Here is a 57,671-nt window from a genome sequence, read left to right as displayed (position 1 = left end):
TTTTTCAAGTGCATTCCCATCTCCCTTTTTATAAGTGATTTGTTTTCGTCAGGCTGCAAGAGCCCCTCCCCGGTCCGAAGAGGGGCTCGTTTTTAGTGAAATGATTGAGTGCCTAGCGCGGCTTGACCGTCGCGCCTTCCGTGCCGGTCAGCACGGCATTGGCCCAGTTGCCGCAGACCTGGGCTGCTCGGGCGCCGCGCGCGCCCAGGGTGCGCAAACTGAGCTGGCTCAGGCCGCGCACGTCGATTTCGGGTTTGACCACCCCGGGAGCCGTGACCAGGCCGCTGTCGTACAGCAGCCGCTCACCGCTCCAGACCTGGAATTGCAAGCCGCCCGCGCTGCGGCAGCTATCGTCCACGCCCAGGTCGGCGCGCAGCAGATTCCAGTTGCCCGCCAGCTGCAAGTCGATGCGGCTGGCAGGTCCCACGCCGAGGCCCTTGCGGAACCACAGCCCGTTCATGCGCATCTCGGCCGCCTTGCCGGCTGGCCGGTCTTTCGCGATATTCTTCGGCAGCGCCAGGTCCGACAGATAGCGCTGCACCTCCGCGCCTTCGGCCACGCGGTGTTCGAGCACGCGGAATTCGGACAAGGTGACGGGCGCCACGTCGGTCGCCAGCGCCGCATCGAACGCGCGCGCCACCGGCGCGCCTTGCGCCGCCGTCACCATCGGGTCCAGGGACGCCGCGCCATCGCCTTCCGGATTTTGCGTGCTCATCACGCGGAAGCGCAGCAGGCGCCCGGCCATGGCGGGGAAGCTGATGGTCTGCGTTCCCTCTTGCAGTTTCAGTGTGCCGCGTGCCAGCGGAGCGCCCCACTCGCCGTTGTTGTCGCCGATGTAGATTTCATAGTCGCGCACCTGGCCATGCTTCCAGTGCTGGTCGTTGCGCGGCGCCAGTTCGATGCCGTCCACCAGGCGCCGTTCCGTAAAGCCGACCACCCATTCGTGCGGACCGCTTTTCACGGACGGGCTGCGCACGGTGCGGAACCACGTCTCCGGCTTGCCATCGAAGGCGTTTTCCAGCGGGTAGCCGCTTTCTTCCGCAGGACGCGCCACCACCTGCATGGCGTCGGCCGGCAAGGCGCGGCCCGGCACGGGAGCGGCCGGGAAATCGGCGTCGGCTCGCGCCACGGCCAGCGCGCCGGCGACTTGCAGCATCAAAGGCTGGCGGATGTCCTGCGCCGCCACTTTCACGTGCAGGGTGCCTTTTCGATCGGCCGCATCGAAGAACCAGCCTTCTGCCGCCTTGTCGTAGGCGGCACGGTCGGCGAATGCCGCGATCAGCCGTTCGCCAGCGCGCACGGCGGCCGGGGCCTGGCCGGCCAGCATGCGCAGCGCATAGCCGCGGCGCCCTTCCTGGCCCTGATACTTGCCATCGACGGCGCCGATATCGACCTGCACGTCGGCGCCCGCCTGGCGCATGCGGATGACTTGCTGGCTGAAAGCGCCGCCCTGGTACTGGCGCGTGTTGCCGTCGTCTTCATACAGGGTGTAGTCGGAATCGCCTTGCGGATACACATCGAGCGTGAGCTGGTCCTTCGGCTTCTGGCCGTCGTACAGCATTTCCGGATACATGGGCAGGATGGCGCCGGCGCGCACGAACACGGGCAGCTTGTCCAGCGTGACCTGCATGTCCAGGTCGCGCCCTTGCGCGTCCGCCGTGGCCTGGCGGCCATCCCAGTAGTCGTACCAAGTACCCTGCGGCAGGTGGATGCCCTTGCGCCAGCCGCCGCTGACGGCCTGGCTGCGGTAGACAGGCGCCACCAGCACGTCGCGGCCCAGCAGGAATTGATATTTATAGGCTTCCGTGTAGGCGGCCGGGTCTTGCGGATAATCCCACATCAGGCCGCGCACCAGCGGCGCGCCCGATTGTTCGGCTTCGCGCACGAGAGTATACATATACGGCGTCAAACGCATCTTGAGCTTCAGATAGCGGCGGTTGATGTCGCGGTACGGCTGCTCGAACCACCACGGATGCTTGCGCTCGGCCGCGGCCCAGCCGGACATGCCCATCAGGACGGGCGTAAAACTTTTCCACTGCAAGTCGCGCAGATAGGTTTCCGGGCTGCCGCCGAAGATGGCGTCCACATCGCCGGACGCATACGCCTGGCCGGACAGGCCCGAACCGATCAGGGTCGGGATGTGCCAGCGGATGTAATCCCAGCTGGCGCTCTGGTCGCCCGTCCATGCCACGGCGTAGCGCTGGATGCCGGCCCAGCCCATCACCGTCCACAGGAAGGGGCGGCTGTCGGAGTTGTTCAGGATGCCGTCATACGCCGACTTGTTCGCATCCATGGCGAACTGGTAGCCCTTGCCCGTCCACGCCACGTCCAGCTTTTGCACGCGGCTGCCCGCCTGGCCCACTTCCCAGGCGATCTTGTCGACGCCGTTTTCCGTCCACAGGCCCGTACGGAAGCCATAGCCAGCCAGGCCCTTCACCGTTTCCGGCAAGTTCGTGTAGCCGCAGCCATAACCGTCGTTGGGCAGGATCCAGCCGCCCGGCATGTCGTGTTCGCGGTACTGGCGCGCCACGCTTTCCACCACGTCCGGCGTCTTGCCCGTGGGGCCGTCCGTCCAGCCCTTCGGCACGGAGCCGGGCTTTTTCACATTGTCGCCATCGTTGTAGCAATCGGCGTCGCCGTATTCCAGCGCCCAGCGGGGCAGCATGCGCGCGCGGCCCGTCAAGTCCGTGTAGCGGGCGACGACGTCGCGCAGATCCTTGCCGACAAAGAAATACGCATCGAAGCGGCCTTCCGCGTGCTGCAGCGAGATCTGTTCCTGGTCTCGCAAGTCGTAATTACCGTCGGCCCAGGTATTGCGCAGCATGCCCCAGCCCCGTGAACTCATCAAGAATGGCGCGGGATTCGGCCGGTCGCCCTCTTCCCAGCCGCCCGAATACGACACGGGCACCTGCTTGCCCTTGAATTCAAAGCGGCCATTCTGCTGGCCGCCGCCAAAGTACCGCTCGCCCGGCAGGCTCGATAACACTTGCACGCCCTGCTTGTCGTCGAGCGACAGCGGCTGCACCTCGCGCCACAGGGGCACCGCATCGCCCTTGCGCAGCAGGGTAAAGCGCAACGGTTTGCGGTCGATGCGCAGGCTCAAGGCATCAGTGCTGATCAGGATATGGTCGGGCTGTTCATTGATCTGGTACGCCACCTGCGCGGCAGGCTGGCCCACGACGATGGGCGCGGCCTTGTCGCCCGGCCCCGTCAAGCCGCCCTTGCCGCCCGCCTGGATGCGCAGCACGTCCGCCTGCGGCAGGCTGATACGCAGCTGCATGCCCGTATCGCTGCGCACATCCCAACCCACTGCCTCGCCCTTGGCCACGTCGGCCGCGCGCACGGCGGAGAGCGACTGCAGATTGCCGATGGCCGCGGCATGCAGGCCGGGGGCAGCCAGGGTGGCAAGGGCGGCGAGGACACAGGCGGCAAGGACGCGGCGGGGAAGCGGGAGAGGGTTCATCTGCTGGCTTTCAGAAGTGATTCAATGAAATTACTTTAAGAAGAAAAATAAATATCGTCAACCAAAAGAAAGTTATGGCGCCAATTTATTAATAAAATGCCTAAAATAAGCCAATTTATCTTACGTTTCACTCAAATTCCACAGCACAATCTTTCGTTATCGTCGCATTTCAGCGACAGGCCGCGCCGCCACATGCTTTTGCGCTGCACCGCAGCATGTTTCACGGCCTTTAAAACGACATTATTTCGCAAGGCGCACAACTATTTACTTTCGCTTTACTTTCGTATTTGACTTTTCGAAATTTAGTATTTATGCTTTCTCCAACAAACACTTTACTGACCTCTCATGACTACCCTTCTTCAGCGTGACATTCAAACCTGGCGCGACATCGGCGGCCTGCACACGGCCGAGGAAATCGCGCACCAGCCAGCCATCTGGCGCGCGCTGGCCACTATTTTGCGCAACGAACAAGCGGCCCTGGCCGCCTTCCTCGGCGACGCGCTGTCCAATCCGCAGCAACGCGTCATCCTGACGGGCGCGGGCAGCTCGGCCTATGTGGGCGAAATCGTCGTCGATACCCTGAATGCGGCATGGCCCGCGCAGATCCGCGCCATCGCCACCACGACTTTGCTGACGCACCATGAGCTGTATCTGGAAGCACACGCGCCCACCCTGCTCGTCTCGTTTGCCCGCAGCGGCGACAGCCCGGAAAGCCTGGCGGCAGTGGAACTGCTGCGCCAGGTCGTACCCGGCGCGCGCTTCCTGAACATCACCTGCAACGCGGACGGCAAGCTGGCGCGCCAGGGCGCGAGCGACAGCAATACGTATAACCTGCTGATGCCGGAAGGCAGCTGCGATCGCGGCTTCGCCATGACCAGCAGCTTTAGCAGCATGCTGCTGGCAGCCCTGTCGGTACTGGGCAAGGACACGGATCTGAACCGCCTGGAGACCCTGGCGCAGCTGGGCGAGCAAGCCTTGCGCGACTGGTCGGCCCCCGTGGCGGACCTGGGCTCGACTCCCGTGCAGCGCGTGGTCTACCTGGGCAGCGGCCCGCTGGAAGCGCTGGCCAAGGAAGCGGCATTGAAAATCCTGGAATTGACGGGTGGCCGCGTGATGGCGATGGCGAATACGCCGCTCGGTTTCCGCCACGGCCCGAAATCGGCTGTCACCACGGAGTCGCTGGTGATCCTGCTGCGCAGCAGCAAGCCGCTGGCGCGCCAGTACGAAGACGACCTATTGAAAGAACTGCAGCGCGACAGCGTGGCGCAGACGTGCCTGACCGTGGGCATCGGCGGCGACCTGTCAGCCGATGCGCCGGCCTGGCCCGACGCCTGGCTGGCTCCGCTGTGGCTGCTGATGGCGCAGCAATATGCGCTGCACCAGTCCGCGCTGCTGCAACTGCGCCCCGACAATCCATTCGCCGGCGGCATCGTCAACCGTGTCGTGCAGGGCGTCACCATCTATGGCCATGACCAATTCTAATCACACAGCCGGCTATCACGGCATCGACATCGGCGGCAGCAAGATGGAGCTGGTCGCCTTTGCCGACCGCGACGGCGCGCTGACGGAAGTGTTCCGCGAACGGGTGGCCACCCCGGGCGACGATTTTGCCGCCTTCGTGCAAGCCATCGTCGACCTGGTGGCGCGGGGCGACGCCGCCCTTGGCACGACGGCGCCTGTCGGCATCGGCCTGCCCGGCGTGATCGACAGCGCCAGCGGCCGGCAACTGAGCTCCAACGTGCCGGCCCTGAACGGCCGCCTGGTGGCGCAAACCCTGCAGCAGGCCTTGAAACGTCCTGTCGCCATCGGCAACGATTGCCAGTGCTTCGCCCTGTCGGAAGCGCAAGGCGGCGCGGCCGACAATGCCGCCAGCATGTTCGGCGCCATCCTCGGCACGGGTGCAGGCGGCGGCTATTGCGTGGGCGGCCAGCTGCTGCGCGGCTTTAACGGCGTGGCCGGCGAATGGGGCCACTGGAGCCTGCCCGCCACGCTGCTGGCGCAGCATGGTTTGGCCGATTACCCCTGCCCGTGCGGCAAGGCGGGCTGCCTGGAGCGCTATGTTTCCGGCCCCGCCATGCGCAAAATCCACGCGCACTTTGGCGGCGACGGCGCGGAGCCTTTGGCCATCGTGGCGCGCGCCAACATGGGCGACGCCGTGGCCCAGCGCACGGTGGCCGTGCACCTCGATGTGCTGGGCCACGCGCTGGCCGGCCTGGTGCTGGCCTATGACCCGCACGTCATCGTGCTCGGCGGCGGCCTGTCCAAGCTGCCGCACCTGTACGACAAGCTGCCGGCAGCGGTGAAACGCCACCTGTTCCCCGGCGTGCACGTGCCGCCGATTCTGCCGCCCCGCTTTGGCGATGCCGGCGGCGCGCGCGGTGCGGCCCTTTTGATACGACAACATACAAAGGCGTCAACATGATGAAGCAAGCGGAAAACCCGACTTTTACCCTGTCCCCGATCCAGCAAGTGATCAAGGCGCACCGCCGCGGCGAGCGCGTGGGACTGTACGCCGTCTGCTGCAGCCACCCGAGCGTGCTGCGCGCCGCCATGCGCGTGGCCAGCGAGTACGACACCGTGCTGCTGGTCGAGGCGACGTCGAACCAGGTCGACCAGTTCGGCGGCTACACGGGCATGACGCCGGCCGTTTTCCGCGACACCATGCTGGCACTGGCCCGCGAACAGGGTTTTCCCGCCAGCCGCCTCGTGCTGGGCGGCGACCATCTGGGTCCGAACGCCTGGCAGCACCTCGATGCGGCCACCGCGATGAATCACGCCGAAACCCTGATCGCCGCGTATGCGTCGGCCGGTTTCCACAAGATCCACCTCGATTGCAGCATGCGCTGCATTGATGACCCCTTGCAGCTCGACGATGAAACCGTGGCCGCCCGTTCGGCGCGCCTGTGCATCGTCGCCGAGGAAGCGGCGGCGGCCGCCGGCTTCGCGCCGCCCGTCTACGTGATCGGCACGGAAGTGCCGATTCCCGGCGGCGAAGCGTCGCTGGCGCAGGCCGGCGCCGTCACCAGCCCGCAAGCGGCGCGCCGCACCCTCGACGTGCATCGCCGCGCGTTTCTCGAGAACGACCTGCATGGCGCCTGGCGCCGGGTGATCGCCATGGTGGTGCAGCCGGGCGTCGATTTCGACCAGAGCAGCATCCAGCATTACGACGCGGATGCCGCCACCGAGCTGTCGGCCTTTGTCGCCGAGCAGCCTGGCCTCGTGTTCGAAGCCCATTCCACCGACTACCAGCGCGAGTCCGCCCTGCACGCCATGGTGCGCGACCATTTCGCCATCCTGAAAGTGGGCCCTGCCGCCACCTTCGCCCTGCGCGAGGCGCTGTTCGCCCTGTGCCAGATCGAGGAAGAACTGCTGCCGGCGCACGCCACCTCGCAGCTGATGCAGGTGCTCGACGACGTGATGGTGGCCAAGCCGAAGAACTGGATCAAGCATTACCTGGGCACGCCGGAAGAACAGCGATTGATGCGCCGCTACGGCTTGAGCGACCGTTGCCGCTATTACTGGGGCGAGCCGGAAGTGGCGGCCGCCGTCGGCAAGCTGCTGGCCAACCTGGACACCGTGGCCATTCCGCTGCCGCTGCTGAGCCAGCATTTGCCGGAACAGTACCTGGCCGTGGTGCAGGGCAGCTTGCCAGGGCAGGCACCAGCCTTGATCGAGCACAAGATCGGCAGCTTGCTGGCGCAATATGCGCGCGCCTGCAACCGCAATGCGGCAGTGGCCGTCATTGCCGAAGCGGCAATCTGTTAAGCTCGGTATTTTTCATTTTTTACTGAGCCCGCCACCATGCGAAATACCAGCCAACGCCGTGAATCCATCCTCCAAATGCTTGCCCAGCAGGGCTCGGTGCAGGTGACCGATCTGGTGGAAAAGCTCGGCGTGTCCGCGGTCACCATCCGCAGCGACTTGAATGCGCTGGAAGCGCAAGGCATGGCCACGCGCAGCCACGGCGGCGCCACCCTGACGCGCACGCCGCCGCCCGAGCACACGATACGCCAGAAGGATGCCATCAACCACGAGCAGAAGGAGCGCATCGGCGCCTATGCGGCGCGGCTGGTGGAACCGGGCGACAACATCATCATCGACTCGGGCACCACCACCATCTCGCTGGCGCGCCATCTGCGCGATGCGACGGGCGTGACGGTAGCGACGAATGGCCTGAACATCGCGTGGGAACTGGCCGACGCGCCGGGCGTGGACCTGATCCTGACCGGCGGCCTGCTGCGCAAGCAGTCGCTGTCGATCCAGGGCAGCCAGGCGGAAACCTGCCTGCAGGCGTACAGCTTCGACAAGCTGTTCCTGGGCGTGGACGGCTTCGACCTGCAATTTGGCGTGACCACCCACCACGAAGCGGAAGCAAGCCTGAACCACAAGATGGTGGAACGGGCCAAGAAAATCATCGTCCTCACGGACGCCTCCAAGTTCGGCCGCGTCAGCCTGCACCGCATCGTGCAGCTGGACCGGGTCGATACCGTCATCACCGATGCCAGCATCAGCCAGGAGTACCGCGAAGGGCTGCAAAAGCTGGGCATCGAACTTTTTATAGCGGAATAACACATGCTGAGCGGCAGAATCCTTACCCCATCTGGCTGGATCACGGGCACCATCACTTTTGACCAGCGCATCGTCCAGATACAGGAAGACCCTGCCGCCGACAGCGCGCTGACCATCCTGCCCGGCTTCATCGACCTGCACGTGCATGGCGCGGCCGGCGTCGACATCATGGAGGGCGGCGACGCGGGCGCCACCGTGGCGCAGGTGCATGCGCGCCACGGCACCACGGCCCTGCTGGGCACCACCTTGACAGCCAAGGAGCCATCGATCCTGCGCGCCCTGCAAGGCCTGGCCGGCGTCATCGCCGAGCGCCCCGCCAACGGCGCGCGCATGCTGGGCGTGCACCTGGAAGGCCCGTTCCTGAATTTGCACCGCCTGGGCGCGCAGCCGCCCGACGTGGTGCAGGCCAGCCTGGCGCTGGTGCAGCGCTTTCACGCCATCGCCCCCATCAAGGTCTTGACCATGGCGCCGGAAATCCCCGGCCACCTGGAACTGATCCCGCAACTGGCGGCGATGGGCATCCGCGTGCAGATCGGCCATAGCGCCGGCACGTATGACGAAGGCGTGGCGGCGCTCAATGCCGGCGTTTCCGGCTTTACGCACCTGTACAACGGCATGACGGGCATGACGCATTACGACCCCGGCATGGTGGGCGCGGCGCTGGCGCATGCGGAATACGCGGAAATCATCCCCGACCTGCAGCATGTGGCCAAGGGCGCCCTGCGCGCGGCCCTGCGCGCCATCCCGCGCCTGTACGGCGTAACGGACGCCACCTCGGCCACCGGCATGCCAGATGGCGAATACGGCCTGGGCACGCAGCGCGTCTACAAATGCCTGGGCTGCGTGCGCCTGGCAACGGGCTCGCTGGCCGGCAGCGTGCTGACCATGGACCAGGCCCTGCGCAATTTCGTCGACCTGGGCCTGGACCTGGCCGACGCCTCGAACCGCTTGTCGCTGTACCCGGCAGACTACCTGGGCGAATCCGAACGGGGCCGCCTGGCGCCCGGCGCCTGGGCCGATATCGTCGTCCTCGATGCCAACTTGCAGCCAGTGTCCGTCTTCGTCGAAGGCGCGGCCATCGATCTTTCCACCCGCTAGATTCAGTCTCTAGACCCAGCCCCCCAACCTCAACCCCGTCCCGGAGTTTTCATGCACGACACGTCACACAAGGCCCCCGTGTGGGCCATGCGCTACCTGCTATTTATTGCCGGCATGGGGGGATTGCTGTACGGCATAGACATCGGCATCATCGCCGGCGCCCTGCCCTACCTGGAATCGACGGCCTCCGTGGCGTGGAAACTGACGGCCCAGCAGCTGAGCTTTATCGTCGCCGCCGTGCTGCTGGGCTCCGTCCTGTCATCGCTGTTCGCCGGCGCCCTCGCCGACCTGCTCGGCCGGCGCTGGGTGATGTTCCTGGCCGGCGCCCTGTTCAGCGCAAGCATCCCGCTGATCGCCCTGGCCGACGGCTACACGCCGCTGCTGCTGGGCCGTCTGCTGCAAGGCATCAGCGGCGGCTTGATCGGCGTCGTCGTGCCCCTGTACCTGGCAGAATGCCTGCCCGCGCAACAGCGCGGGCGCGGTGCCGCCCTGTTCCAGCTGCTGCTGACCATCGGCCTGGTGGCCGCCGCCCTGATCGGCCTGCTGCAAGCGCAGACGGTGGAAACGGCCACGCAGGCGGCGCAAGCCTTGCCGGAAGCGGGCCGCATCGCCGCCATCTTCACGGCCAAGGACCACGCCTGGCGCAGCATCTTCTGGGTCTGCCTGACGCCGGGCCTCGTATTTACCATCGGCGCCCTGCTGCTGGCCGAATCGCCGCGCTGGCTGGCGCAACGGGGCCGCATCGAGCAGGCGCGCCAGTCGTTGCTGCGCACGCGATTGCCAGCCGCCGCCGACATCGAACTGCGCGAGATGCAGGACACGCCGGAGAATACGGCCAAGGCAAGCGGCAAGGCCAGAGATCCGCTGCTGAGCCGCCGCTACGTGCTGCCCTTCCTGCTGGCCTGCCTGATCCTCGCCTGCACACAGGCGACGGGCATCAATTCCATCCTCGCCTATGTCGTCAATATCCTCAACCAGGCGGGCCTGTCGGGCGCCTCGGCCAATATGGCGGACGTGTTATTGAAAGTACTGAACGCCGTGATGACGGTGGTGGCCGTGCTGCTGGTGGACCGCAAGGGCCGCAAATTCCTGCTGATGCTGGGCACGGGCGGCATCGTCGTCTCGCTGCTGGCGGCCGGCCTGCTGTTCCGCGGCGCCGAAGCGCACCTGGCCGACGTGCGCCCCGCCATCGCGGCGCAAGTGCAAGCGGACAGCCTGTCCTTGCAGCTCGATGCGGCCACCTTGACGGCCCTGGGCGCGGCTGCCGACGGCACGCCGCAACAGCTGACCATCGCCTACGCCTACGGCCCGTTCACGAATGTGAAAAGCCTGCGCAGCGACGATCCCGTGCTGCGCCAGGTGTCCATCGCCCGCGAAGACGCCGTGCAGGCCGACAGCGTGATCGGCGTGTTCTTCCGCAAGCTGCACCTGAACCCGTTCGCCGACCCGGCCGCCGGACGCGAAGCGCCGCTGCGCATCGAGAAGGCCAGCCTGGGCCCCGTGCCCTCGTCCACGCACGGCTGGCTGGTGGCGATTGCCATCTGCGTGTTCGTTTCCAGCTTTGCCGTCGGCCCTGGCGTATGCGTATGGCTGGCCCTGTCCGAGCTGATGCCGACCCGCATCCGCTCGAACGGCATGAGCATCGCCCTGCTCGTCAACCAGTTCGTCTCGACGGTGATCGCCGCCATCTTCCTGCCGACCGTGGGCTTGCATGGTTACTCGACGCTGTTCTTCTTTGGCGCCGGCTGCACCGTGCTGTACTTCCTGGCGGCCGCGTTTTTGCTGCCTGAAACGAAGGGCAAGACCCTCGAAGAGATCGAGGCGCATTTTTCAAGGTAAACCCACGTAACCATTTGTAGCAGTCTCCTTTCCAGCCCCGGTTCATCATCCCGGGGCTTTTTTTTGCCTGCCAGGCAAGCTTACAGGGCTGGCGCGCGCGGCACTGTACGGTTTTTCTTCAGGAATCACGGGCGCCTGGGCTAGAATCTGGCTGCGTCGTGCTACTCACGAGGCGGCAATGGCGCCATGACAAAAACCACCAGGAGACACAGTGAGCTTATTTAGAACCAAGAATTTGGATGACATGATTGCCCACAGCAAGAAGCCAGGAGGATTGGCCAAGGTGCTGGGGCCCTTCGACCTTGTCCTCATGGGCATTGGCGCCATCGTCGGCACCGGCATTTTCGTACTCACCGGCACGGGCGCGCTGACGGCCGGCCCCGCCCTGTCGCTGTCGTTCGTCGTGGCGGCCGTCGCCTGCTGCTTCGCCGCCCTGTGCTACGCGGAATTCGCCTCCACGGTGCCCGTGGCCGGCTCCATCTACACCTACAGCTATGCCACCCTGGGCGAGCTGGCAGCCTGGATGATAGGCTGGGACTTGCTGCTCGAGTACGGCCTGGCCGCTGCCGCCGTCTCCGTCGGCTGGTCCGGCTACTTCCAGTCGCTGCTGTCGGGCTTTGGCATCGCCCTGCCCGTCGCACTCACCGCCGCACCGGGCGCGCTGCCCGGCGTGACGACCTTCATCAACCTGCCGGCCCTCGTCATCATGCTGCTGCTGACGGCCATGCTGGGCTGGGGCGTGCGCGAATCGGCGCGCCTGAACAACATCATGGTGGCCATCAAGGTGGGCGTGGTGCTGCTGTTTATTATCTTCGGCGCGCGCCACGTGCAGCCGGCCAACTGGCAGCCCTACATGCCGTTCGGCTACCACGGCATGCTGAGCGCCGCCGCCCTCGTCTTCTTTGCCTTCATCGGCTTTGACGCCGTCACCTCGGCCGCAGAGGAAGTCAAGAAACCGTCGCGCGACCTGCCTATCGGGATCATCGGTTCGCTGGCCGTGTGCGCCGTGCTGTACGTGGTGGTGTCGGCCATCATGACGGGCATCGTGCCATACCAGAAATTCCTCGGCGTCGACCATCCCGTCTCGCTGGCCCTGCAATACGCGGGCGAAAACTGGATCGCCGGCTTCGTCGACCTGGGCGCCATCCTCGGCATGACCACCGTGATCCTCGTGATGGCCTTCGGCCAGACGCGCATCATCTTCGCCATGTCGCGCGACGGCTTGCTGCCAAAGCGCCTGTCGACCGTGCACCCGCGCTTCCACACGCCGTTCTTCGCCACCTGGCTGGTCGGCATCGTCTTCGGCCTGATCGCCGCCGTGATCCCGCTCAACATCCTCGCCGAGCTGATCAACATCGGCACCCTGGCCGCCTTCACCATGGTGTCGATAGCTGTCGTGGTGCTGCGCAAGAAGCGTCCCGACCTGCCGCGCGCCTTCCGCTGCCCCGGCGTGCCGTATGTGCCGGCGCTGGCCGTGATCCTGTGCGTGGGCCTGATGAGCTTCCTCAGCTGGGTCACCTGGGTGGCCTTCACCATCTGGCTGGTGATCGGCCTGGTGATCTACTTCGGCTACGCGCGCCGCCGTTCGCTGCTGCATCCGCAACAGTAATCCCGTCACTGCGCCATCGCAGTAAGATGGCGGTCTCGCAACCCTGCAGGCCGCCATCCATGCAACCTTCCCCCGACCTCATCGCACAGCTGGACCAGAGCACGGACCAGCTCAAGCGCGCGCGCCTGCGCAACATGCAGTGGCTGGCCGTTGGCCTGCTGCTGCTGGCCGCGCTGGTCTTCGCCGTGGCCCGTTCGCAGCGGGGCGGCCACCCTGCATGGGGCTATGTGGAAGCGTTCGCCGAAGCGGCCATGGTGGGGGCGATCGCCGACTGGTTCGCCGTCGTCGCCCTGTTCCGCCACCCGCTGGGCATCCCCCTGTGGCATACGGCCATCATCCCGAACAGCAAGGCGGACATCGGCCGCAGCCTGGGCGCCTTCGTGGAAAACCATTTCATCACCGAGCAAGGCATCGCCGAGCGCATCGTGCAGGCCGATCCCGCCGCGCGGCTGGGCGCCTGGCTCGGTGACGAGGTCCACGCGCAGCGGCTGGGCATGGCCAGCGCCAGTGTCGCCAGGCAGCTGCTGGCGATGGCCGATCACGAGAAACTGGGCCGCCTGCTGCGCGAGCAGGCCAGCGGCTACCTGGGACAATTGAATCTGTCGGACGTGGCGGCCGACTGCATCGATGCGCTGATCGCCGACGGCAAGCCGCAGGAACTGCTGGACTTCATGCTCGACCGCAGCGCCGCCTACCTGGACGACGAAGGTCACCACGCCGCCATCGGCGACTTCGTGCTGGGCGCTTTCCAGATCGAGAACGCGCTGGTGAAAAAAGCCGTGAAAGCGTACGAGCCGCGCATGATCGCCTCGCTGCAGAAATTCGCCCTCGCCGTGCGCGTCGACCCGCAGCACCCGCTGCGCCAGCGCATCGCCGGCTGGATCGCCGACAGCGCCTTGCACCTGAAGGCCGACCCGCAGTGGCAGGCAACGGTGCGCCGCTACCAGTTGCAGCTGGTCGCCAGCGACACGGTGCAAGCCATGCTGGGCGAAGTCTGGAACCACATCGGCACGCGCCTGCTGGCCGACCTGCACGCCGACCAGCCCGTGCTGGCGCAAGCCATCGCCGGCCTGGCACGCAACACGGGCAAGGTGCTGGAGACGGACAAAGCTGCGCGGGCATGGCTAAACGACGCCATCGTCGCCGGCAGCGGCTCGCTGGTGCGCCGCTACCGGGGCGAAGTGGGCGCCTTCATCGCCGCCCGCCTGGACCTGTGGAGCAAGGATGAAATGAGCGAGCGCATCGAACTGGCCATCGGGCGCGACCTGCAATTCATCCGCATCAACGGCACCATCGTGGGCGGCCTGGCCGGCTTGCTGATTTATTCAGTCAGCCAGGCGTTTTAGCGCCACTACCAGCGAAGCATATCCCCGCACGGCGCCGCATGCGACGGAAAGTGCGGCAGCACCTCCTCGGCCAGTTCCTGCAGCACCTCCGCAGCCGGGCGCTGGCCATGCTGGATGCCCAGCGCCGCATGGTTGACGCCCGCTTCGCGCCATTCACCAAGCAAATCGATCAAGCCCTTGCGCCCTGTGCGCAGCACATAGCCGCTGCGCACGGGCGTGCGCGGATAATCGGGGTCGTCCACCAGGTCCAGCCACTCATTGCACATGTGCGGACGAAAGCCGCCATCGGGTATGCAGGCGCGCCAGGCGCGGATCTTTTCCGCCAGCCGGCGCGGCCCGTCCGGCGTATCCGTCGCTTCCGGATACGTCAGCCAGCCGTCGGCATGACGCCCGATCCACTCCAGCGGCTGGCCGGAGGAACTGGTGACGACCAGGGGAATGACGCCCGCCACGGGCTTGGGCAGCAGTTCGAGGCCAGCCAGGCTGCCCAGCGGGCCGTCGATATGCGCGGAGCCCGGCTGCAGCAACTGGCGGAACATGTGCACGGCCTGCGCATAGCGCGCGCCGCGCGTGGCATGCGGCACGCCATACGCGGGAAATTCGCTGGCGCGGTCGCCCGACGCCGTGCCCAGCACCAGGCGCCCGCCCGACAGCTGGTCGATGCTGGCGGCCGCCTTGGCCAGGTCGATGGGATGGCGCAGGGTAAAGATGGCGCTGCCCGTGGCCAGGGCCAGCGCATCCGTGCGCGCCGCCAGATACGCCAGATAGGTCCATGGATCGAACAGCTGGCCCGCATCGCCGAAGCGCGGGTCGAACAGGGGAATGTCGCGCACCCAGGCGGCGGCAAAGCCTTGCCGGTCCATGGCGGCGACCAGGTCGGCCTGGCCGGCCAGCGCCCGCATGTCGCCCTGGTAAAAACGCAGCGGCAGATAAATGCCGAGGGTGAGCGCGCCGGGCGCGAACATGCGGCGGTAGCCGCGGTGCTGCGTGAAAGCCTGCGACGAAGCGCCTTCTATGATGTCTATGCTCATGCTGTTCCTTGATCAAAATCAGGCGCCCGTGGCGGGCGCGGGAATGGAGATGCCCAGCTGCACGGCCGGGCGGGCAGCCACGCGGGCGTACCAGGCGGCCACGTGCGGCCAGTCATCGAGTTCGAAGCCGACGATGCGGGCGATATGCAGCCAGCCGAAGCTGGCGATGTCGGCGATGGAATAGCCGTCGCCGGCCAGGTAGGCGTTGTCCGCCAGGCGGCCATCCATGGTGGCCAGCGCGGCGGCGCACAGCTGGCGAAAGTGCGCCGTGGCGGCCGCATTCGCGCCTCCGCCCGCGATCTCGAAATGCACGCGCTGGCCCAGCATCGGCCCCATGCTGGCCGCGTGGAATTGCAGCCAGATGATGGCGGCCCAGCGCTGCGCGGGAGCGTTCGGCAGCAGCCGCCCCGTTTTCTCGGCCAGGTACAGCAATATGGCGGCCGACTCGAACACGGTGATGCCCGTCTCGTGGTCAACCAGCACGGGAATGCGCGCGTGCGGATTGAGGGCCAGGAAAGCAGGCAGCCGGTGTTCGCCCTGCTCGATGCGCACATGGCGCAGCCGGTATGGCAAGCCCAGTTCGGCCAGCGCAATCGTGGCTTTGAAACCGTTCGGCGAGCTGTCGGTGTAGAGCTCCATCATGGCGCCGCCTCCTGGCGTGCGGCCTTGCCGGGCAGGATGGCGATGGCGCACGCCAGGCCCGCCACGACCAGGCAGGCGGAAACGAGGATGGCGCTGCTGTAGCCTTGCGCGGCCGTGCCGCCGCCGGCCAGCACGGCGATGCTGACAGCCACGCCCACGGCCAGGCCCACGGCGGACCCGACCTCCTGCGTGGTGGTCAGCATGCCGCCCGCCAGGCCATGGTCCGCTTCCGGCACGCCATCGATGCCGGCCACGGTCCAGGCGGGAAACGCCAGGCCATAGCCGATGCCGGCCAGTACGGTGCCGGGCAGGATGGAGGCGCCCCAGGCAGCCAGCGTGGCCAGCGAACTGCCCAGCATGGCCAGCCCGCCGATGAACAGCAGCATGCCGCCGACGATGACGGGCTTGGTGCCGCAGCGGGCGATCAATGCCGGCCCGGCCCACGCGCTGGCCAGGGTAAAGGCGACGGCCATGGGCAGCAGTCCCAGCCCCGTGCGCGTGGCACTGAAGCCCAGCACTTCCTGCATGGCCAGCGCCACCACGACAAAAGTGGGCCCCAGGGCCGTGTTGGCCAGCAGGGAGACGATATTCGCGCCGCCCGTGGAGCGGCGCAGGAAGACGGCCAGCGGCATCAGCGGCGCGGCCACGCGTCCCTCCACCCAGACGAACAGCGCCAGCAGGGCCAGCGCCAGCGCGACCAGGGCAAACGTGAGCGGATGCGCCAGTCCCACATGCTCGCTATTGGCAAAGGCAAACACCAGCGTCGCCGCACCCGACGCCACCAGCAGCGCACCCCACACATCGAGCGCGCCGCCAGCCGCAGCGCCATCCGCATCGGGCCGGCCCAGGGGCAAGGCCGGCGACAGGGCCAGCACCAGCAAGCCGACGGGCACGTTAATCCACAGCACCCAACGCCAGCCCAGCATATCCGTGATGAAGCCGCCCAGTATCAGTCCCGCGACAAAGCCGCTGGCCGCCACGGCCGTCCAGGCCCCCAGCGCCCGGTTGCGCTGCGCCGGCTCGGGAAACACGGCCAGCAGCAGGGAGAACGCAGCCGGCGAAAACATGGCGGCGCCGAAGCCCTGCAGCGCGCGCGTGGCCACCAGCATGGCCGGGCTGTGCGAAAAACCACCGAGCAGCGAGGCGGCCGTGAACAGCAGCAGCCCCGTGATGAAGACGCGGCGGCGGCCAAACATGTCGGCCGCGCGCCCGCCCAGCAGCAGGAAGCCGGCGATGGCCACGCCATACGCATTGATCACCCATTGCAGCCCGCCGGGCGTAAAGCCCAGACTCTGCTGGATCTGCGGCAAGGGGATCATGGTGATGGAAAAGTCGAGCAAGGCAACGAATTGCGTGGTGCACAGCAACACCAGGCAAAGCTGCCGATGTGAAAGTAACATGGAGATCCTATCGATATAGTTTTACTCGACGTCAAAAGAACGCCGCATGCCCCTATAATGCGTTTTTCCAGAGCGAAACTGAAACGATGATTTTTCGCGGACAACTATAGAAAAACTATATCGATGAAGCATCCTTTACCGCTCCAGGCGCTGCGCGCCTTTGTCGAAGTGGGCCAGCGCGGCAGCATCAAGGCGGCAGCCGAGGCGCTGCACGTGACGTCCGGCGCCGTCAGCCAGCAGATCCGCCTGCTGGAAGAGCGGGTCGGCATGCCCCTGTTTACGCGCGAACGCCAGGGCTTGCGCCTGACCGAGGCGGGCGCCATGGTCCACCCCGCCCTGCTGGGCGCCTTCGCGCAGATCGCCGGCGCCAGCCAGGCGCTGGAAGACATGGGCGCGCGCCAGACGCTGACCGTCAGCACGGTCGCCACCTTTGCCGCCGCGTGGCTGGTGCCGCGCCTGGGCCGCTTCAACCAGCGCCATCCGCATATCGAGGTGCGCGTGGAAGCGACATCCGCGCTGGTCGACCTGCGCCGCGACCGGGTCGACGTGGCCTTGCGCCACGGCCTGGGCGACTATCCGGGCTTGCAGGTGACGCGATTGATGGCGCCCGTGCTGGTGCCCGTCGCCAGTCCATCCCTGATGGCGGGCCAGCCGCCCATCGCCACGCCGGCCGATTGCCTGCGCTACCCGCTGCTGCACGATACGGACCGCGCCGACTGGCCATTGTGGCTGGCCGCACATGGCGCCCCGGACGACAGCACGGATGCGGCGCGGGCGCGGCGCGGCTCGGCCTTCGAAGATGACTTTCTATTGATACGCGCAGCCGAGGCGGGCCAGGGCCTGGCCCTGGTGCCGCAGCTGTACGCGCAGGAGGAAATCGCCGCCGGGCGCCTGGTGCAAGTGCTGGACTTGCCCTGGCCCGCGCGCTTTGCCTACTACCTGGTGGCGCGGCCCGACGCGGCCACGCGCCCCGCCGTGCAGGCATTCATGGCATGGATCTGCGAAGAAGCACAGGCAGTGCGCTAGAGCGCATGGCCTGCGGCGACGCACGACACCACGCCGCAGGCTGTGCTGAACGGCGCCGGTACGCCGGCGCGCCCCATGGCGATGCACGTTGCGGCCGGCAGTATGGCCAGCAACAGGGCCAGGTAGCCGATCGCCTTCAGGCGCCGCACGGACGCATTGCCGGCACCCGCGCCTGCCCCGTGTGGATAGCCCTTGCCCGCCTCTTCGCTGCCGCTTGCCGACATTTTCGTATGCATGTCCATCTCCTCTATCCACCGTGAGCGGTCTTGCTTCACTTCTTGCTTAACTACATCTTGCTACATAAATTTATCAAATACAACAAATAAATTCACGAAAAAATCGTTTTTCTTATTCCTCGACAGGCGGAACGATGGAGGAAATATGTCCTGCCATAGTGAGAAATGGCTTACAGCAAGCTTTTCACGCCATCCAGGCCCGAACCAGCGTGGATTAAAATTCAATATAATCATTTTAATCGCAATATTCGTTTAAATGGCTTGTATTCGAACTGCCATCCAGGTGGCAAGCCGCCTGCCGCACGCATCCGGCCAAACTTGATGTAGATCATAATTTTTTGAACAAGCTCTTGCTACCCTGTAAAAAAATGACAGGAGTCCTGGATGAGCAAGACGCAGCCGAGCGACGCGGAACACAACATTGAACATGAGCGCCTGGGCAGCGCCTGGCAAGGCGTGCCAGTGCCCGACTATCCGGAAAGCGCACCGGAAGGCGCCACCCTGGACCTGCTGCTGAGCGCCTGGCTGGGCAAGTTCACGGGCGGCATTTCGCCTGCCGCGCTGGGCAACGCCTATGCCGACTGGCTCAGCCACCTGGCGCTGGCGCCATCGAAGCAGCAAACCCTGCTGCAGGAAGCGTGGAAGAAGATCGGCCGCTGGCAGCAGTACGCGCTGCAATCGGCGCTGGCCGGCAGCGCCACTGAGCCGCCGTGCATCGCGCCGCTGCCGCAGGACCGGCGCTTCGACGACCCTGCCTGGCGGCGCTGGCCGTACAACCTCGTCTACCAGGGCTTCTTGCTGCAGCAGCAATGGTGGCACCGCGCCACCACGGGCGTGCGCGGCGTCTCGCCGCACCACGAAGATGTCGTCACGTTCACCGTGCGCCAGTGGCTCGACATGCTGGCACCGTCGAACTTCCTGCTGACCAATCCCGTGGTACAGCAAGCGGCCCTCGACAGCGGCGGCGCCAGCCTGGCGCGCGGCATGGCCCACGCGGCCGGCGACTGGCAGCGCGCCGCCATGGGAGCGCATGCACCCGATGCGCACCGCTACAAGGTGGGCCAGAACCTGGCCGTCACGCCGGGCAAGGTGGTCTACCGCAATGACTTGATCGAATTGATACAGTACGCGCCCGCGACAGAGAGCGTGCATGCGACGCCGCTGCTGTTCGTGCCCGCCTGGATCATGAAGTTCTATATTCTCGACCTGTCGCCGCACAATTCGCTGGTGCGCTACCTGGTGGGCCAGGGCCACACGGTATTCATGATTTCCTGGAAAAACCCGCTGGAAGAAGACCGCGAGTTGTCGCTGGAAGACTATCGCCAGCTGGGCGTGATGGATGCGCTCGACGCCGTTGCCCGCATCACGGGCGCGCCGCAGGTGCATGCGGCCGGCTACTGCCTGGGTGGCACCCTGCTGGCGATCGCCGCCGCGACGATGGCGCGCGACGGCGATGCGCGCCTGGCCAGCCTCACCATGCTGGCCTCGCAGGTCGACTTCAAGGAGCCGGGCGAACTGTCGCTGTTCATCGACGATAGCCAGGTCAGCTTCCTGGAAGCGGCCATGTGGAAGCAGGGCTACCTCGATACGAAGCAGATGGCGGGCGCCTTCCAGCTGCTGCGCTCGAACGACCTGGTCTGGTCGCGCCAGCTGCGCCATTACCTGATGGGACAAGACGAGCAGGACAGCGACCTGATGGCCTGGAACGGGGACGCCACGCGCATGCCCTGCCGCATGCATGCGGAATACCTGCGCCGCCTGTTCCTGCACAACGACCTGGCCGAAGGCCGCTACCGCACGGCGGGCCGCCACATCGCCCTGCGCGACATCGACGCGCCCATCTTTGCCGTCGGCACCCTGACGGACCACGTGGCGCCGTGGCGCTCCGTGTATAAACTGCAGCTGCTGACCGACACGGACGTCACCTTTTTGCTCACCTCGGGCGGCCACAATGCGGGCGTGGTCTCGCCGCCGGGCCAGCCGCGCCGCAGCTACCAGCTGGCCACGCACGGCCACGATGCGCCCTATGTCGACGCGGACAGCTGGCAACGCGACGTGCCGCACCATGACGGTTCGTGGTGGCCCGCCTGGCAAGCGTGGCTGCAAGAACGCGCGGGCGCGCAAGTGGCGCCACCGGCCATGGGGCCTGCCCTGGGCGATGCACCGGGCAGCTACGTGCTGCAGACCTGACAACCGACAACCGAGGAAAACGCCATGCCCTATACGACCCTGCTGGTCCACGTCGACAATTCCCGCCACTGCGCCCAGCGCATCCGCCTGGCCGTGCGCCTGGCCGTCGCCGAAGGGGCGCACCTGATCGGTTCGGCCATGAGCGGCCTCTCGCGCTACGCGTATGGCGGCGGCGTCAACGCGCTGCAGTTTGCGCCGGCGCAGATGCAGGCGCTGCGCAACCAGGCCAGCGAAGCGCTGCACGACTTCGAGCGCATCGCCCGCGAGGAAGGCCTGGGCAGCTACGAAACACGCTTCGTCGACGACGACGCGCAAGGCGCGCTGCTGCTGCAGGCGCGCTATTGCGACTTGCTGATCCTGGGCCAGACGGATGCGCAGGATACGCCGTCGCGCGTCATCGCCGGCACGGCCGAATACCTGATGCTCCATTGCGGCCGGCCCGTGCTGATGGTGCCGCACGCGCCTTGCGCCGCGCCAGCGGGCATCGCGCAGCATCCGCTGCTGGCCTGGAACGGCAGCGCCGAAGCGCTGCGCGCCATCACCGATGCGCTGCCGCTGCTGCAAAGGGCGCGGCAAGTCACCCTGGCCGTCGTCAATTCGCACGCCCAGGCGGCCGCGCATGGCGAGCAGCCGGGTGCCGACCTGGCCCTGTACCTGGCGCGCCACGGCGTCAACGTGGAGGTGCTGCAGCACGACACGCCGCCGAGCCAGGACGTGGGCGCGGCCCTGCTGGCCATGGCCGCGCAGCGGCGCTGCGACCTGGTCGTGATGGGCTGCTACGGCCACATGCGCCTGCGCGAAGCGCTGCTGGGCGGCGTCACGCGCACCGTGCTGCAGGAGACGACGTTGCCGGTGCTGGTGTCGCACTAGCGCGGCCGGCGGGCCTTCAGCCTTCCTTCACCCGCCCCTCAGCTGTACTTCATGCGCGGCGCCGATACTGGCCATGTCCCCGTCCAGCAAGGAGTACCGCATGACCAGACCCACCGATGCCATCCCCCGTTTCCACGCCCGCAGGCGCCTGCTGTTCGGCATGGGCGCGCTGGCGGGCCTGGCCGCCTGTGGCGGCGGCAGCGGGCCGCGCGCCGCGGCGGTGATCGACCGGCAGATCGGCGCCGCCCCCGGCGTCAGCCTGCACGTGCGCGACTGGCGCAGCGCGACCGGCAGCGAGGCCGATGTCATCGTCCTGCTGGCAGGTCTGGGCGCCAATGCGCACGCCTTCGACAGCCTGGCGCCCGCGCTGGCGCGCCGCCACCGCGTGCTGGCCGTCACGCGGCGCGGCTATGGCGCTTCCAGCAAGCCGCTGCCCGTCAACGACGCCAACGATATGACGTATGCCCCCGCCACCCTGGTGGCCGACCTGCTGGCCGTGCTGGACGCACTGAAGGTTCAACGCATCATCCTGGCCGGGCATTCCATCGCCGGCAACGAGCTGACCCTGTTCGCCGGCAGGCACCCGCAGCGCGTGCGGGGACTCGTGTATCTGGACACGACCTTCGATTACCTGGCCAGCGGCGGCTATGAGGAACCCCAGCCCACGCCCTTCGACGAACCGCCGCCTGGCCCGGCCGACTTGGCATCGCTGGACGCCTCGATCGCCTATGCCAGGCGGATCAACAAGCAATGGTGGCCGGCGCTGGAAGCGAACTGGCGCGACGCCCTGGAAGTGCTGCCCGGCGGCGCCGTGCAAGCGAATACCCCGCCCGCCGTCGCCAGGGCCATGGACATGGCCGCGCACAATTTTTCGCCCGACTACCGCCGCGTGCGCGCGCCGGCGCTCGTCGTCACCGTCGATCCCGGCACCTTGCGCAACCTGTTTCCATGGCTGCTGCAAGCCGATCCCGCCAGCCAGGCCGACGCGCAAGCGCTGCTGGACTTTATCCGCCCGCTGCGCCTGGCCGACGGCGACCGCCTGGCCGCCGCCCTGCCCGGCAGCAGCCATCTGGTGATACGCAACGGCTTCCACAGCGACTTCTTCATCGAATACGAAAATACGGTGGTCGATGCCATCGAGGCCATGCACTGGGACAAGTAAGTACCCGGCCAACGCATATTGCGCAAATGACAGCGCGGCGCTACAATTGAGAATGATTACCATCCTCATTTAATGCAAAGTGTAACAGCCGACCGTTCACAGCTCTGCATACCGCTCACTGAACGCCATGCCCACAGCCAAACACCCGCTGCACCAGGAAATCAGCACCTTGTACCTCGACCACCACGGCTGGCTGCAAGGCTGGCTGCGGCGGCGCCTGGGCGACACCGGCAAAGCGGCCGACCTGGCGCACGACACCTTCGTGCGCCTGCTGGACCGCCAGGAACCGATCGCCGCGCGCGAACCGCGCGCCTTCCTGACCACCATCGCGCGCCGCGTGCTGTGCAACTACACGGAGCGCCAGCAGCTGGAACGGGCCTATCTGGACGCGCTGGGCCAGCTGCCTGCGGCCAGCGCACCCTCGCCCGAAGAGCGGGCGCTGCTGCTGGAAAGCCTGCTGGAAATCGACCGCCTGCTGTCCGGCCTGCCCAACGTCGTCAGGCGCGCTTTTTTGTATGCGCAGCTCGATGGCATGAGCCAGGCTGAAATCGGGGCCGAACTGCGCATTTCCCTGAGCACCGTCAAGCGCCACCTGGCGCGCGCCTATGCGCAGTGCTATTTCGCCATGGCCAGCTGATGCAGGGCGCGCACGATGCCGCCCCCATCTCTGCCGCGGTGGCGCGTGCCGCCGTCGCCTGGCTGGTGGAATTGCAAACGGAAGACACCAGCGCTCAGGCCCAGGCGCGCCAGGGCTTGCAGGCATGGCTGGCGCAGCACCCCGAGCACCGGCGCGCCTGGCAGTGCATCGAGGCCGTAAACGGACGCTTGCGCGACATCGCCTCGCCCGTCGGCGCGGCCCTCGCACATGCCATGCTGGCCCCGCCCCGTTCGCCAGGACGCCGCCACGCCCTGAAAATCCTGACCCTCGCCCTTTTCACCGGCAGCAGCGCCTGGCTGGCGCAGGAACAGCTGCCCTGGCAGCACTGGCGCGCCGACCTGCGCACGGCCGTGGGCGAACGTGGCGACCACACACTGGCCGATGGCACGCGCCTGCAGCTCAATACGGATACGGCCGTCAAGCTGGCCTACGCGCCCGGCGAACGGCGCATCGTGCTGCTGGCGGGCGAATTGCTGGCGACCACGGGCCATGCGGACGAGCGCCCCTTCGTGCTGGCAACGCCGCACGGCACGCTGCGCCCTCTGGGCACGCGTTTCAGCGTGCGCCGCATGGACCATCTCACCCGGCTGGACGTATTCGAAGGCGCCGTCGAGATCCGTACCAGCGCCGGCAGCGAGACGCGCACCGTCAGCGCCGGCCAGCGCGCCAGCTTCGGCGCGCACGCCATCGGCCCCGCGCAGGTGGCCAGCGACAGCGACGCGGCCTGGACGGATGGCATGCTGGTGGCCAATGGCATGCGCCTTGCGGACTTCCTGGCCGAACTGGCGCGCCACCGGCGCGGCCACCTGGGTTGCGATGCGGCCGTCGCCAGCCTGCGCGTCTCGGGCACCTACCAGCTGGCTGCGCCGGAAGCCGTGATCACGGCCCTGCTGGCCAGCCTGCCCATCCAGGCGCGCTACCTGACGCGCTACTGGCTGACCATCGAAGCGCTACAGCGGGACGGCTGACCATTTTCAAAAAAAGTGAGCTGTTCTGGATTTTCACCGGACATACAGGAGAACACCTCTTTTACTTCCGATGGAATACTCATGCAATCACACCCAACACCAGCTGCTTCCCGCCTGCGCCGCAGCCGCATTTCCCTTGCCATCGGCCAGCTGTTCCTCGCTGGCGGCTTCGCCCTGCTGGCCGGCCAGCCAGCGGCCGCATGGGCCGCCGACACGGCGACGAGCGTACCCGCGCCCGGCATGCACAGCATCCACGATATTCCCGCCGGCCCGCTCGACACGGCGTTGACGCGCTTTGGCCGCACGGCCGGCATCCTGCTATCGTTTCCCACGGCACTGACGGATGGATTGCAAACACAAGGCTTGCGCGGCAGCTACACGGTGCAGGAAGCCCTGCCGCTGCTGTTGCACGGCACGGGCCTGGAAGGCGTGCGCGAAGGCGGCGTGGTCACCATCCGCAAGCCGGCCATCAAGGCGGCCGAGGATACCGACTACAGCATGCGCGAAATTCGCGTCACGGGGCGGCGCGACGGTGAAACGGAAGGCAGCCATTCCTACGCCACGCCCGTCACCACCATCGGCAAGACGGCGCAATCGCTGCGCGAACTGCCGCAATCGGTCTCCGTCATCACGCGCCAGCGCCTGGACGACCAGAAGCTGACGGACCTGGGCGCGGCAGCCGAGCAAGCCGCCGGCATCACGGTGCAGGATAACGGCTTTCGCCTGACCGATATCTATTCGCGCGGTTTTGCCATCAACAGCTTCCAGCTCGATGGCGGCGCGCCCATGGACAAGGGCTTTGTCGCCAATGTCAGCTTTGACATGGCGCAATACGACCGCGTGGAAATCCTGCGCGGTCCGGCCGGCTTGTTGAACGGCACGGGCAACCCGGGCGGCGCCGTCAACCTGGTGCGCAAGATGCCCACGGCCACGCCGCAATACAGCGTCAGCGCCTCGGCCGGCAGCTGGGACGACTACCGCGCCCAGATCGATGCGTCCGGCCCTCTGGCCTTCGACGGCAAGCTGCGCGGCCGCGTCGTGCTGGCGTATGAAAACCGCAAGTATTTCATTGACAACCGCGCCAGCGAACGGCCGCTCGTGTACGGCGTGCTGGAAGCCGATATCGCGCCGGGCGCCGTGCTGGCCTTGGGTGCGCGCGAACAGCGGCTGAACGAACATGGCAACCAGACCTCCGTGCCCCGCTACAGCAATGGCGCCGACCTGGGCTTGCCGCGCCACACGGGCTTGAGCGCGCCATGGGCGTATATGGATGCCGCCTCGAAAGAAGTGTTCGCCAAGCTGACCTGGCGCCTGGCGCAGCGCTGGACCCTGCGCGCCAATGCGGCACAGACGCGCCAGAGCGGTACGGGCGAGCTGGGCCCCGTGGGTGGCGGCGTCGATCCGCTGACGTTGATAGGCCCGCTGGCGACTGCCGCCTACAATATCTACAGCAACGAGCAAAAGCTGCTGGACGTGAGCCTGAGCGGCGCGTTCGACTTACTCGGCCGCACGCACGAAGTGCTGCTGGGCGCTGACATGCAGAATATCCAGAGCCGCTGGCGCGGCGCGTATCCCGTCAGCGGCAACAACGTTCCCGTCAACGTGTTCAAGCCGGCAGACACCGTCTTTCCCCGCCCGGTGTTCGGCGACATCCAGCGCGACTACCAGCCATGGGACCAGAAGCAATATGGCCTGTACGGCACCCTGCGCCTGGACGTGGCGCCCGCCACCAAACTGATCGTGGGCGCGCGCGCCAACAAATACCGCTACGACCAGGTGTACTGGGAAAAGTACGACCTGGACGGCAACCCGACCGAAACCTTGCAACTGGCCGACGCCACGCGCTACACGGAGCCGACCAAGGTCACGCCATTCGCCGGCGTGGTCTACGATATCGATGCGCAATGGACAGCCTATGCCAGCTATGCGCAGATTTTCAATCCGCAATACGGTTCCAAGGCCGGCCCCGCACCGGGCAAGGGTTTGCCGCCCGTGCGCGGCAGCAATATCGAAGCGGGAGTCAAGGGCGAATTGTTCGACGGCAAGGTCAATACGGCCGTGGCCCTGTACCGCACGGTGCAGGACAAACTGGCCATCAGCGATCCGCGCTACCCGTTTTCCAGCGAACTGTATGCAGGCAGCTGCTGCTATACGGCCAGCGGCAAGGTCATCAGCGAAGGCGTCGACGCGGAGCTGAGCGGCGAAGTCGTGCCGGGTCTCAACCTGTCTGGTGGCTATACCTACAACCACAACCGCAATGAAACGGACGGCGCCGCCTTCAGCAGCATCACGCCCCGCCATTTGCTCAAATTGTGGGGTACGTGGCGCTTGCCGGGCGCGGGCGACGCCTGGACGGTAGGCGGCGGCACCACCATCCAGAGCACGCAATACGTGAGCGGACAGGCCGCCACGTTCAACCCGGCCACGCAGCAATTCAACGGGCCGTCCCTGCCATTTCGCTACACGCAGGCCGGCTACGCCGTGTGGAACGCCATGACCAGCTATCGCATCGACCGCCACTGGAGCGTGGCCCTGAATGTCAACAACGTCTTCGACAAGACGTACTACCGCACGGTGGGATCTTCCTACGGCGGCAATTACTACGGCACGCCGCGCAATGCCTCGGTGACGCTGCGCGGCCAGTTCTAGGCTGCAGGCACGCTGCAGGCGGGGCGCACCCGCAAGGTCTACAATGGATGTGCACCTGCCCGCCGCGCGCTTGCCTTGGGGCACGCACGCGGCCTACGCTGTTTTCCTACACCACAAGGAGTTCCGCATGAGCCAGCAAGCCACCATCGTCCTCGTCCACGGTTTCTGGGGCGGCGCCGCCCACTGGAGCCGCGTCATCCTCGAATTGCGGCGCCAGGGCCACACGGCCATCCGCGCCGTCGAACTGCCCCTGACGTCGCTGGCCGACGACGCCGAGCGCACGCGCAAGATGGTGGCGCAGGTCGATGGCCCGGTATTGCTGGTAGGACACTCCTACGGCGGCGCCGTCATCAGCGTGGCCGGCAATGCGCCGAATGTGGTCGGCCTCGTGTACATCGCCGCCTTCGCGCCTGACGCGGGCGAAAGCCCGGGCAGCATCACGCAGGAACACCCGCCCATCGGCGCGGCCAATCTGGAAGGCGACAGCGACGGCTACCTGTGGGTCAAGCCCGGGCAATACCATGACAGCTTTTGCCAGGACCTCGACGCGGAAGAAGGTGCCGTGCTGGGCGTGGTGCAGAAAGCGCCGCTGGCCAGCACCTTCGGCGACACCGTCAGCGACCCGGCCTGGAAGCATAAACCCAGCTGGTACCAGATTTCCACTGCCGACCGCATGATTGCCCCCGTCAACCAGGAGCGCATGGCCGCGCGCCTGCAGGCGCGCAAAGTCATCACGCTCAACGCCAGTCACGCCTCGCTGGCCTCGCGTCCCGTGGAAGTGGCGGCGCTGATACTGGAGGCGGCAAGCGCGCTGGCCGCAGCGTAAGCCTGCCGGCTACAGCCAGCCTTCGCGCTTCAGGCGCCGGTGCAGCCACCAGCAGCCGGCGATGATGACGACGATCACGGCCGGATAGCTGCCGCGCCACTTCAGTTCCGGCATGAATTCGAAGTTCATGCCGTACAGGCTGAAGACCATGGTGGGCACGGCCAGGATGGCGGCCCAGGCGGCCAGGCGCTTGACGACCTCGTTCTGGCGGATCGAAATTTGCCCCAGCGCCACCTGCATGGCCGAATTGACCAGTTCGCGCATCTGCCCCGCCGTGTGCGTGACCCGTTTGACGTGGTCGAGAATGTCGCGGTAATAGATGCGGTTTTCCTTGGGCACGATATCGCCATGGAAACGGATCAGCTGGGTGCAGATGTCATGCAGGGGATTGACGGCCGCGTCGAGCTTGAGCAGTTCCGTCTTGAGCTGATAGAAATCCTGCAGCTTGTCTTCGCTCAAGCTGGGCTTGAACAGCTGCAGCTCATGGTGCTGGAAGCGGGCCTGCAAATGGTCGATGCAGGGCTGGTACTGGTCGACGATGAAATCGATGATGGAATACAGCACGTAGCCAGGGCCGCTGGCCAGCTTCTCGGGCACGCTTTCCTTGCGCTCACGCAACTTCGCATAGCCGGCAGAGGCGCCGTGGCGCACCGTGATGATGAAGCGGGGGCCGAGAAAGACGTGGGTTTCGCCGTAGACGATGGCCTCGCCGTCCAGGGTGGCCGTGTGCATCACCATGAACAGGGTGTCGCCGTATTCTTCCAGCTTGGGCCGCTCGTGCGCGCCCTGCGCATCCTCGACGGCCAGTTCGTGCAAGCCGAAAGCCGTTTGCAGCGCCTGCATGGCCGTGACGTCGGGGCTGGCCAGGCCGATCCACACGAAACAATCGGGGTCGCCGAGGAAGTCGCCCACCTTGTCGATATCGAAATGGGCGATCTTCCTGCCATCGCGATAGGCTTCGCCATTGACGACGGCGGCGTGGGTACTCAGGTCCATGGTGATTTTCAAAGAATGGCGGCAGTGCCGGGGGGCCAGTATAGCGGAAAGAGCATGATAGCCATGCCCATACAGCTACCGCATTGACATTCAGGCACGCCAATGTAAAATGAGAACCATTCGCATTCAAGAAGAACCTGCACTTGCCGGCGGCCTGGGGGAACTTCAGCGCCAACCTGGAGTGTATCGTGACGTCTGCCGTATCCCCCGCCGCCGATCCTGTCGCACTGCTGTATGGCCAGCACCATCCGTGGCTGCTGCGCTGGCTGCGCGGTAAATTGTCCTGCACGGATCACGCGGCCGACCTGGCGCAGGATACCTTCGTCAAGCTGCTGGCCACGCCCGGCGAGCGCGCCGTCACCCTGCGCGAGCCGCGCGCCTACCTGACCACCGTGGCGCGCCGCCTGCTGATCGACCATTACCGCCGCCAGTCGCTGGAACAGGCATGGCTGGCCACCCTGGCGCAGCTGCCCGCCCCTGTCACGCCGTCGGCGGAAGACCGAATGCTGATCCTGGAAACCCTGCACCAGATCGACGCCATGCTCGACGGCCTGGGGGCAAAGGTGCGCACGGCCTTCCTGCTGTCGCAGCTGGAAGGCATGACGTATGCGGACATCGCCGCGCGCCTGAACGTCAGCGAGCGCACCGTCAAGCGCTACATGGTGCAGGCGTTCGAACAATGCATCCTGCTGCTGGCCTGACATGAGCGCGGCCCTCGATGCGCGCGCCGCGCGCGAAGCGGCGCACTGGATGATGCGCCTGCAAGGCGGCGAACTGGACGCTGCCGCGCAACAGGGGCTGGCCCGCTGGCGCGCCGCCCACCCCGACCATGAAACGGCGTGGCAGCGCGCCGAGCAAGTGTGCCGCACCTTTGGCATGCTGCCTCCGCCGCTGGCCATGCCCTTGTCCAGGCAAGTGCTGGACCGCCCGGCCCGCGCGCAGCGCCGCGCCATCCTGAAGACCCTGGCCGTGCTGATCGTCGCCGGCCCAGCCGGCTGGGCCATGCTGCGCGTGGCGCCATGGCAAGCCTGGACGGCCGACCTGCGCACGGCGACAGGCGAAATCCGCCATCTCACCCTGGCCGACGGCAGCGGCCTGAGCCTGAATACGGCCAGCGCAGCCGACATCGTTTTCAGCGACGCGCTGCGCCTGGTCCAACTGCGCGGCGGAGAGATACACGTGGCGACCAGCCCCGATCCCCTCGGGCGTCCCTTCATCGTACGCACCAGCAACGGCAGCGTCCGCGCCATCGGCACGCGCTTCACGGTGCGCCAGGAGGACCGTCTGCTGGGCGCGCGTACCCACGTGGCCGTCTCGCAGGGCGCCGTGGAAGTGCGGCCCGCCGAAGGCCGGTCCGTCATCGTGCAGGCGGGCTGGCAAGCCAGTTTCGATGAAACGGCCGCCGGCGCGCCGCAGCCGCTGGCGCCGCATGCGTCCGCCTGGCTCAAGGGCCTGCTGTACGCGGACGACACGCCGCTGGACCAGGTGCTGGCGCAGCTGGCCCGCTACCGTCACGGCGTGGTGCGCTGCGATCCGGCCGTGGCGCGGCTGCGCGTGTCGGGCGTGTACCAGTTGCGCGACACGGACGCCCTGCTGGCCCTGCTGCAAGCGTCGCTGCCCATCCGCGTGCGGCGCCACAGCCGTTGGTGGATTTCTGTCGAGCCCGCATAAAAATTTTTGAGAACAATGTCCCTTTCCGTCATGTGCCCCGTCAATCCACACAGGACCAACACATGAACGAAGGGAAACAAGCAATGAAGCATTACCGCCACACCAGCATCACCCTGGCCCTGCTGGGCAGCCTGGCCTTGAGCGCGCCCGCATCCGCCCAGCAGCAACCGCAGCAGGCGCCCGCGCGCCACTACCAGGTGGCCGCCGGCCCCCTCGGCACCGTCCTGTCCGCGTTTGCGGCCGACGCCGGAGTCAGCATTTCCGGCGCCGCCAGCCTGTATGCGGGTTTGAACAGCCGCGGCTTGAACGGCAACTACCAGGTGGCCGACGGTTTCGCCCGCCTGCTGGACGGCAGCGGCTTATACGCTGTCGACCAGGGCGGCGGCCACTACGCCGTGCGCAGGCTGCCATCGGCGGCCGACGCGGCCACCCTGCCCGGCATCGCCGTGCGCGCCACGGCCGAGCGCAGCACGAGCACGGAAGGCACGGGCTCGTACACGACGCCGGCCACGGCCAGCGCCACGGGCCTGGTGCTGTCGCTGCGCGAGACGCCGCAATCGGTCAGCGTCATCACGCGCCAGCGCATGGACGACCAGGACTTGCTGACGGTGCGCGACGTGCTGCGCAATACGCCCGGCATCGCCGTCAACCAGTTCGACACGGAACGCAGCACGTTTTCCGCGCGCGGCTTCGACGTCGACAACTTCCAGTACGACGGCGTGCCCACCACCTATAAGGTGCAGTATTCGGGCGGCGAATCGGAAATGGATTCGCTGATCTACGACCGCGTGGAGGTGACGCGCGGCGCCACGGGCTTGCTGACGGGCGCCGGCTACCCGTCCGCCTCGATCAACCTGGTGCGCAAGCGGGCCAGCGCCAGGCAATTCGAAGGGCAATGGTCGCTGGCGGCCGGCTCATGGAGAGATTACCGGGGCACGCTCGACCTGGCCACGCCGCTGAACGGGGACGGTTCCGTGCGCGGCCGGGTGGCGGGCGCCTGGCAAGACCGCAAGTCGTTTACCAATGGCTATTCGAACCAGCGCCAGCTCGTCTACGCCACCGTCGAGGCGGACCTGGCGCCCGGCACCGTGGCCATGGTGGGCGCCAGCTACCAGAAGAACGATCCGAAAGGCAGCAACTGGGGCGGCTTCCCCCTGTGGTACAGCGACGGCTCGCGCACCGATTTCGACCGTTCCGTCACGACGGCGCCCCGCTGGGCCGCCTGGGCCACGGAACAGACGAATGTGCACGCCACGCTGGAACACGTGCTGGGCCAGGGTTGGAAAGCGCAGGCGCAAGCCATGTACAGCAAGCATACGGAAGACACGCCGCTGGTATTCCTGGCCGAGCGGCCGGACCGCATCACGGGCCTGGGCATGCTCGGCTATCCGAACCGCTACATCGGCGCGCGCGACCAGAGCAGCGCCGACGTGAAGCTGTCCGGCCCATTTACCCTGGGCGGACGCCAGCATGAAGTCATCGTCGGCGCCAACTACACGCTGCAGCACGCCGAGTTCAGCGTCAAGGAAGCGCTCGACCCTGAACCGATCGGCAATTTCCTCGCCTGGGATGGCAGCTACCCGCAGCCGGCCTGGGGCGAACTCGTGCTGTCGGAAAAATACACGACCAAGCAATATGGCGCCTACGGCGCGGCACGGCTGAATCTTGCCGAGCACACCAAGCTGATCCTCGGCGGGCGTTTGACGCGCTGGGACAAGGACCGCATCGGCTTTGACGGCAGCGCCCGCTTTGCCTTCGCCAAGAGCAAGTTCGTGCCCTACGCGGGCGTGGTGATCGATCTCAATGAGACGTATTCGGCATATGCCAGCTATACGGACATCTTCCGCCCGCAGGAAAACCAGGACCGCGCGGGCGCCTGGCTGGACCCGCTGACGGGGCAAAGCATGGAAGTGGGCTTGAAGGGCGAACTGGCCGGGGGCCGGGCCAACGGTTCCGTCGGCATCTTTGAAATCAAGCAGGACAAGCTGGCCCAGCCGGACGGCGCGCACCGGGTTCCCGGCACCACCACGCAAGCGTATTATGCGGCGCGGGGCGCCACCAGCCGCGGCATCGAGGGGGAATTGTCGGGTCGTTTAGCGCCGGGCTGGAACGTGACTGCCAGCGCCAGCCACTTCCGCGCCAGGGACCGCGAGCAGCAAGACATCAACACCCTGTCTCCGCGCTCGACGGCGCGATTGTTTACCACCTGGAAAGTACGCCCCAACCTCACCGTGGGCGGCGGCGTCAACTGGCAAAGCAAGTTCTACTTTGACGACGAGGGGCCGAACGGCAAGGAAAGAGTAACGCAGGAAGCCTACAGCACGGTGAGCCTGATGGCCACGTACCAGCTGTCGCGCCAGCTGACGGCCCAGCTGAACGTGGAAAACGCGCTGGACAAGAAATACATCAACATCAACACCTATGCGCAAGGCACGTATGGCGTGCCGCGCAGTGTCAGGGGGACGTTGACCTACCGCTTCTGATGCGCATGCAGGCCGGGCGGCATGCGCCCGGTCTGCGCTGACTACGCATCAATAGCGGTAACTCAAGCTCAGCATCGCATTGCGCGGATCGCCATAGCTGACCCGGCGGCCCGTGCTGATGCCGTAATAAGTGCGGTCGCCCAGATTATTGAGGTTGAGCGACACGGCCAGGCGGTCGGAGATCTGGTAGCGCGCCATGGCGTCAAAGACGGCATACGAGCCCTGGTGCACGGTGGTGGTGCCGCCGCGCACGGCCCGGGTTTTCTGCCAGGTGTGCGATTGCCAGCGGGCGCCGCCGCCCACCGTCAGGCGCGGCATCGGCTGCCAGGTGCTGTACAGGCTGAGCTGGTCTTCCGGCGCCAGCGTGTTGACCTTGCCGCTGGCGTCGCGCGCGATCTTGTGCGTGTAGCCGGCCTGCAACTGCCAGCCCGGCATGAGCTGGCCCGACACTTCCAGTTCCACGCCGCGCGAACGCACGCCGTCGATGGCGCGGTAGGCATCCATGCCCGTCACCTTGTTGACCTCGTCAACGTATTCCGCGTAGTTATCCTGGCGCACCTCGAAGGCGGCCGCGCTGGCGTTCAGGCGGCCATTCAGGAACACGCCCTTCACGCCCGCCTCGATATTCTTGCCCAGCATCGGGTCCAGAGTCCTGTTGTCGACGTCGCGGCTGTTTTGCGGACTGAAGATATCGCTGTAGCTGGCAAACGCCGTCAGATCCGGCGCAAAGTCCCAGGTCAGGCCCGCATACGGCGTGAAGATCGACGACTCGTCGATGTCGGCCGTGGGATTGACGTAGGACGACAGGCGCCCGCCCACGATCACATGCACGCCCTGCGGCAGCGAAAAGCGGCCCGTCGCATACACGGCCTTCTGGCGGATGACTTCGCGGGCCGTGTCCAGCTCCCATTTTGGCTCAGCCACGATGCCCCGGTAGGTATAAATATTGTCGACCTTGATGAAGGAATACGGGCTGAAGACGTCGTCCGACTGCTTGCGGTAGGCGTTCGCGCCCACCACCAGTTCATGCGTGCGGCCCAGCAGGGTGAACGGGCCCTTGGCGTACATGTCCAGGCCATTGCTGGTGGCGTCGCTGTTGTACTGGCGCGCCGTGACGGACGTGCCGCTGCCGTCCGCCTTCGGGAAGCCGTCAAGGTAGGCGACGGGCGCATACAGCGCATTGGCCTGGTGGATCAGGCGCAAATTGGCCAGCCAGCCATTGTCAAACGTGTGTTCGAGCGAGGCGAAGACGGATTTGGCTTCCGTCTGCTGCGTGCTCCAGGTGGGCGCGCCGTTGAACGAACGGGGCATGGTGAAGCGCTTGCCGTCCGCGTCGAACAGGGGCGCGCCACCCCAGTCGCTATTGCGCGGCACCGTGTGCTGATAGTCGGCGCCCACGGTCAGCAAAGTGCGCGGCGACAGATCCGCTTCCAGCGTGCCATACGCCAGTTCGGAGCGGCGCTGGTAGCGGTCGACAAAGGAATGCTTGTCCTGGTACGAGGCCACGGCGCGCGCACGCACGCTGCCGCTGTCGTTCAGGGGGCCGCCCACATCGACCATGCCGCGGTAATTGCTCCACGATCCGGCAGACAGGTCGGCCAGCGCGCGCAGTTCGCGCGTGGGCTTCTTGCGGATCAGGTTGACGGTGGCGCCCGGCGTGCCGGCACCGCTCATCAGCGCATTCGCGCCTTTCAGCACCTCGACCCGGTCGTACAGATCCATGTTGGCCAGGGACTCGCCCAGGTTCAGCGAGGCGTCGCGCGTCCACGGCAAGCCGTCGTAGCTGAAATTGTCGAGCGAAAAACCGCGGGCATAATAGATCGTGCGCTCGCTGTCGATGTGCTGCACGTACACGCCGGGCGTGTGGCTGAGCACCTCGCTGAGCTGCACCAGGCCGAAATCGTCCATCTGCTGGCGCGTGACGACGCTGACCGCGTGCGGCGTCTCGCGCGGCGACAGCACCAGGCGGTTCGCCGTGCTGACGGCGCCCGTCGTGTACGAGCCCGTGTCTTCCGTCACCTGACCCAGGTAATTGGTGGTGATGAGCACTTCCGGCATGGTCGCTTCCGGCTGGGCGGCGGAAGCTTGTGGTGCGGCTGCTTGTACCGTATAGACGCCGCTACCGGTCTTGAGCAAGGCCAGCTGCGTGCCCTGCAAGGCGCGGCGCAAGGCTTGCTCCGGCGTGAAATCGCCCTGCACGGCCGCCCCGCTGACGCCGCGCGCCAGGTCCGCATCGATGGAGATGCGCACGCCGCCACGGCTGGCAATGGCGATCAGGCTGGCGTTCAGGGGCTGGGCCGGCACGTCATAGCGCACGGTGGCTGGCGCGATCTGGACCGATGGCGTCTGCGCCAGGACGGCAGGCACGGCGCAGGAAAGTAACATTACAGCCAGGGGAATCTGGCGCATCAACAATGGTGGCATGCTGGGACTCTATCTTGATGGTGAAGGAAAAGTGGGGCTACACCAGGTATGAGCCGCGACGCGCCAAAAGTGACAGTGCTGGCGCAAAAATATTTCAGCTTGCCTTCAGATCCAGGCCCGTCCACCAGCCGCCCGGGCCCTGGCGCAGGGTCACGGGCAGGGTTTCGGCCAGCGCCAGCAAGGTGGCCCCACTGTCGTCGAGCGAGTAATTGCCTGACACGCGCAGCGCCGCGGCCGCCGGCGTGATGTCGATATAGCCGTGGCGGTACGGACGCAAGGCCGCCACCACTTCGCCCAGCGGCTGGTCGACGGCCAGCAGCATGCCCTGCTCCCACGCTGTCGCCTGCCCTGCCGCCATGCCGGGCAACATGGTCAGGCGGTCCTCGTCAAACCGCGCCGCCTGGCCCTGGCGCAGCACGCGCGCCAGGCCTTTGCCGGCCGGGCGCACTTCGAGGTCGCCCTGCACGGCCAGCGCGACGGTGCCCAGCGCTTCGCGCCGCAACATCAGTTCGCCGCCCTGCGCCGTCACCGTGCCATGCGTGCTGCGCAGCAGGAAGGGATGGGCGCTTGCCGGCTGCGCCACGCGGGCCAGCAGCTGTCCCTGGCGCAAAGTGACGTGCCGGTGTTCATGGGTAACGTCCGTGTCGGCAGAAGAACGGGCATCCAAGGTCAGCACGCTGCCGTCGGCCAGCGCAAAGCGGCCCCGCCTGGCCGTGGCCGTATGCAGGTCCGCGCTCCAGTCCGGCAAAAAGGGGCTGCCGCGCAGCAGCCAGGCGCCGCCCAATGCCGCGCCCGCCAGACACAGGGCGCCCTGCAGCAGCTGGCGCCGCTTGTTGTCGTGTTGCGCGGCGCGCGCCAGGGTCTGCCCGACGGTCCCCGCCCCGCCCGCCGCCTGCAGCGGGCCGACGCTATGCTCGACGGCGCGTCCCAGGGTATGCCATGCGGCCGCATGACGCGCATCGGCGGCCAGCCAGCGGATGAAGGCCTGGCGCTGGCCCTCGTCCGCCTCGCCCGAGCTGAGCTCGACCAGCCAGCCGATGGCCGCATCCTGTACCGCAGGGGACATGCTCATGCCGAATCCGCCGCAGCCAGGCAGCAGCGCAAGCCTTGCGCCATGTACTGGCGCACCATGCTGGCCGACACGCCCAGTTCAACAGCGATCTGCGCATACGTGAGGCCATCGAGCTGGCTCATCAGGAAAGCGCTGCGCGCCTTGCTGGACAAGGTATCGAGGGCGCGCGACAGGCGCTCCAGCGCTTCGAGCAGCACGGCGCGCTCTTCCGGTGACGGCTGGACGGCGTCCGGCAGCTGCGCCAGGGTGTCGATGTACGCCTGCTCGATATCGCGCCGCCGCCACTGCTGCAGCAAGATGCTTTTCGCCACCGTCGTCAGGTAGGCGCGCGGCTCGCGGATGGCGGCCAGGCGCCCCGCATGCAATACGCGCAGAAACGTTTCAGAAGTGACATCTTCCGCCTCGGCCCGGTTACGCAGACGCAACAGCAGGCGCTGCAGCAGCCAGCCCTGATGGCCCGCGAAGAGGCTGGCGGCCAGGGTCGTGTCATTCGAGGGGAAAGGCAAGGCAGACAAGAGCGGATCCGGCGACTTTAATGATAATGATTCTCATTATATTGCAGAGACCGGAAGATGTCGCGCAATTTTGCTATGCTTATTGACATGCCGCGCCGCCAGCTGCGCCTATTCCAGCTTGAACAGGACATTCACGCTTTTCTCCAATGCGATGCTGCCCGGCGCGCGGACGGCCGACGAAGGCTCCGTGGGAGGAATAAAGGGCGGCGGCACGAAACCCTCATTGCCGGAACGCATCAGCGCGCGCTCGATCGATTGAAACGACACTTCCGATATGGCCATGACGGACGCGATCTTCCGGTTGAACGATTTGGCAATGCGCGCCGCCTTCGTCTCCGCATCCCTGGCAGCCTTCAGGTCCAGTTCGGCGACCAGCGCGTCGTGCGCGCTGGTCTTGAATTCCGTGTCCATCCGGGTGATATTCTTCATGGCGGCCAGCTCCGACACCAGTGGCGTCCATGCCGCCAAGTCCCGGACCCAGACGCGCAGGTTGCGGTTGATGACGTACATGGGCGGCGAATCGCGTTTTTCCCTGCCTGAATAATCGAGCGTGCGCATGATTTCGGAGGCCTGGATATCCGCTTGCGCAATTTTCACCTTGCCCAGCAACTGGAAGACCTCCGCGGCACCAGCATTGACCACGCCCAGCGTCTTTGCCGCATCGGCGCCCCGGCTGGCAACGGTGATCTCCATGACGGCCATGTCCGGCGGCACTTCCACCTGCGCCGTCCCTGTCTGGAAGATGAAGGGATAATCGGGCAAGGACGAGGCCTGGGCGGCCATATTCAAGTTAAACAGACCCACCACCAGCAACAGCGTGCGCTTCATGCCTCTCCCATACGATCGAATAATATTTCGACAATATAGCAGTGCAGATACAAAAAACCAATAGCCCACCCCGTTCAGGCAATACGGGCCGATTCCGGCAACTTCGCCAGCAGCTTGTCCAGGGTCACCGGATAGTCGCGCACGCGCACGCCGGTGGCGTTGTAGACGGCATTGGCGATGGCCGCCGCCACGCCGCAGATGCCCAGCTCGCCCACGCCCTTGGCTTTCATGGGCGAGGACATGGGGTCGGTTTCATCGAGGAAAATGACGTCCTGGTGCGGGATGTCGGCGTGCACGGGCACTTCGTAGCCGGCCAGGTCGTGGTTGACGAAGAAGCCGCGGTGCTGGTCGACCACCAGTTCTTCCATCAGGGCGGCGCCCACGCCCATGCTCATGGCGCCGATCACCTGGCTGCGGGCCGCTTTCGGGTTCAGGATGCGGCCGGCCGCGCACACGGCCAGCATGCGGCGCACGCGCACTTCGCCCGTGTCGCTGTCCACCCCCACTTCGACGAAATGCGCGCCGAACGTCGATTGCTGGAATTTTTTATCGAGGTCGCCGTATTCCATATGGTCTTCCGCGACGACATCGCCATGGTAGGCGGCGGCCGCGAGCGGCACGCTGCGCTCGCCCTGGCTCACTTGCCCATCGGAAAAGCGCGCTTCTTTTTCATCGAAGCCAAGCTTGCCGGCGATGGCCTGGCGCAGGCGCACGCAGGCCGCGTAGACGCCGGCCGTGGAGCTGTTGCCGCCCCATTGCCCGCCCGAACCGGCCGAGACGGGAAAATCCGAATCGCCCAGGCGCACGACCACCTTGTTCAACGTCACGCCCAGCATTTCCGCCGCCGTCTGCGCGATGATGGTATAGCTGCCCGTGCCGATGTCCGTCATGTCCGTTTCCACCGTGATCACGCCATTGCCATCGAGGCGCACGCGGGCGGCGGACTTCATGACGAGGTTGTTGCGGAAGGCGGCGGCAACGCCCATGCCGACGAGCCAACGGCCGTCGCGCCGCAAGCCCGGCTGCGTCGATCTCTCCTTCCAGCCGAATTCCACGGCGCCCGTGCGCAGGCAGTCGATCAGGCGGCGCTGGGAAAACGACCTGCTCGGCTTTTCCGGGTCCACTTTCGTGTCGTTCAGGATGCGGAAAACGATGGGATCCATTTTCAGCTTGTCGGCCATCTCATCCATGGCAATTTCCAGCGCCATCAGCCCCGGCGCCTCGCCCGGCGCACGCATGGCATTGCCTTCCGGTAAGTCGAGTACGGCCAGGCGCATGGCCGTCATGCGGTTCGGCCCCGCATATAGCAGCCGCGTCTGCATCACGGCCGTTTCCGGCTGGCCACCTTTCAAGTCGCCGGACCACGATTCATGGCCGATGGCCGTGATCTTGCCGTCGCGCGTGGCGCCGATGCGCAGGCGCTGGATGGTGGCGGGCCGATGCGTCGTATTGTTGAACATCAGGGGCCGCGTCAGGGCCACCTTGACGGGACGCTGCGCCGCGCGCGCGCCCAGGGCCGCCAGCAAGGCTTCCGCGCGCACGAACAGCTTGCCGCCGAAGCCACCGCCGATGTAGGGCGAAACGATGCGCACCTTGTCTTTCGGTATGCCCAAGGTACGGGCCAGGTCGCCGCGGCCCCAGTCCACCATCTGGTTCGCCGTCCACAGCGTCACCTTGTCGCCCTCCCAGGCGGCAATCGAGGCGTGCGGCTCCATCATGGCGTGCGACTGGTCAGGCGTCGTATAAGTAGCGTCCAGGCGCACTGGCGCATTGGCAAAGGCGCCGGCGAAGTTGCCCGTCTTGCTGTCGGGCTTGCCGTCCTTCGGCTTGGCCGCCGTGCCCTTGGCTTTCGCCAAATCGAAGGCGCCCTTCCGCTCGACATATTTGACGTCGAGCAACTGCGCAGCCGAGCGGGCCTGTTCGAAGGTTTCCGCCACCACCAGCGCGATGGCCTGGTGGTAATGTTCAATCTCCGGACCACCGAGCAGCTTCGCCGTGTTCATCCTGCCTTTGCCTAGTTTTCCCGCCGATTCCGCCGTCACCACGGCCAGCACGCCGGGCGCGCGCCGCGCGGCGCTGGTATCGATGGAGGCGATGCTGCCCCTGGCTATCGCCGCGCCGACGACATGGCCATAGGCCGCGTGCGGCGCGGCCTTGTTCTGTTCATACGCGTACGGCGCCGTGCCCGTGGTTTTCAGGGGGCCGTCGATGCGGTCCGTGGGACGGCCCACGACTTTCAGCTGGTCGATGGGATTGGTGGTCGCAGGTATCGTGAATTTCATGGCCCTAGCCTTTCTTCGCTTGCGCTTCAGCCAGCACCGCGGCAATCGTGCGCTGCGCCAGGGTCACCTTGAAGGCGTTGTCGTCAGTCGGTTTGGCGCCGGCCAGAAACTGCCGGGCCACGGCGGCGGCGCCATTCGGTATCGCCTGCTCGGCGCCAGAAATTCTCCACGGCTGCGGCGCGACGCCGCCCAGGGCCAGCCTGCCCGTGCCATCGGGCAAGATGATGGCCGCCACGGACACCAGCGCGAACGCGTACGAGGCGCGGTCGCGCACCTTGCGGTAGACATGCGTGCCGCCGGCGGGCCGGGGCAAAGTCACGCTGGTGATCAGTTCGCCCGGCTGCAGCACGGTTTCCAGCTGTGGCGTGTTGCCCGGCAAGCGGTAGAAATCGGCGATGGGGATGGTGCGCACGGCGCCATCGGCCCGCACCGTGTCGATGGAAGCGTCAAGCACGCGCATGGCCACGGCCATGTCGCTGGGATGCGTGGCGATGCAAGCCTCGCTGCCGCCCAGAATCGCCAGCGGCCGGCTGAAGCCGGCGATGGCCGAGCACCCGCTGCCCGGCACGCGCTTGTTGCAGGCCTGGTTCGTATCATAAAAGTAAGGGCAGCGCGTGCGCTGCAGCAGGTTGCCCGCCGTCGTCGCCTTGTTGCGCAATTGCGCCGAGGCACCGGCCAGCAAGGCGCGCGACAAGACGCCGTAATCGCGGCGCACCGTGGCATGGGCCGCCAGGGCCGTGTTGCGCACGAGGGCGCCGATGCGCAAGCCGCCGTTGGGAGTCACTTCCACCTTGTCCAGGGCCAGGCCATTGACGTCGATCAAATGCGTGGGCGTTTCGATCTCCAGTTTCATCAGATCGAGCAGATTCGTGCCGCCCGCGATGAAGCGGGCGCCCGGCGTGTGCAGGGCGGCGGCCGCCGCTTCGGCCGGCGTGGCGGCCTTCTGGTAGCTGAACACTCTCATGCCGGCCTCCCCGCCACCTCGGTGATGGCCTCGATGATGTTGGAGTAGGCGCCGCAGCGGCAGATATTGCCGCTCATACGCTCGCGCAATTCTTCCGGCGTCGCCTGCGGGGCCGCATTCAAGTCGGTGCTGACGTGGCTGGGGATGCCCTGGCGGATCTCTGACAGCGCGGCAACGGCCGAGCAGATCTGCCCCGGGGTACAGTAGCCGCATTGATAACCGTCATGCGCGACGAAGGCGGCCTGCATCGGGTGCAGCTTGTCGGGCGTGCCCAGTCCCTCGATGGTGGTGACCTTGGCCCCGTCATGCATCACAGCAAGAGTCAAGCAGGCATTGATGCGCTGGCCATCGAGCATGACGGTACAGGCGCCGCACTGGCCGTGGTCGCAACCCTTCTTGGTACCCGTCAGGTGCAGCTGTTCGCGCAAGGCGTCGAGCAAGGTGGTGCGCGTGTCGAGTTCCAGGCTGTGACGCTGGCCATTGACGTCCAGGCTGACTTGCATCAGGACGGGGGGCGGAGAAATACCGGCCTGGGTGGCCGTATTCACCGCTTCCGCCGCTCCCGCCACGCCGGGCACGGCCGCTGCCGTGGCAGACAGCGCGCCGGCGATCAGCAAACCGCGCCTGCCGGCATTGATGTGATTACACTCTGTCATCTCGCGCTTCCTCCTGGCTGTGGACTGGCTGGGTGGGCGCATGCATGCCCGAAACACCAGTCTGACGGCCGGATTCCTACGCGTCTGTACGCGAACGAACGTAAAACATGGGTGAGCGCCTATCCCTGGCGCAGGCGCAGGCTGCGCCGGGTCGTGCCGACGCCCCCCTGCGCCGCGTAACCCGTGTGGCGGGCGCAATGGTCAAGCGCCTGGCGCAGGGCCGTATCGACATTGCGCAAGGACATGTCGTGCCGCTCGGCCACTTCCTGACGGGTCAGCTCGTCCACGCGCAGCGCTTCGAGCACTTGCCGGTGGCGCCGCGGCAGCAGGTCGACGGCCTGCGCCAGCCGCCGCACGTCCGCCTGCAGCTCGGCCAGGCGTTCCGGCCCGGCCGCCGTATCGGCGAGGAAATCGACGAGGCCGGCGGCGCCATCGTCGCCGCCCTCGTCCGCATACAGCCAGGCGCGGTTGCGGCGCAGGCTGTCCATGGCCGCATTGCACGCCACGCGGAACACATAAGCGACGGGGCTGTGCGCCAGCGCGGCGCCATCCCCTGCCGCCAAGCTGCCCAGCCGCAGCCAGGCGTCGTGCAGGCTGTCACTGGCCAGCTCGGCGCAGCCAAGATGGCGCGTCAGGCGCCGGTGCAATCCCGCGTAATTGCCTTCCAGCACCGCCTGCAGCCGGGCGCCCTGCCCTGGCGGCGGAGCTGGCAGGGGCGCCACGTCGTTGGCCGCCTGCAGACGGGGCCGGATGGCAGGCCGGCACCAGGCCATGCCGGTATGCCCCGCCATGCGCAAGGGCAAGGCAGCAGCCGCATTCGCCACGCCGACCATCATGGCGACAACCTGCTGCGCTCTTGCGCCGTCAGCTGGCGCGTGGCCGATTCCGGCAACGTCCCAAGGCCCAGCACGCGCACGGCGCTGCGCGGGTTGTAATCGGCCGCCTCGCTGCGCGCGCCATCCTGCGGCGTGGCTTGCGCGCTGTCGGGCGGCGCTTCGCTGCCAAAGCCCAGCACGCGCACCGTGAACACGGAGGGCTGCGCGGAACGGGTGGCGGCGCGCTCGCGCTGCACCACGTCCTGCGCCGCCGCCGTGGCCTGGGAAGCGGCCGCGCTGGCGTTCGTCATGGCCGCCACGTTGACGGAGGCCACCGTCGGCATGCCCTTCGCTTCGCCCTTGACCTGGATGTTCGCCGCATTCATCACCTTCAGTGCGGCCAGGTTGACGTTGCCCGAGACGCGGATGCCCGCCTCGCCCGCGTCGATGGTGCCCAGCGGGGCCAGCAAGTCCACGTCGCCGGCCGGCACTTCCGCGATCGGCGCCAGGGTGGCGATGCCGGCGCCCGTGCTCGGCACGTCGGACGACAGGGTCACGTTGCCCCAGTTGTCATACACGCGCTTGGGCGGCGTGTAGACGATGGTCGACTTCGAACCGCGCCCCGCGTTGATGTCGCCCTGCGACGACCAGCCCAGAATGTCGCCGCCAAACGTCGTCATGATGCGGCTCTGCCCCAGCAGGATGCTGCCGTGCGAGAACAGGTCGATATTCCCGCCGCCCTTGGTGATGACGCCCGAGGTGGCCGGCGGCGCCTCGCCTTCGATGCCGAACACCTGCCTGCCGCCCGGCGTCAGCAGCTGGATGTCGCCGCCGAAGTTCGTGTGCACGTAGCCGCTGCGGGGAACGATGCGGTCATAGTTCAGCGAAAGCGGATTGTAGGCGGCATACGTGCCGCGGTACATGACGATATCGCCCGCATACGAAATCGCCTTGCCGCTGGCGTCCGTGGCCGGCGCCAGGGCCGCGATGGCGTTGCGGCTGCGCAAGAAGCTGCCATAGCGCGAGCTGTCCGCATCGTTGTACTCGCGCCCGCCCGCCTTCAGTTCCGCGAAATACACGGTGCGGGCGAACACGCGCTGCTGCGGCTCGGGCAAGGCGAGATAAAAGGCCAGCGCCTCGGCCGCCGTGCCCTTGAAGGCATAGCGCTCACCGAGCCAGGTTGCCAGTTCACTGTCGTACGATTTCACCACCTTGCCCGCCTGGTCGGCCAGCGGCACACCCTTCTGCGCCACGTTCGCCGGGTCCAGATACGGCTTGACGAAGCGCAGGTAATCGAGGCCGGCCGCGCCCACGCCCGCCTGCATGGCGATGCCGGCGCCCGGGCGCTTGTCGCCCGTCACGACGGGACCGAGGCTGACGACGCTGCCCTTGTCCTGCATCAATATGTTGCGCCCGGCGCTGATGTCCAGCGTGCCGGGACCGGCCACGTTGAAGGAACTGCCCAGGATGTCGCGCCCGGCCGAGACCACCGATACGTCATATGTATTGTTGTGCACGAAAAGGTTGCTGAGAATCCTGAAGCGCCTTTCCCCGGTGGCGGTGCCATCCACAGCTTCCAGCTGCGCCGTGCCGCTGCTGACGATATCGCGTCCCGCCTTCATCCACACGGCTTGCCCCCCCTCGTACCAGGTGTTGCCCGCATGCGCGGCATCGGTGAACTCGATGATGCGGCCGCTGTTCACGCCCACCAGGTCGCCCGTGGCGGCATAGATGCGGGCGGCCTGCGTACCGCTGTTCGCAGGGCCGGCCGAGGAATTCGGTCCGAAGGCAAACAGCGGGAAGTTCCATTTCGTTACTGGCGCCCCCGTGCTTGAGACATTGGCAGCCAGGGGATCGGTCACGTTACTCTTGATATCCCAGCCCGTAAAGCCAGGCTTGAACGGCGTAACGATGCTGTCGGCGGCGGCACCGGACTGGCTGACGGCATAGCCGCCCGCATAGATGGAGTCGCCGGCGAGCCACTGCAGCTGCGCATTTGGCGATGGCGCCAGCACCAGCGGATCAGCATAACTGGTGGCGGCATTCGAGTCGACAATTGCTTTGCCGTAATACAAGCTGCCATGCGGCGCCGCGGCCCGCACGATGGACGGGTAGACGATGGCCAGGTCGGTGGCCGTGCCAAGCGGCCCGCTCAGGGGAGTCATATTGCCACCGGCAGAGAACAGGTCGAGCGCCGTGCGCGGCGTCCACAGGCTGAACCAGCTGTAGCCATAGCCCTGCTCTCCGGACGGGCCGGTGAATGGCGTGGCATTGGGCAGGGACACGCGGCCGGGGTCGGCCACATCCTGCAGCGCCTGGTCGCCCAGGGTCGCCACGCTGAAGGTGGCGTCGCCGGGTACCAGGATCATGCCGCCGCGCGGCGTGGCGCGCGTGGCCGTGAAGGCATCATAGGCCCGCGTTTCCAGCGGTACGTGCTGGGTAGGCTGCGAACCGTACTGCAGCGCCAGGCTACCCAGCTGTGCGGCCGACGTTTCCGCGTGGCCCCGCAAGTCGACCAGCGCGCCATTCAGATAGCCGCCACCGGGCGTGCTGGCGGGGTTGAGCGCACCGCCCACGCGCAGGTCGAGGTCGCCGCCGCCCGTCAGCAGCAGGCTGCCGTCGGCCTGCACGCGGCCCGTGCTGCCCACGGCCAGCAGCAAGCCCTGCGAACGGGGATTGATGCTGGCGTTATAAGAACTGCCTGTCAGCAGTGTCTGCACGCCCGCATCCCCCGCCACCTCGGCGCGCACATTGCCGCCGCCCAGGGTACCGAAGCCCGTAAAGCCCAGCACGGTGTCGGCCAGGGTATCGCGGCGCATATAGCTGCCGAAGTTGATCCACCAGGCCGTCGGCTGGGCCGGGCCGCCCGTGGCCACGCCGCCGCTGCCCTGGCGCCACAGCCAGTTGCCCACCGGCACCGAATCGGCCAGGCCATCCTTGCTGACGGGACGTTCGTTGCTGGCGCTCGCCGCGTTGATCAACGAGCCGCTCAAGTTACCCGCCACCTTCAGCAGCAGATTGCCGCCCTGGTCCGGATACCATGCCCGGTAGATACTGTCGGCGCCGCCATCGACCAGGCGTTCATGCGCGCCGTCGGGGTTGCCCAGCACCGTACCGTTCGCATTGCGCGAGCGCGGCAGGTTGTACGGATCGCCGGCCGCCGTCGGCGAAGACGACATGCCCGCCGTGTACACGCCATACAGGCTGTCCATGCGCAGGTCGCCGCCGCTGACGAGGTCCAGGTCGCCCGTACCCGTGCGCAGCACGCTGTGGCGCAGGCTGCTCGCCTTGTAGTCGAACGTGGGGTTCGGCGTGCCGCACCAGGTGGGATTTTCCTCGCAAATGGTGGGCCAGCCCAGCGCCACCGGATCGAGCAGGTCGCCCTCCTTGGTTTTGGGGTCGGCAAACTCTTCCGCGCCTTCTTTGGTCCACACGTAGGACACCCTCAGATCGCACCAGCTGGCGGTTTCGGCGCAGAACTTCGCAATCGTGGTGCCGTTCTGATTCAGAAATTCCTCGGAGATCGGTTCGCCCGCCACGATGCCTTCGATGCCCTGCTCTCCCGCTTCCTTGCTCCAGTACTGCACGCCCTTCGGCGGCACCAGCACGCCATACATGCCGTAGTGGCTGTCGGCCAGGCGCAGGGTGCCGTGCGCGGGATGCGCCTGCACGCCGCGCGTGTCGGCCCCGTCCAGGTCGGCGCCCGCCACCAGGCGCATGCCCCACGCCTGCGAGCCTTCGGCCAGCATGGGCGCGATGGCCCATAGCTTGCCCTGGCTGCCCGCCACTTCCGGACGCAGCTCGATTGCCGTCACATCGGGCAACAGCTTGACGTCGGTGCCGGACGGGATCAGGGAGCCCACGGCCAGCGCCAGGTTGCCATCGAGTACAAAGACCGAGCGTTCGCCGGCCACGCCAGGCAGCGGCACGCCCTTGGGCCAGGTCATGGCGCTCACTTTCACCGTTTGCTTGAGCACGCTGCCGGCGTCCAGACGCATGCCGGCCGTAAAGGTCTGCTCCGTGGCCAGCAAGGTGCCGGCCGCGTGGACGATATTGCCGGCGCTGTCGCGCACGGCGGCCGCCAGCACCGTGCCGGCCGGCACGATCATGGCCTGGTCCAGGGTCACGGCCACGGGCAGGCGCGTATTGGCCATCACATTGAAACCCTTGATGGGCAAGTCATAATTGAGCGCGATTCCGCCCGGGAACAGCGTGCCATCGGCCACGGTCACGCCCTTGCCCGGCACGATGACGTCGCTGCCATTGATGTCGCGCCCCGGCAGCAAGCGCCAGCCGTTCTCGTCCTTGGTGGCGGGCGGCGGCGCGAAGCCGTCGTTGATGCTGCCGTAGATGCTCAGGTCGCCGCCGGCGCGCAGCAGCAGGCTGCCCACCTCGCCCGAACCGCGCACGCTCGTGCGCTGGAAGCGCGGGTTCAGGCTGGCATAGCGCATGCCCGACAAATCCAGGTCGCCCTGCACCACCAGGTCGCCGTCCGCCGACTTGCTGACGATATCGACGCCGGGACGCAAGTGCAGCGCATCGGCATACGCGGCAGTGGCCAGGCCCGCCAGCTTGCCGTTGCGCAAGGCCGTATTCGCCAGCGCCGCATCGATGAAGGCTGTGCTGTCCCCGTGCTTGCTGTCGAGATACGCCTGGTTGATCACCTGGTAGGGACGGCCGCCGACCGACAGGTCGGACACCGGCACGCCATTGGCGTCGGGCGCCATGGCGTAGGCCGCGTCGTCGTAGCGCTGCATGGCATTGACGGCGATGGATTTCGCGCCGCGGATGGTCAAGCCGCCGCCGGCGGCGACGGCGATGTCGCCAAAGGTGGCCGCATCCGCATCCGTGCGCGCGCCGCCGCTGCCCAGGCGCGGCGCGCTCAATTCCACCGTGCCGCGCGCGGCGCCGTCGTGTTCGCCCTTGCCCTTGCCGGCCACGGCGGCCGTGCCGTGGCGCACGTCGATCTGCGCGCCGCCGGCCAGGTTCAATGCGCCCTCGCCCGCATTCAGTTCCACCATGGCCCGATTCGGGCTGTCGATGATCTTGCCATAGCTGTCGACGCGCAGAACGGTGCCATGCGCGTCGAGCACGGCGTTGCCGGCCAACGTCAATCCATGCTTGCCGGCCAGGCGGATGCTGCCCACGCGCTCGCCGCTGGCGTCGATCACGCCAGCGACGGCGAGACGGCCGTTGTCGACGGACACCTGCACCTCGCCCGCCTTCAGATCATTGCCTATCGTCAAGTCGCCCCGTTTCAGCTGGAAGCTGCGCCCGCCCGTCACGCCGCCTGCCGTCAGGCGCTGATTCAGCGACGCGAACTGGCTGTCCAGGTTGCCGCCCGCGCCCAGGGTTTGCGCGCGCACGTCCACGCTGCCCTGCTTGTACGGCACCATGGTGCCGCCCGCATCGTAGCTGCCGCTGGCGCCGCCCAGTATCTTGCCCTGCAAGTCCACCATGCCGGCCGCGCCGTCGAGCGCCACGGCCTTCAGGCTGCCGGCGCGGTTGTGCTCGGCCGACAGGTCGATCACGGCGCCCGCAGCCTGGCGGATGTCGCCGGCGCGGCTGTCCAGGGTGACGTCGCCGCCCCAGCTGTATTTATCCACGTCGAAGAAAGTGCTCTTGCGGCCCGCCAGGTCGAGGCGGGCGCCGTCCGCCACGGTGATGTCATGCTGTGCGCTGACGGTGAGCTTGCCGCTCGGCAGCACCACGGCCGTGGCCACACTGACGCTGTCACCCTTCAAGCTCAGCTGAGCGCCCAGCCCATCGTTGTTCTTGACGGGCGCGGCCGGCGTCACGCCGGCCGGCGCTGTCACCGTCAGCGCGCCGCCCGCCGTGTAGCTGTGCGTGGAACCGGCGTCGCCCGTCAGCAGCGGCGTGATGATATTCAGCTTGCCGCCGCTGTACTGGTAGCCCTTGCCCGTCTCGTAGCCGTCCTGCGCCTGGTAGACGGACAGGCTGCCCTTGTGGTTGGCCGTGACTTGCCCGCTGGCCTTCAGGTTGACATTGGCAAAGCCCAGCGCCAGGCGGTCGAACGAGGCGACACCGGCCGGCTGCGTGAACGGGCCGAAGCCGAAATCGATGCGTTCCGCTTCCAGGTTCAGCGTGCCGCTGCCCGTGCCGGCGCCATGCGTGATCACATTGCCGGCCGGCGAAAGGGCGCCGCCCCAGATCAGGTTGGCCGTGCGGATGGTGGCCACCGCGCCGTCGCCGCCCTGGCCGTACATGGCCGGCGTGGTCAGCACCAGGCGCTCCAGGGTGGACTTGCCCGTCGTCTTGTCGTAGGTATCGAGCACCACGTCGCCATAGAAATTGACGCTGTCGGCCGCGCTCAGCATCAGTGCCTGCAGGGCCGGCGCGCCCGTGCTGGTGTCGCCGCGCAGCAAGCGGTCCAGCACGCCCTGGTTCATGGCCAGGCCGCTGGAACGCGTGCCGCTGGCCTGGGCCGCCGCCAGCGCCTCGCTGCTGCCCATGTTGATGGCGCCCACCGCCAGGCTCAGGTTGCGCGTGCCGTAGCGGGCCGAGTTGTCCAGCTCGAAACTGCCATTCGTCGACATCAGCAAGGTGCCTTCCGAGTACAGGCTGGCCGTGCCGGCGCAGGCATCGCCGCACACGCCGATGCTGATGCCGCCGCGCGCCGAACCGCCGACCGGAGCCACATTCATCAAGCCGTTCGAGGCGGCCAGCATGTGGATGCCCTCGTTGCTCTGGTAGATAAAACCGTCGCTGGAGTCATAGGCGGCCTTGCCGCGTCCCAACGTGTTGATGCCCGCGCCGGGTGCAACATCGATCAGGCCGGCCGTCCATTCCGTATTCCAGGGATCGCGCGCCAGCAGCATCACTTCCGGCGCCGCCAGGATGGCGCCGCGGCGCAGGTAGATATTGTGTGCCTGCGCCGTGCCAAAACTGATGTAGTTGCCGCCCTGTCCGTAATTGATGATGGGCGTGGAACCGATGACGATGCGCGCCGCGCCGATCGCGTTCAGGCTGCCGGCATGCAGCGTGACGCCGTCAAAACCCGGCGTGGCGGACGCGCCGTCGGCGATGATTTCAATATCCTCGGGGCCGCCCGCGATCACCGACACGGTGCCGCCGAAGCCGCCCGTGGCCGCGCCGAACTTGCCCGTGCCCGCGAACTGGAAGGAGTCGGTGCCGGCGCCGGGCGCCAGCTGCAGCTTGAACGTCTTCGCATCGGCCGGCAGCAGCGGGCGGGGAATGCCCCGCGTTTGCGCATCGGCCAGGGCAAACGCCGTATAGCCCATTTCGTTGTACTGCGAATACGTGCGCAAGACCTTGGCCGGCGTGAGTATCAGCTGGCTGGCCAGCGGCGCGCGGATATCCGTGCCCGCGATCGACAGGGTGCCGGGCGCGGCCCAGGAACCGTTGCGCAGCGGCTGCGCCGGGGCACCGCCACTCGCCTGCCCCGCCAGGCCGTTCAGTTCCACGCGGAAGGCGCCCGGCAGCAAGGCGTAGGTCGACGGCATCAACGTATAGGTGCCGGCGGGCAAGCCCGGCACGCCGCTGCCTAGCGTCACCTGCCGGCCCACGGCCGGATCGGAAGCGCCCTGGTCGCCGCCCACGGGCGCCTGCGGCGCCTGCACGCCCGGCACGATGGCGTACACGGGATTCGTCGCCAGGCCCGGCAGGACAAAGCCGCCGTTCGCCCCCACCTGCAGCAGCGGATGGTAGCGCGCATCGGTGGAGCCGCCGCGGCCCGCGACGAAACCGGCGCCCGTCAGTTCGCCGCCGCCCGACAAGTCCAGCAGCGCGCCCGGCTTGACGGCCACGGCCACGCTGGCGATATCGACGCCGATACGCATGGTGCCGTTGGCGCTGCTGCCGCCGACGCCGAGAAACTCCGTCTTCTTGCCGTCGACGTTCCAGTTCTGGCCATCGGCCGTGCCGCCATACGGCATGGCCATGCCGGCGGCGCTGACGGAGGTGATACTGCCAGGCAAGAAATTGATGCTCAGGCTATTCTCGTCAGCGCGCAGGCTGAGGCCCAGGTTAAGCAGGCCCAGCGGCGCGCGCACGATGCCGCCCTGCTCGATATGGGCGGCGCCCAGCTGCAGCATGCCAAAGGCCGAGTACGGCACGGCGGGAATGCTGTCCGTGCTGCGCGCGATGGTCAGGCTGCGCTCGGGGTTGTAGACGATATTGCCGTCTTTCATGTCCATGCCCACGCGCACGGCGGCGCCGGCGCCCGTGGCCGGATACAGCTGGGCCACAGTGAGGGTCATGTCGCCCGGCGAGGACAGCACCGTCGACGGCTGGTTGCCATCCCAGCCCAGCGGCGACAGCAGGAAGCGCAGGTCGCCGCTGCTGGTCAGGCGCACGTCGTTGGCCACGACGCCGACCATGCCGCGCACGTCGATCAGGTCGCCCGCTATGCTGATCTGCCGGGCGACCGGCGACTCCCCTGCGCCGCCGGGCGTCGTATAGAAATCGCGGCCGGCCGGCTTGATGCTGGCCAGGCGCACATACGGCGCCGCGATGCTGACCTTCGCGTCGGGCGAACTGCCGGGCGACAGCACGGGCGCGCCGTACAGCTGGAAGCTTTGCCGCATCGTCAGCGACACGTCGCCATCGAAGCTGGCGGCGCCCAGCAGGGCCAGGTTGCCGAAACCGCCCGCCTCCACCTGCTCCACGGAAAAACGGCCATGACCGTACTGCAGCGCCTGCGCCCCGTCCCGGGACGTCACATTGTCAGCCAGGTCGCTGGCCGCCTGGCGCTGCGTCAGCCGCAGCTGGCGGCCCTGCAGCACCTTGGGCGTGGCCAGAACTTTCAGGTATTCGGGCGTGCCCGTGGCCACGGACAGGGTGCCGCCCGCCGCGCCTGCGCCGCCCGCCCTGGCCCGCAACTGGCCATCGAGGTACAGGCCATTGTTCGACGCCAGCGCGATGCTGCCGCCCGCGCTGGCCACGTCGATGGCGCCGCCATTGACGTCGAGCACGGCGTGCGCGCCGGACGCATCGAGCACGGCGCCGTCGCGCACGACGACGAACAGGCTGGCCGCCGAAGTACTGCCCTGTGCATGGTCGATCTCGCCGCCGACGACGATGCTGCCGCCATCGATCACCTTGCCGTAGCGCCGGCCCTGCGCATCCGTGGCGCTGACGGCGCGCGCAGCCACGTCGAGCACGGCATTCTCGCCGATCCAGATGGAGCGGCCATGGCCGGCCGCTTCCACCGCCTCGGACACGGGCTTGTCGACGCCCACGCCACCGAGGCCGATCTTGCCGCCCCACGCATTCAGCCGGCCTTCCACCGTCAGCTGGCCCACGCTGGACAGCTTGATGGACTGGCCCGCGTCAACGCTCACCACGGCATTCTTGCCCACCAGCAGTTCGGCGGTGGCCATGTCGGTCGCACCGGACTGCATGTCGCCCACCTGCAGGGCCAGGCTGGCGCCCTTGCGCTGCGTCAAGGTGCCCTTGAGCGGGTTTTCCGTGACCTGTTCCGGCATCCACAGGGCCAGTTTTTCATTCTCCACCACGCGCAGCACGGGCATGCGCACGTCCACCTGCGTGCCGTCCGCTACCGTCACGCCCTGCTTGCCAACCAGGCTGTAGCTGGAAAAACCCTTGTCGAAAAAGCCGCCATCCAGCTGCACGGTGCCTGCCTCGGGGTTTTCAATGTGGCCGATCAGGATCTTGTTGGCCTGCAATTCCAGCTTGCCGCCACCCTGCACGCCATGGCCGCGCACTTGCGCGCCCTCGCCCAGCACCAGGTCGGCCTTCGCGCCATAGCTGGCCAGGGTCACATTGCCGCCCTTGCCGCCCTGCAGTTTCGCCTGCGCCAGGATGGCCGCGCCCGAGCTCACATCGACCAGGCTGCCATTGCCGATGCGCACGTCGCCAAACGCGCGCAGCGAGACGCTGCCGCCGTTCAGGTATGGCAGGCCGGCGGCGGCCAACGGATCGCGCAGCACGTTACTGAGCAGGCCGCTGGTATCGAGGCTGACGCCATCGGCCAGCACCAGTTTGCCCGGGGGGACGCCCGGATTGACGAAGGTATCGAGCATGCCCAGCGGGCCGATCTGGTTCAGCACGTTGCCGGCCGCGATGCTGCCGCCACGGCTGCGCAGGCTGGCGTTGATGGCCACTTCCTTGCCGAACAGGGTGATATTGCCGCCGTCAGCCACCTGCAGCGCGCTGTCGACGGTGATCGCGCCTTTCGCGGCAATGCGAACGGCGCCCAGTTGCTGGCTGTTGAGCAAGTTGGTGTCGAGCAGCAGCTTGCCCTGACGCTCTGCAGCCAGCACGTCGGCCACGTCGAGGCCGGCGGCGATGCCGTCCTGCACGCGCGTCAGGCGCACCTCGTCCATGACGGCCGACAACGCATGCTGCAGCACGCCCGTGCGCTTGTCGAACATCGGCTGATACTGGCCGACGATCAATTGCCCCCGCTGCGCGGCCGCCAGCTGCGACTGCTGGTAGCCGTCGAGCAGCGCCTGCGGCGCCTGTGCCTGGCGCTCGCCCTGGAAAACGTCGCCCGCGATGCTGCCTTCCAGCACGGCCGAACCGGTAGCGACCACCAGCTTGCCCGCGTCGCGGCCCACCGTATAGCCGTTTTCCAGGCGTTTTTGCGCGGCGATCAAAGGATTGGCATAGAAGGCGCTGGCATCCTTGCCCCAGCGCGCATGTTCTTCCTCGTAGCCCTTGTACACGCCCGCATACGCCAGGTCGGCGGGCGCGCTGCCTGCCTCATACAGCTTGCCGTCCGCGCCCTTCAGCCAGGTCTGGCGCAGCGCGCCCGTCTGCACGTCCAGGGTGCCGCCCGACAGGTTGATGCTGGAGCCAAGCTGCGTGACGACATCCTTGCCGCCGAAGCTGACCGTGCCGCCCTGCGCCATCCATTCGCTGACGGAGTGGCCCTGCGTGCCCAGGTAGCCGGCCACTTCCAGCAAGCCCCCTGCCGTGTACCAGCGGTCGCTGTCGTAGCCGTTCGTGCCTTTCGGAACCAACACCAGTTTGCGGCGGTCGACCCAGATATTGTTGTTGATCAATGCCTTGCCGTCGCGGTTGACGGGCGCGTCGCGCTGTTCGTTGCCCTGCACGTTGATGTCGACATTGTTCGCCTCCATCGCCACCTTCACGCCGACGGCGCCGGAAACGTCGAGCTGGGCCCCGTCGCGCAACAGGCTGCGGCTGGCCGCGTTGACGGCGATCTGGCCGCCCGTGGCCAGGGTCAGGGAATCGCCCATGAATTCCACCGTGCCGGCGCTGCCGATTTCGATGCGCGACTGGTCGCGGCGGTCGTTGACGGCAAGGATGTTTTCCGTGGACGTCACGGCGGGGCCGCGCATGGCGTCGCGCTGGCTGTCGAGCGCCGTCGTCTTGCCGTCGTCTTCGAGGAGGATGGCCGTGGTGGCGCCGCGTCCCACGGTAACGGCAGCGTCGCTGCCCAGGGCATTCAGGTGGATGGTGCCGCGCGTGGCCGTGGTGGTGGTGGCGAGCAGCACGCCGTCCTGCTGCACCGTGCGCCCGGCCAGGGTGATGTCGCCTTCGCGCGCCTGGATCAGGCCCGTGTTGACGACCTTGCCCGCCGTGCTGCCGGCCGCGAACTGCGGCGTGACTTCGCTGCCGCGCGTGGTCGACAGCGGATTGCCATCCGTGCCCACGCCTTTTTTAATGGTAAAGCTGTCGCCGGCGGCCAGCAGGGCCTGGCCCTTGGGCGTGCCGATCTCGCCCGCATTGTGCACTTCCTGGCCCAGCAGCATGACGTAACCGCCGCCTTCCGTGCTGCCCTTCGGCGCATTGGAGGCGATGCGCGCGCCGGCCTGCACCTGCACCTTGCCGGCCGCATCCGTGAACGTCGTGGCGCCGGCCGTGCCGGGACTGTAGATGCCGTTTTTCTGGAATTGCGTATCGCTGACGCGGGCCGCGGCCGCCACCAGGCTGCGCGTGTCGACCTGGCTCGTGCCTGTAAACACGATACCGTTGCGGTTGACGAGCAGCACCGTGCCGTCGGCCTTGATCTGGCCCTGGATCTGGCTGGGACGCGCTTGCGGATCGTTGACCCGGTTCAATACGGCCCAGTCCTTCTGCTGCTGGAAGGTCAAGGTCGTATCCTTGCCCACATTGAATGTTTCCCAGTTCAGGATAGCCTTGTCCGCCGTCTGCTGCACCACCACGGCCGTCTTGCCGTTCGCTACTGTCTGCACGGGACCCTGGGCATTGAGCCAGCCAGCCGTCAGGCTGTTGGTGTCGACCTGCAAGCCGCCTTTCACGAGGCCATCGGGTGCGCCTGGTGCGCCGGCCGCCGCCTGGCGCGCCTGCGCCTGGGCAGCCTGCTGTGCGGCGATGGCGCGTGCAGCCAGGTTCAGGTTGTTGAGCGAGCGCTGCAACTGCTGATTGGCCTGCTGTTGCTGGCCCTCGGGCCGGCTGCCCAGCGGCAGCGGCTGGCCATTCGGCAGGCGGCCAACCGTGGCCGCCGTATTTTGCGCCGCGCCCTTGGCCGCGAACCAGCCGCCGCTGAATGCCTGCTGCGCGCGCGCCGGCGTGGTAAAGGCGCCCGCCATCAGCATGGTGGTCAATGCGTAAGCGAGCGGCGTGAGCCGCAAGCGGCTGCCCAGCGTGGAGGACCGCTGCGCGCCCGTGTCAACGGTTGGGACTGGGCGCTGGGCAGTGTGAAGCTTGGTCATGGCAATGGTTTCCTGGCTAGAGAGAAGGGAACGGAGCCTGGCGGTAGCGCAAGCGTCCATGCCTCCATGACGTAGCTGGGCGGCGGAAGGGATAATGTTTTTTGAAAAATATTTTCAAATATTTTCAAATAAGCCTGCCAAAGGGAAACCTGGAATCAGCGGAAATCAGCTGAGCAGCACGATGCCGCCTGGCAGACTGGTCATTTGCGCGCCGTACAGGTCGCGTATCATCGCCAGCGCGCCATCGATTTGCCCGATGGAAAAGCGCATGCGCACGAGGCGGCGGCCCAGCTCGGCATTGCGCAGCACGACACGGCCCGGACGGTAGCGGTTGATTTCATCGACGACATCGGCCAGCGGCTTGCCGACAAACGACAGCGCGCCCGTGCGCCACGCGCTCGCTTCGCCCTTTGGTGCGGCCGTGGCCGCCTGCACGCCCCGGTCGTCATACACCAGTTGCTGCCCCGCATCGAGGGTCTGGCGGCGCTGTTGCCAAACGACGTCCACGGCGCCCGCTAGGCAGGTGACGCAAACGGCATCGTCCGTGTGGCGTACATTGAAGCGGGCCGACTGCGCCAGCAAACGCCCCGCTCCCGCCACCACCGTCACGGGCTGGCGCGCGCCGCTGGCAAGGATTTCCGCCTCGCCGCCCAGCAGCTCGATCGCTTCCGGCGCCCGCACATTGATGCGCGTCTGCGTATTCATCTGCACCGTCATCTGCTGCGACAGGGCCACTTGCCGCTGCTCGCCCGTGCCCGTGCGGTAGTCGGCGCTCCATTCCTGCAGCGAAGGCCAGGCGCCCAGTGGTGGACGCAAGGCCAGCACGGCCACGCCGGCCGCCAGCGCGCCGCCCAGAAAAGCCCGCCGCCCGGGGCGCGCCGGGAACGCCAGCACGTTCTCCCGCTGTGGCGCGGCGGCGGCGCGGCTCAAGGCGGGATCGAGCGCCTGCCACAGCTGTTGCAGTTCGCGCCAGGCGCGCGCATGCGCAGGGCTGCGCGCGCACCAGGCGCGCAAGGCGTCGGCGTCGGCCTGCGTAAAATCGTCGGCACGCAGCCGCGCCCACCAGGCAGCGGCTTGCTGGCCGATGTCAGCGTCGCCGTCGGCGGTATTTGAAGGGGCGCGTGGATCGCGGTCAGGAGCAGTCATGAGATTCATCAATATTTACGGCGGCCCGACACATCGCTGCGCTGGGCGGCATCGGCATCGGCCATGCACGTTTTACAGTGTTGCATGGCGGCCTGCAATTCTTTCTTCACCATCGCCACGGAAATGCCGAAGCGCTCGGCGATTTCCGCGTTGAGCATGCCGTCGATGCGCGCCGCCGTCAGGATGGCGCGGCGACGCGGCGACAGGCCTGCCAGGGCCGCGTCGAGCGCCTGCACGTCGAGCCGCGCCGAGACGATGCGCGCCGGGTCGCTGATGTCGTCGCCGGCCTCGTCGGCCATGTGCATCAGCTCTTCGCGTTCGCGCTCGGTGACGATGATGCGGTCGCGGCGATACGCGTCGGTGGCGATATTGGCCGCCATGCGCAGCAGATAGGCGTCGGGATTGTGGACGGGCGCGGCGGCGGGGCCAGGCGCCACCATCGCTTCGAGGCGCAGCCAGGTTTCCTGCAACGCATCGGCCGCATGGTGCTTGCAGCCGACCACGCGCTCCAGGCGCCAGCGCAGCACGGCATAGCGCGAACTGAGATGGCGTTTCAGCTTGGTGCGCAGGTCGGGCATGCTCATGGTGCGTTGCTACCCGGCATGCTGGAGGCGCAATCGACTTCGCTGCCCGGCCCTTGCGGCAGCAGCAGGATGGAAACAGGCTGCGGCATCGACGGCAGCGGCGCCGCGCCCACGCGCATGCCCAGCACCACGCGCGCAATCGCCGTGTCGCGCGCGCGCAAGCCGGTGCTGTCGAGCAGGTGCACGCGGTCCACCACGCCGGCACGGTTCAGATACAGCTGCAGCGCCAGGCGGTAGCCGCCGGGACGCGTCTGCGCCGCGCGGCACAGCAGCCCCAGCAGTACGTGCTGCAAGCGGCTGACATAGAAAGCATGGTCGCCGCCGCCCTGCGTGGCACCCGGTATGTCGGCGGCGGCCACGACGGCGGCCTGCGGCAAGTCCACTGACGCAGCGGCCGTCCCCGCCGGGGCATACACGATGACGGCTTGCGCATCGGACAGGCGCGATTGCAAACCCGTGCCCTCCAGCAAGGATTGCAGGGCCGCGCCGGCCGCATGGGCGCCGCGCACGGCGCCCGACTGGCGCTGCGCGTAGCGCTGGTCCATCAGCACGGCGATGCCCGTGCGGCGGCTGTACAGGTCCAGCGCGTCGCCGAGGTTTTGCGCGGCGATATCGAACTGCAGCACGGGGCCATCGGCCGGCTGGGCCCGTACGGGTCCCACCGCGGCCAGGAAACCCAGCAGTACCAGGTATCCGGCCAGCGCTAGCACATGAACGGATGCCGGGCTGCCTGTCATATCGCTATCGTGTGAGGGTGAAAATATGCGGAAACGAGGTATTGCCAAGTGATAATTCTTGTATCAACTGCAATAGCCTACACACAAAAAATGACGGCTTCGTGACATGGCCAGCGTGCGCAAATTTCGCCATGCGGGACGTCTGGCGCGGCAGTGATTTCGGCTACACTGGCTGTCACTTTCCCTTTCAGACGCCTGATGATCGAAAAGAATCTGCCCGAGCTGGTCATGCTGAAGCGCCTCATCGACGAGGGCGGCAGCCACCTGGA

At 67.0% G+C, this 57,671-nt stretch carries 39 protein-coding genes (2 of these 39 only partly in view); 20 read left to right on the top strand and 19 right to left on the bottom strand.

Annotated features, from left to right (window positions below; translation table 11 throughout):
- Together O3297_RS05765 and O3297_RS05760 are read right to left on the bottom strand one after the other, a co-directional pair.
- Window positions 1–14 carry the 5' end (the start) of a TonB-dependent siderophore receptor gene (locus O3297_RS05765; protein WP_305048018.1) on the bottom strand. Its footprint begins 2,947 nt before the window's first position, so 14 of the gene's 2,961 nt are visible here — the first part of the coding sequence; it begins with the start codon at window positions 12–14; its stop codon lies beyond the left edge, outside the window.
- Between the two features lie 98 nt (window positions 15–112).
- A complete protein-coding gene (locus tag O3297_RS05760; RefSeq protein WP_305048017.1) occupies window positions 113–3,463 on the bottom strand; it encodes a TIM-barrel domain-containing protein in 3,351 nt (1,116 codons plus the stop codon).
- A gap of 345 nt (window positions 3,464–3,808) precedes the next feature.
- Here O3297_RS05760 and O3297_RS05755 point away from each other — a divergent pair, with 345 nt between their 5' ends.
- The 8 genes from O3297_RS05755 (at window position 3,809) to O3297_RS05720 (ending at window position 13,924) form a co-directional block, all read left to right on the top strand.
- Complete coding sequence (locus O3297_RS05755) at window positions 3,809–4,945, top strand: SIS domain-containing protein (protein WP_305048016.1); 1,137 nt, start codon at window positions 3,809–3,811, stop codon at window positions 4,943–4,945.
- Window positions 4,932–5,885: an ROK family protein gene (locus O3297_RS05750; RefSeq protein WP_034781636.1), complete on the top strand. Its 954-nt coding sequence runs from the start codon at window positions 4,932–4,934 to the stop codon at window positions 5,883–5,885. The genes O3297_RS05755 and O3297_RS05750 overlap by 14 nt, the downstream gene beginning before the upstream one ends.
- Complete coding sequence (locus tag O3297_RS05745; RefSeq protein WP_305049610.1) at window positions 5,885–7,228, top strand: D-tagatose-bisphosphate aldolase, class II, non-catalytic subunit; 1,344 nt, start codon at window positions 5,885–5,887, stop codon at window positions 7,226–7,228. The genes O3297_RS05750 and O3297_RS05745 overlap by 1 nt, the downstream gene beginning before the upstream one ends.
- 36 nt (window positions 7,229–7,264) lie before the next feature.
- Window positions 7,265–8,032 (top strand): DeoR family transcriptional regulator, encoded by a 768-nt coding sequence (locus tag O3297_RS05740; RefSeq protein ID WP_034781637.1) that lies wholly within the window; start codon window positions 7,265–7,267, stop codon window positions 8,030–8,032.
- A gap of 3 nt (window positions 8,033–8,035) precedes the next feature.
- On the top strand, window positions 8,036–9,130 hold the full coding sequence (locus tag O3297_RS05735; protein ID WP_099664234.1) for an N-acetylglucosamine-6-phosphate deacetylase: 1,095 nt from the start codon (window positions 8,036–8,038) through the stop codon (window positions 9,128–9,130).
- 51 nt (window positions 9,131–9,181) lie between these two features.
- Window positions 9,182–10,969, top strand: coding sequence for an MFS transporter (locus tag O3297_RS05730; RefSeq protein ID WP_305048015.1), 1,788 nt, complete (start codon window positions 9,182–9,184; stop codon window positions 10,967–10,969).
- Between the two features lie 211 nt (window positions 10,970–11,180).
- Window positions 11,181–12,578: an amino acid permease gene (locus O3297_RS05725; protein ID WP_099393469.1), complete on the top strand. Its 1,398-nt coding sequence runs from the start codon at window positions 11,181–11,183 to the stop codon at window positions 12,576–12,578.
- 59 nt (window positions 12,579–12,637) lie between these two features.
- On the top strand, window positions 12,638–13,924 hold the full coding sequence (locus O3297_RS05720) for a DUF445 domain-containing protein (protein WP_305048014.1): 1,287 nt from the start codon (window positions 12,638–12,640) through the stop codon (window positions 13,922–13,924).
- A gap of 5 nt (window positions 13,925–13,929) precedes the next feature.
- Here the strand turns inward: O3297_RS05720 and O3297_RS05715 are convergent, their stop codons facing one another.
- The 3 genes from O3297_RS05715 to O3297_RS05705 are packed head-to-tail and all read right to left on the bottom strand — an operon-like array spanning window position 13,930 to window position 16,997.
- Complete coding sequence (locus O3297_RS05715) at window positions 13,930–14,955, bottom strand: LLM class oxidoreductase (RefSeq protein WP_305048013.1); 1,026 nt, start codon at window positions 14,953–14,955, stop codon at window positions 13,930–13,932.
- Window positions 14,956–14,973: 18 nt separating this feature from the next.
- A complete protein-coding gene (locus tag O3297_RS05710) occupies window positions 14,974–15,597 on the bottom strand; it encodes a glutathione S-transferase family protein (protein WP_305048012.1) in 624 nt (207 codons plus the stop codon).
- A complete protein-coding gene (locus tag O3297_RS05705) occupies window positions 15,594–16,997 on the bottom strand; it encodes an MFS transporter (protein ID WP_305048011.1) in 1,404 nt (467 codons plus the stop codon). Before O3297_RS05705 ends, O3297_RS05710 begins: the two co-directional genes overlap by 4 nt.
- A 123-nt stretch (window positions 16,998–17,120) precedes the next feature.
- Between O3297_RS05705 and gcvA the strand changes: the two genes are divergently transcribed.
- Window positions 17,121–18,023, top strand: a complete 903-nt coding sequence (gene gcvA, locus O3297_RS05700; protein WP_092613595.1) for a transcriptional regulator GcvA — start codon at window positions 17,121–17,123, stop codon at window positions 18,021–18,023.
- Here gcvA and O3297_RS05695 read toward each other — a convergent pair.
- Window positions 18,020–18,259 carry a hypothetical protein gene (locus O3297_RS05695; protein WP_139144139.1) on the bottom strand — a complete coding sequence of 80 codons (240 nt, stop codon included), beginning with the start codon at window positions 18,257–18,259 and terminating at the stop codon, window positions 18,020–18,022. The genes gcvA and O3297_RS05695 overlap by 4 nt on opposite strands.
- 384 nt (window positions 18,260–18,643) lie before the next feature.
- Between O3297_RS05695 and O3297_RS05690 the strand changes: the two genes are divergently transcribed.
- The 7 genes from O3297_RS05690 (at window position 18,644) to O3297_RS05660 (ending at window position 27,582) form a co-directional block, all read left to right on the top strand.
- Entirely contained in the window at window positions 18,644–20,449 is a 1,806-nt protein-coding gene (locus O3297_RS05690; protein ID WP_305048010.1) for an alpha/beta hydrolase, read from the top strand.
- A 24-nt stretch (window positions 20,450–20,473) separates the two neighbouring features.
- A complete protein-coding gene (locus tag O3297_RS05685) occupies window positions 20,474–21,319 on the top strand; it encodes a universal stress protein (RefSeq protein ID WP_305048009.1) in 846 nt (281 codons plus the stop codon).
- 100 nt (window positions 21,320–21,419) lie between these two features.
- Entirely contained in the window at window positions 21,420–22,481 is a 1,062-nt protein-coding gene (locus O3297_RS05680; RefSeq protein ID WP_305048008.1) for an alpha/beta hydrolase family protein, read from the top strand.
- Window positions 22,482–22,608: 127 nt separating this feature from the next.
- Window positions 22,609–23,118, top strand: coding sequence for a sigma-70 family RNA polymerase sigma factor (locus tag O3297_RS05675; RefSeq protein ID WP_305048007.1), 510 nt, complete (start codon window positions 22,609–22,611; stop codon window positions 23,116–23,118).
- A complete protein-coding gene (locus O3297_RS05670; protein WP_305048006.1) occupies window positions 23,094–24,107 on the top strand; it encodes a FecR domain-containing protein in 1,014 nt (337 codons plus the stop codon). Before O3297_RS05675 ends, O3297_RS05670 begins: the two co-directional genes overlap by 25 nt.
- Window positions 24,108–24,188: 81 nt before the next feature.
- Window positions 24,189–26,756 carry a TonB-dependent receptor gene (locus O3297_RS05665; RefSeq protein ID WP_151094894.1) on the top strand — a complete coding sequence of 856 codons (2,568 nt, stop codon included), beginning with the start codon at window positions 24,189–24,191 and terminating at the stop codon, window positions 26,754–26,756.
- A 127-nt stretch (window positions 26,757–26,883) separates the two neighbouring features.
- Complete coding sequence (locus O3297_RS05660; protein ID WP_070256403.1) at window positions 26,884–27,582, top strand: alpha/beta hydrolase; 699 nt, start codon at window positions 26,884–26,886, stop codon at window positions 27,580–27,582.
- Between the two features lie 9 nt (window positions 27,583–27,591).
- Here the strand turns inward: O3297_RS05660 and O3297_RS05655 are convergent, their stop codons facing one another.
- Entirely contained in the window at window positions 27,592–28,578 is a 987-nt protein-coding gene (locus tag O3297_RS05655; RefSeq protein WP_099387579.1) for a magnesium and cobalt transport protein CorA, read from the bottom strand.
- A gap of 188 nt (window positions 28,579–28,766) precedes the next feature.
- Here O3297_RS05655 and O3297_RS05650 point away from each other — a divergent pair, with 188 nt between their 5' ends.
- The 3 genes from O3297_RS05650 to O3297_RS05640 all read left to right on the top strand — a co-directional run bounded on the left by O3297_RS05650 (window position 28,767) and on the right by O3297_RS05640 (window position 32,732).
- Window positions 28,767–29,279 (top strand): sigma-70 family RNA polymerase sigma factor, encoded by a 513-nt coding sequence (locus O3297_RS05650; protein ID WP_305048005.1) that lies wholly within the window; start codon window positions 28,767–28,769, stop codon window positions 29,277–29,279.
- A gap of 1 nt (window position 29,280) precedes the next feature.
- A complete protein-coding gene (locus O3297_RS05645) occupies window positions 29,281–30,249 on the top strand; it encodes a FecR domain-containing protein (RefSeq protein WP_305048004.1) in 969 nt (322 codons plus the stop codon).
- Window positions 30,250–30,311: 62 nt separating this feature from the next.
- A complete protein-coding gene (locus O3297_RS05640; RefSeq protein WP_305048003.1) occupies window positions 30,312–32,732 on the top strand; it encodes a TonB-dependent receptor in 2,421 nt (806 codons plus the stop codon).
- A gap of 48 nt (window positions 32,733–32,780) precedes the next feature.
- Here O3297_RS05640 and O3297_RS05635 read toward each other — a convergent pair whose 3' ends face one another.
- The 12 genes from O3297_RS05635 to O3297_RS05580 all read right to left on the bottom strand — a co-directional run bounded on the left by O3297_RS05635 (window position 32,781) and on the right by O3297_RS05580 (window position 57,402).
- Window positions 32,781–35,156 (bottom strand): TonB-dependent receptor, encoded by a 2,376-nt coding sequence (locus O3297_RS05635; protein ID WP_305048002.1) that lies wholly within the window; start codon window positions 35,154–35,156, stop codon window positions 32,781–32,783.
- Between the two features lie 94 nt (window positions 35,157–35,250).
- Entirely contained in the window at window positions 35,251–36,228 is a 978-nt protein-coding gene (locus O3297_RS05630) for a DUF4880 domain-containing protein (protein WP_305048001.1), read from the bottom strand.
- Window positions 36,225–36,743, bottom strand: coding sequence for a sigma-70 family RNA polymerase sigma factor (locus tag O3297_RS05625; RefSeq protein WP_305048000.1), 519 nt, complete (start codon window positions 36,741–36,743; stop codon window positions 36,225–36,227). The genes O3297_RS05630 and O3297_RS05625 overlap by 4 nt, the downstream gene beginning before the upstream one ends.
- A gap of 108 nt (window positions 36,744–36,851) precedes the next feature.
- Window positions 36,852–37,571, bottom strand: coding sequence for an SIMPL domain-containing protein (locus O3297_RS05620; protein ID WP_099387574.1), 720 nt, complete (start codon window positions 37,569–37,571; stop codon window positions 36,852–36,854).
- A 74-nt stretch (window positions 37,572–37,645) separates the two neighbouring features.
- Window positions 37,646–39,853 carry an aldehyde oxidoreductase molybdenum-binding subunit PaoC gene (paoC, locus tag O3297_RS05615; RefSeq protein WP_305047999.1) on the bottom strand — a complete coding sequence of 736 codons (2,208 nt, stop codon included), beginning with the start codon at window positions 39,851–39,853 and terminating at the stop codon, window positions 37,646–37,648.
- Between the two features lie 4 nt (window positions 39,854–39,857).
- Window positions 39,858–40,817 carry a xanthine dehydrogenase family protein subunit M gene (locus O3297_RS05610; protein WP_305047998.1) on the bottom strand — a complete coding sequence of 320 codons (960 nt, stop codon included), beginning with the start codon at window positions 40,815–40,817 and terminating at the stop codon, window positions 39,858–39,860.
- Window positions 40,814–41,473: an aldehyde dehydrogenase iron-sulfur subunit PaoA gene (gene paoA / locus O3297_RS05605; RefSeq protein ID WP_092613569.1), complete on the bottom strand. Its 660-nt coding sequence runs from the start codon at window positions 41,471–41,473 to the stop codon at window positions 40,814–40,816. Before paoA ends, O3297_RS05610 begins: the two co-directional genes overlap by 4 nt.
- A gap of 119 nt (window positions 41,474–41,592) precedes the next feature.
- Window positions 41,593–42,309: an RNA polymerase sigma factor gene (locus O3297_RS05600; protein WP_305047997.1), complete on the bottom strand. Its 717-nt coding sequence runs from the start codon at window positions 42,307–42,309 to the stop codon at window positions 41,593–41,595.
- On the bottom strand, window positions 42,306–54,935 hold the full coding sequence (locus O3297_RS05595; RefSeq protein WP_305047996.1) for a filamentous haemagglutinin family protein: 12,630 nt from the start codon (window positions 54,933–54,935) through the stop codon (window positions 42,306–42,308). The genes O3297_RS05600 and O3297_RS05595 overlap by 4 nt, the downstream gene beginning before the upstream one ends.
- A 165-nt stretch (window positions 54,936–55,100) precedes the next feature.
- Window positions 55,101–56,081 carry a FecR domain-containing protein gene (locus O3297_RS05590; protein WP_305047995.1) on the bottom strand — a complete coding sequence of 327 codons (981 nt, stop codon included), beginning with the start codon at window positions 56,079–56,081 and terminating at the stop codon, window positions 55,101–55,103.
- Window positions 56,082–56,089: 8 nt separating this feature from the next.
- Complete coding sequence (locus O3297_RS05585; RefSeq protein ID WP_230521842.1) at window positions 56,090–56,665, bottom strand: RNA polymerase sigma factor; 576 nt, start codon at window positions 56,663–56,665, stop codon at window positions 56,090–56,092.
- Complete coding sequence (locus O3297_RS05580) at window positions 56,662–57,402, bottom strand: hypothetical protein (RefSeq protein ID WP_305047994.1); 741 nt, start codon at window positions 57,400–57,402, stop codon at window positions 56,662–56,664. The genes O3297_RS05585 and O3297_RS05580 overlap by 4 nt, the downstream gene beginning before the upstream one ends.
- Window positions 57,403–57,600: 198 nt before the next feature.
- On the opposite strand from O3297_RS05580, the gene O3297_RS05575 reads away from it, so the two are divergent.
- A protein-coding gene (locus O3297_RS05575; RefSeq protein WP_151094865.1) for a M14 family zinc carboxypeptidase crosses the window boundary here: on the top strand, window positions 57,601–57,671 show its 5' portion. 946 nt of this gene lie beyond the right edge of the window; only the first 71 of its 1,017 coding nucleotides appear in the window; the start codon lies at window positions 57,601–57,603; the stop codon falls past the right edge of the window.

Origin of the sequence: Janthinobacterium sp. SUN128, from assembly GCF_030587275.1 — a bacterium.
Taxonomy (GTDB): Bacteria; Pseudomonadota; Gammaproteobacteria; order Burkholderiales; family Burkholderiaceae_D; genus Janthinobacterium; species Janthinobacterium lividum.
Note: the sequence above shows the minus strand (reverse complement) of the source record. Positions and strands in the feature narration are given on the sequence as shown.

What these genes read in the sequence shown, in the direction of transcription:
- O3297_RS05760 (WP_305048017.1), bottom strand. Translation starts at nt 3,463, where the DNA reads ATGAACCCTCTCCCGCTTCCCCGCCGCGTCCTTGCCGCCTGTGTCCTC.
- O3297_RS05755 (WP_305048016.1), top strand. Translation starts at nt 3,809, where the DNA reads ATGACTACCCTTCTTCAGCGTGACATTCAAACCTGGCGCGACATCGGC.
- O3297_RS05750 (WP_034781636.1), top strand. Translation starts at nt 4,932, where the DNA reads ATGACCAATTCTAATCACACAGCCGGCTATCACGGCATCGACATCGGC.
- O3297_RS05745 (WP_305049610.1), top strand. Translation starts at nt 5,885, where the DNA reads ATGAAGCAAGCGGAAAACCCGACTTTTACCCTGTCCCCGATCCAGCAA.
- O3297_RS05740 (WP_034781637.1), top strand. Translation starts at nt 7,265, where the DNA reads ATGCGAAATACCAGCCAACGCCGTGAATCCATCCTCCAAATGCTTGCC.
- O3297_RS05735 (WP_099664234.1), top strand. Translation starts at nt 8,036, where the DNA reads ATGCTGAGCGGCAGAATCCTTACCCCATCTGGCTGGATCACGGGCACC.
- O3297_RS05730 (WP_305048015.1), top strand. Translation starts at nt 9,182, where the DNA reads ATGCACGACACGTCACACAAGGCCCCCGTGTGGGCCATGCGCTACCTG.
- O3297_RS05720 (WP_305048014.1), top strand. Translation starts at nt 12,638, where the DNA reads ATGCAACCTTCCCCCGACCTCATCGCACAGCTGGACCAGAGCACGGAC.
- O3297_RS05715 (WP_305048013.1), bottom strand. Translation starts at nt 14,955, where the DNA reads ATGAGCATAGACATCATAGAAGGCGCTTCGTCGCAGGCTTTCACGCAG.
- O3297_RS05710 (WP_305048012.1), bottom strand. Translation starts at nt 15,597, where the DNA reads ATGATGGAGCTCTACACCGACAGCTCGCCGAACGGTTTCAAAGCCACG.
- O3297_RS05705 (WP_305048011.1), bottom strand. Translation starts at nt 16,997, where the DNA reads ATGTTACTTTCACATCGGCAGCTTTGCCTGGTGTTGCTGTGCACCACG.
- gcvA (WP_092613595.1), top strand. Translation starts at nt 17,121, where the DNA reads ATGAAGCATCCTTTACCGCTCCAGGCGCTGCGCGCCTTTGTCGAAGTG.
- O3297_RS05695 (WP_139144139.1), bottom strand. Translation starts at nt 18,259, where the DNA reads ATGCATACGAAAATGTCGGCAAGCGGCAGCGAAGAGGCGGGCAAGGGC.
- O3297_RS05690 (WP_305048010.1), top strand. Translation starts at nt 18,644, where the DNA reads ATGAGCAAGACGCAGCCGAGCGACGCGGAACACAACATTGAACATGAG.
- O3297_RS05685 (WP_305048009.1), top strand. Translation starts at nt 20,474, where the DNA reads ATGCCCTATACGACCCTGCTGGTCCACGTCGACAATTCCCGCCACTGC.
- O3297_RS05680 (WP_305048008.1), top strand. Translation starts at nt 21,420, where the DNA reads ATGACCAGACCCACCGATGCCATCCCCCGTTTCCACGCCCGCAGGCGC.
- O3297_RS05675 (WP_305048007.1), top strand. Translation starts at nt 22,609, where the DNA reads ATGCCCACAGCCAAACACCCGCTGCACCAGGAAATCAGCACCTTGTAC.
- O3297_RS05665 (WP_151094894.1), top strand. Translation starts at nt 24,189, where the DNA reads ATGCAATCACACCCAACACCAGCTGCTTCCCGCCTGCGCCGCAGCCGC.
- O3297_RS05660 (WP_070256403.1), top strand. Translation starts at nt 26,884, where the DNA reads ATGAGCCAGCAAGCCACCATCGTCCTCGTCCACGGTTTCTGGGGCGGC.
- O3297_RS05655 (WP_099387579.1), bottom strand. Translation starts at nt 28,578, where the DNA reads ATGGACCTGAGTACCCACGCCGCCGTCGTCAATGGCGAAGCCTATCGC.
- O3297_RS05645 (WP_305048004.1), top strand. Translation starts at nt 29,281, where the DNA reads ATGAGCGCGGCCCTCGATGCGCGCGCCGCGCGCGAAGCGGCGCACTGG.
- O3297_RS05640 (WP_305048003.1), top strand. Translation starts at nt 30,312, where the DNA reads ATGAACGAAGGGAAACAAGCAATGAAGCATTACCGCCACACCAGCATC.
- O3297_RS05635 (WP_305048002.1), bottom strand. Translation starts at nt 35,156, where the DNA reads ATGCCACCATTGTTGATGCGCCAGATTCCCCTGGCTGTAATGTTACTT.
- O3297_RS05630 (WP_305048001.1), bottom strand. Translation starts at nt 36,228, where the DNA reads ATGAGCATGTCCCCTGCGGTACAGGATGCGGCCATCGGCTGGCTGGTC.
- O3297_RS05620 (WP_099387574.1), bottom strand. Translation starts at nt 37,571, where the DNA reads ATGAAGCGCACGCTGTTGCTGGTGGTGGGTCTGTTTAACTTGAATATG.
- paoC (WP_305047999.1), bottom strand. Translation starts at nt 39,853, where the DNA reads ATGAAATTCACGATACCTGCGACCACCAATCCCATCGACCAGCTGAAA.
- O3297_RS05610 (WP_305047998.1), bottom strand. Translation starts at nt 40,817, where the DNA reads ATGAGAGTGTTCAGCTACCAGAAGGCCGCCACGCCGGCCGAAGCGGCG.
- paoA (WP_092613569.1), bottom strand. Translation starts at nt 41,473, where the DNA reads ATGACAGAGTGTAATCACATCAATGCCGGCAGGCGCGGTTTGCTGATC.
- O3297_RS05600 (WP_305047997.1), bottom strand. Translation starts at nt 42,309, where the DNA reads ATGATGGTCGGCGTGGCGAATGCGGCTGCTGCCTTGCCCTTGCGCATG.
- O3297_RS05595 (WP_305047996.1), bottom strand. Translation starts at nt 54,935, where the DNA reads ATGACCAAGCTTCACACTGCCCAGCGCCCAGTCCCAACCGTTGACACG.
- O3297_RS05590 (WP_305047995.1), bottom strand. Translation starts at nt 56,081, where the DNA reads ATGACTGCTCCTGACCGCGATCCACGCGCCCCTTCAAATACCGCCGAC.
- O3297_RS05585 (WP_230521842.1), bottom strand. Translation starts at nt 56,665, where the DNA reads ATGAGCATGCCCGACCTGCGCACCAAGCTGAAACGCCATCTCAGTTCG.
- O3297_RS05580 (WP_305047994.1), bottom strand. Translation starts at nt 57,402, where the DNA reads ATGACAGGCAGCCCGGCATCCGTTCATGTGCTAGCGCTGGCCGGATAC.